This is a genomic window from Tahibacter amnicola (assembly GCF_025398735.1).
GTDB lineage: Bacteria > Pseudomonadota > Gammaproteobacteria > Xanthomonadales > Rhodanobacteraceae > Tahibacter > Tahibacter amnicola.
Window position 1 is genome coordinate 173014 of the sequence record NZ_CP104694.1, and the last position, 57671, is coordinate 230684.

At 64.4% G+C, this 57671-nt stretch carries 49 protein-coding genes (2 of these 49 only partly in view); 20 read left to right on the forward strand and 29 right to left on the reverse strand.

All coding sequences use genetic code 11. The features are described from left to right. From N4264_RS00635 to N4264_RS00645, 3 genes are all read right to left on the reverse strand, one after another. Nucleotides 1-1830, reverse strand: the start of a protein-coding gene (locus N4264_RS00635) for a carboxypeptidase regulatory-like domain-containing protein (protein WP_261695155.1). The gene continues 11322 nt to the left of window position 1, outside the view; only the first 1830 of its 13152 coding nucleotides appear in the window; it begins with the start codon at nucleotides 1828-1830; its stop codon lies beyond the left edge, outside the window. A gap of 349 nt (nucleotides 1831-2179) precedes the next feature. Continuing rightward, nucleotides 2180-3016, reverse strand: a complete 837-nt coding sequence (gene fghA / locus N4264_RS00640) for an S-formylglutathione hydrolase (RefSeq protein ID WP_261695156.1) — start codon at nucleotides 3014-3016, stop codon at nucleotides 2180-2182. A gap of 11 nt (nucleotides 3017-3027) precedes the next feature. Beyond that, complete coding sequence (locus tag N4264_RS00645) at nucleotides 3028-4137, reverse strand: S-(hydroxymethyl)glutathione dehydrogenase/class III alcohol dehydrogenase (protein ID WP_261695157.1); 1110 nt, start codon at nucleotides 4135-4137, stop codon at nucleotides 3028-3030. A 132-nt stretch (nucleotides 4138-4269) separates the two neighbouring features. Between N4264_RS00645 and N4264_RS00650 the strand changes: the two genes are divergently transcribed. The 3 genes from N4264_RS00650 (at nucleotide 4270) to N4264_RS00660 (ending at nucleotide 8031) form a co-directional block, all read left to right on the forward strand. After that, nucleotides 4270-5046 (forward strand): RNA ligase family protein, encoded by a 777-nt coding sequence (locus N4264_RS00650; RefSeq protein WP_261695158.1) that lies wholly within the window; start codon nucleotides 4270-4272, stop codon nucleotides 5044-5046. A 328-nt stretch (nucleotides 5047-5374) separates the two neighbouring features. Next, nucleotides 5375-5929, forward strand: a complete 555-nt coding sequence (locus N4264_RS00655; protein WP_261695159.1) for a hypothetical protein — start codon at nucleotides 5375-5377, stop codon at nucleotides 5927-5929. 38 nt (nucleotides 5930-5967) lie between these two features. After that, nucleotides 5968-8031, forward strand: coding sequence for an alkaline phosphatase (locus N4264_RS00660; RefSeq protein WP_261695160.1), 2064 nt, complete (start codon nucleotides 5968-5970; stop codon nucleotides 8029-8031). A 63-nt stretch (nucleotides 8032-8094) separates the two neighbouring features. Here N4264_RS00660 and ppc read toward each other — a convergent pair whose 3' ends face one another. After that, on the reverse strand, nucleotides 8095-10818 hold the full coding sequence (gene ppc, locus N4264_RS00665) for a phosphoenolpyruvate carboxylase (RefSeq protein WP_261695161.1): 2724 nt from the start codon (nucleotides 10816-10818) through the stop codon (nucleotides 8095-8097). Nucleotides 10819-11190: 372 nt separating this feature from the next. Next, complete coding sequence (locus tag N4264_RS00670) at nucleotides 11191-12555, reverse strand: glutamate--cysteine ligase (protein ID WP_261695162.1); 1365 nt, start codon at nucleotides 12553-12555, stop codon at nucleotides 11191-11193. 112 nt (nucleotides 12556-12667) lie between these two features. On the opposite strand from N4264_RS00670, the gene N4264_RS00675 reads away from it, so the two are divergent. Further along, nucleotides 12668-14251 (forward strand): peptide ABC transporter substrate-binding protein, encoded by a 1584-nt coding sequence (locus tag N4264_RS00675; protein WP_261695163.1) that lies wholly within the window; start codon nucleotides 12668-12670, stop codon nucleotides 14249-14251. Beyond that, nucleotides 14251-15183 (forward strand): ABC transporter permease subunit, encoded by a 933-nt coding sequence (locus N4264_RS00680; RefSeq protein WP_261697553.1) that lies wholly within the window; start codon nucleotides 14251-14253, stop codon nucleotides 15181-15183. Before N4264_RS00675 ends, N4264_RS00680 begins: the two co-directional genes overlap by 1 nt. A 237-nt stretch (nucleotides 15184-15420) precedes the next feature. Here N4264_RS00680 and yihA read toward each other — a convergent pair whose 3' ends face one another. Further along, on the reverse strand, nucleotides 15421-16044 hold the full coding sequence (gene yihA / locus N4264_RS00685; RefSeq protein WP_261695164.1) for a ribosome biogenesis GTP-binding protein YihA/YsxC: 624 nt from the start codon (nucleotides 16042-16044) through the stop codon (nucleotides 15421-15423). A gap of 141 nt (nucleotides 16045-16185) precedes the next feature. Here yihA and N4264_RS00690 point away from each other — a divergent pair, with 141 nt between their 5' ends. From N4264_RS00690 to N4264_RS00705, 4 genes are all read left to right on the forward strand, one after another. Then, on the forward strand, nucleotides 16186-16866 hold the full coding sequence (locus N4264_RS00690) for a c-type cytochrome (RefSeq protein WP_261695165.1): 681 nt from the start codon (nucleotides 16186-16188) through the stop codon (nucleotides 16864-16866). Between the two features lie 173 nt (nucleotides 16867-17039). Next, nucleotides 17040-17708 (forward strand): thiol:disulfide interchange protein DsbA/DsbL, encoded by a 669-nt coding sequence (locus N4264_RS00695; RefSeq protein ID WP_261695166.1) that lies wholly within the window; start codon nucleotides 17040-17042, stop codon nucleotides 17706-17708. A gap of 24 nt (nucleotides 17709-17732) precedes the next feature. Further along, nucleotides 17733-18392: a thiol:disulfide interchange protein DsbA/DsbL gene (locus N4264_RS00700; protein WP_261695167.1), complete on the forward strand. Its 660-nt coding sequence runs from the start codon at nucleotides 17733-17735 to the stop codon at nucleotides 18390-18392. Nucleotides 18393-18487: 95 nt separating this feature from the next. Next, a complete protein-coding gene (locus N4264_RS00705) occupies nucleotides 18488-19288 on the forward strand; it encodes an endonuclease/exonuclease/phosphatase family protein (protein ID WP_261695168.1) in 801 nt (266 codons plus the stop codon). A 122-nt stretch (nucleotides 19289-19410) separates the two neighbouring features. Here the strand turns inward: N4264_RS00705 and N4264_RS00710 are convergent, their stop codons facing one another. Then, on the reverse strand, nucleotides 19411-20007 hold the full coding sequence (locus N4264_RS00710; RefSeq protein ID WP_261695169.1) for a hypothetical protein: 597 nt from the start codon (nucleotides 20005-20007) through the stop codon (nucleotides 19411-19413). Nucleotides 20008-20446: 439 nt separating this feature from the next. On the opposite strand from N4264_RS00710, the gene N4264_RS00715 reads away from it, so the two are divergent. Then, entirely contained in the window at nucleotides 20447-23830 is a 3384-nt protein-coding gene (locus N4264_RS00715; RefSeq protein ID WP_282563027.1) for a S8 family serine peptidase, read from the forward strand. Nucleotides 23831-23922: 92 nt separating this feature from the next. Here the strand turns inward: N4264_RS00715 and N4264_RS00720 are convergent, their stop codons facing one another. Continuing rightward, the gene (locus tag N4264_RS00720) at nucleotides 23923-24288 is read right to left on the reverse strand and encodes a pilus assembly protein PilP (protein WP_261695170.1); all 366 of its coding nucleotides are present in this window, start codon (nucleotides 24286-24288) and stop codon (nucleotides 23923-23925) included. Nucleotides 24289-24471: 183 nt separating this feature from the next. Between N4264_RS00720 and N4264_RS00725 the strand changes: the two genes are divergently transcribed. Then, complete coding sequence (locus N4264_RS00725; protein ID WP_261695171.1) at nucleotides 24472-25056, forward strand: helix-turn-helix domain-containing protein; 585 nt, start codon at nucleotides 24472-24474, stop codon at nucleotides 25054-25056. Here N4264_RS00725 and tnpC read toward each other — a convergent pair. From tnpC to N4264_RS00765, 8 genes are all read right to left on the reverse strand, one after another. Further along, nucleotides 25032-26609: an IS66 family transposase gene (gene tnpC / locus N4264_RS00730; RefSeq protein ID WP_261695172.1), complete on the reverse strand. Its 1578-nt coding sequence runs from the start codon at nucleotides 26607-26609 to the stop codon at nucleotides 25032-25034. The two genes, N4264_RS00725 and tnpC, sit on opposite strands and share 25 nt — an antisense overlap. A gap of 15 nt (nucleotides 26610-26624) precedes the next feature. Further along, complete coding sequence (gene tnpB, locus N4264_RS00735) at nucleotides 26625-26963, reverse strand: IS66 family insertion sequence element accessory protein TnpB (protein WP_261695173.1); 339 nt, start codon at nucleotides 26961-26963, stop codon at nucleotides 26625-26627. Then, on the reverse strand, nucleotides 26957-27262 hold the full coding sequence (gene tnpA / locus N4264_RS00740) for an IS66 family insertion sequence element accessory protein TnpA (RefSeq protein WP_261695174.1): 306 nt from the start codon (nucleotides 27260-27262) through the stop codon (nucleotides 26957-26959). Before tnpA ends, tnpB begins: the two co-directional genes overlap by 7 nt. A gap of 185 nt (nucleotides 27263-27447) precedes the next feature. Next, nucleotides 27448-28185 carry a pilus assembly protein PilP gene (locus N4264_RS00745; RefSeq protein WP_261695175.1) on the reverse strand — a complete coding sequence of 246 codons (738 nt, stop codon included), beginning with the start codon at nucleotides 28183-28185 and terminating at the stop codon, nucleotides 27448-27450. Then, on the reverse strand, nucleotides 28182-29066 hold the full coding sequence (locus tag N4264_RS00750; protein WP_261695176.1) for an RHS repeat-associated core domain-containing protein: 885 nt from the start codon (nucleotides 29064-29066) through the stop codon (nucleotides 28182-28184). The genes N4264_RS00745 and N4264_RS00750 overlap by 4 nt, the downstream gene beginning before the upstream one ends. A gap of 305 nt (nucleotides 29067-29371) precedes the next feature. Next, entirely contained in the window at nucleotides 29372-30334 is a 963-nt protein-coding gene (locus N4264_RS00755; protein ID WP_261695177.1) for a DDE-type integrase/transposase/recombinase, read from the reverse strand. Between the two features lie 17 nt (nucleotides 30335-30351). After that, nucleotides 30352-30603, reverse strand: coding sequence for a helix-turn-helix domain-containing protein (locus tag N4264_RS00760; RefSeq protein ID WP_261695178.1), 252 nt, complete (start codon nucleotides 30601-30603; stop codon nucleotides 30352-30354). Continuing rightward, the gene (locus N4264_RS00765) at nucleotides 30551-33520 is read right to left on the reverse strand and encodes an RHS repeat domain-containing protein (RefSeq protein WP_261695179.1); all 2970 of its coding nucleotides are present in this window, start codon (nucleotides 33518-33520) and stop codon (nucleotides 30551-30553) included. The genes N4264_RS00760 and N4264_RS00765 overlap by 53 nt, the downstream gene beginning before the upstream one ends. Nucleotides 33521-33634: 114 nt before the next feature. On the opposite strand from N4264_RS00765, the gene N4264_RS00770 reads away from it, so the two are divergent. Further along, nucleotides 33635-34764, forward strand: a protein-coding gene (locus N4264_RS00770) for an IS3 family transposase (RefSeq protein ID WP_261693907.1) whose coding sequence is annotated in 2 segments (ribosomal slippage) — nucleotides 33635-33896 and nucleotides 33896-34764 — 1131 coding nt in all. Because the reading frame shifts where the segments join, the coding sequence is not laid out codon by codon here. A gap of 38 nt (nucleotides 34765-34802) precedes the next feature. On the opposite strand, the gene N4264_RS25745 is transcribed toward N4264_RS00770, so the two are convergent. The 5 genes from N4264_RS25745 to N4264_RS00790 form a co-directional block, all read right to left on the reverse strand. Beyond that, entirely contained in the window at nucleotides 34803-35258 is a 456-nt protein-coding gene (locus N4264_RS25745; RefSeq protein ID WP_425508326.1) for an RHS repeat domain-containing protein, read from the reverse strand. Nucleotides 35259-35335: 77 nt separating this feature from the next. Then, complete coding sequence (locus N4264_RS00775) at nucleotides 35336-36319, reverse strand: IS5 family transposase (protein WP_261692799.1); 984 nt, start codon at nucleotides 36317-36319, stop codon at nucleotides 35336-35338. A gap of 2324 nt (nucleotides 36320-38643) precedes the next feature. Then, nucleotides 38644-39624, reverse strand: a complete 981-nt coding sequence (locus N4264_RS00780) for a S41 family peptidase (protein ID WP_261695180.1) — start codon at nucleotides 39622-39624, stop codon at nucleotides 38644-38646. A gap of 467 nt (nucleotides 39625-40091) precedes the next feature. Beyond that, nucleotides 40092-43028, reverse strand: a complete 2937-nt coding sequence (locus N4264_RS00785; RefSeq protein ID WP_261695181.1) for a TonB-dependent receptor — start codon at nucleotides 43026-43028, stop codon at nucleotides 40092-40094. 411 nt (nucleotides 43029-43439) lie between these two features. Beyond that, a complete protein-coding gene (locus N4264_RS00790) occupies nucleotides 43440-44240 on the reverse strand; it encodes a sulfite exporter TauE/SafE family protein (RefSeq protein ID WP_261695182.1) in 801 nt (266 codons plus the stop codon). A 143-nt stretch (nucleotides 44241-44383) separates the two neighbouring features. Between N4264_RS00790 and N4264_RS00795 the strand changes: the two genes are divergently transcribed. Further along, complete coding sequence (locus tag N4264_RS00795; RefSeq protein ID WP_261695183.1) at nucleotides 44384-46429, forward strand: lytic transglycosylase domain-containing protein; 2046 nt, start codon at nucleotides 44384-44386, stop codon at nucleotides 46427-46429. Between the two features lie 2 nt (nucleotides 46430-46431). Here N4264_RS00795 and N4264_RS00800 read toward each other — a convergent pair whose 3' ends face one another. Beyond that, entirely contained in the window at nucleotides 46432-46866 is a 435-nt protein-coding gene (locus N4264_RS00800; protein WP_261695184.1) for a group I truncated hemoglobin, read from the reverse strand. Between the two features lie 154 nt (nucleotides 46867-47020). Between N4264_RS00800 and N4264_RS00805 the strand changes: the two genes are divergently transcribed. Then, complete coding sequence (locus tag N4264_RS00805; protein WP_261695185.1) at nucleotides 47021-48262, forward strand: multifunctional CCA addition/repair protein; 1242 nt, start codon at nucleotides 47021-47023, stop codon at nucleotides 48260-48262. Here N4264_RS00805 and N4264_RS00810 read toward each other — a convergent pair. Together N4264_RS00810 and N4264_RS00815 are read right to left on the reverse strand one after the other, a co-directional pair. Further along, entirely contained in the window at nucleotides 48231-48578 is a 348-nt protein-coding gene (locus N4264_RS00810; protein WP_261695186.1) for a VanZ family protein, read from the reverse strand. The genes N4264_RS00805 and N4264_RS00810 overlap by 32 nt on opposite strands. Nucleotides 48579-48655: 77 nt before the next feature. Further along, nucleotides 48656-49795, reverse strand: a complete 1140-nt coding sequence (locus tag N4264_RS00815) for a class I SAM-dependent methyltransferase (protein ID WP_261695187.1) — start codon at nucleotides 49793-49795, stop codon at nucleotides 48656-48658. A 66-nt stretch (nucleotides 49796-49861) separates the two neighbouring features. Between N4264_RS00815 and N4264_RS00820 the strand changes: the two genes are divergently transcribed. After that, complete coding sequence (locus N4264_RS00820; protein WP_261695188.1) at nucleotides 49862-50602, forward strand: pteridine reductase; 741 nt, start codon at nucleotides 49862-49864, stop codon at nucleotides 50600-50602. 49 nt (nucleotides 50603-50651) lie between these two features. Continuing rightward, nucleotides 50652-51089, forward strand: a complete 438-nt coding sequence (locus N4264_RS00825) for a thioesterase family protein (protein WP_261695189.1) — start codon at nucleotides 50652-50654, stop codon at nucleotides 51087-51089. A gap of 63 nt (nucleotides 51090-51152) precedes the next feature. On the opposite strand, the gene N4264_RS00830 is transcribed toward N4264_RS00825, so the two are convergent. The 4 genes from N4264_RS00830 to tsaD form a co-directional block, all read right to left on the reverse strand. Further along, nucleotides 51153-52001 carry a DUF6159 family protein gene (locus N4264_RS00830; RefSeq protein ID WP_261695190.1) on the reverse strand — a complete coding sequence of 283 codons (849 nt, stop codon included), beginning with the start codon at nucleotides 51999-52001 and terminating at the stop codon, nucleotides 51153-51155. An 85-nt stretch (nucleotides 52002-52086) separates the two neighbouring features. Then, nucleotides 52087-52608: a 2-amino-4-hydroxy-6-hydroxymethyldihydropteridine diphosphokinase gene (folK, locus tag N4264_RS00835; protein WP_261695191.1), complete on the reverse strand. Its 522-nt coding sequence runs from the start codon at nucleotides 52606-52608 to the stop codon at nucleotides 52087-52089. Between the two features lie 3 nt (nucleotides 52609-52611). Further along, nucleotides 52612-52971: a dihydroneopterin aldolase gene (gene folB, locus N4264_RS00840; RefSeq protein WP_261695192.1), complete on the reverse strand. Its 360-nt coding sequence runs from the start codon at nucleotides 52969-52971 to the stop codon at nucleotides 52612-52614. Nucleotides 52972-52984: 13 nt separating this feature from the next. After that, nucleotides 52985-54046, reverse strand: a complete 1062-nt coding sequence (gene tsaD, locus N4264_RS00845; protein ID WP_261695193.1) for a tRNA (adenosine(37)-N6)-threonylcarbamoyltransferase complex transferase subunit TsaD — start codon at nucleotides 54044-54046, stop codon at nucleotides 52985-52987. A gap of 56 nt (nucleotides 54047-54102) precedes the next feature. Between tsaD and rpsU the strand changes: the two genes are divergently transcribed. From rpsU to N4264_RS00865, 4 genes are all read left to right on the forward strand, one after another. Next, complete coding sequence (gene rpsU / locus N4264_RS00850) at nucleotides 54103-54318, forward strand: 30S ribosomal protein S21 (RefSeq protein ID WP_261695194.1); 216 nt, start codon at nucleotides 54103-54105, stop codon at nucleotides 54316-54318. A gap of 113 nt (nucleotides 54319-54431) precedes the next feature. Beyond that, nucleotides 54432-54884: a GatB/YqeY domain-containing protein gene (locus N4264_RS00855; RefSeq protein ID WP_261695195.1), complete on the forward strand. Its 453-nt coding sequence runs from the start codon at nucleotides 54432-54434 to the stop codon at nucleotides 54882-54884. Between the two features lie 118 nt (nucleotides 54885-55002). Further along, on the forward strand, nucleotides 55003-56718 hold the full coding sequence (gene dnaG, locus N4264_RS00860; protein ID WP_261695196.1) for a DNA primase: 1716 nt from the start codon (nucleotides 55003-55005) through the stop codon (nucleotides 56716-56718). Between the two features lie 32 nt (nucleotides 56719-56750). Beyond that, the gene (locus N4264_RS00865; RefSeq protein WP_261695197.1) at nucleotides 56751-57134 is read left to right on the forward strand and encodes a hypothetical protein; all 384 of its coding nucleotides are present in this window, start codon (nucleotides 56751-56753) and stop codon (nucleotides 57132-57134) included. 14 nt (nucleotides 57135-57148) lie between these two features. Here the strand turns inward: N4264_RS00865 and cyoE are convergent, their stop codons facing one another. Then, nucleotides 57149-57671, reverse strand: partial view of a heme o synthase gene (gene cyoE / locus N4264_RS00870; RefSeq protein ID WP_261697555.1) — the 3' portion only. The gene runs 416 nt beyond the window's last position; 523 of the gene's 939 nt are visible here — the last part of the coding sequence; its start codon lies off the right edge, out of view; its stop codon occupies nucleotides 57149-57151.

A 57671-nucleotide genomic window follows, 5' to 3' on the forward strand; every position in this document is an offset into this window, starting at 1 on the left:
GAAACCGAACCGACCATTCTCATCGGTCGTCGTGCGCAGGATGCCGCTGCCCGGCGTGGGCGAATACAGGGGTTCGTAGCTGTAATGCACGCCACGACTGCGCGGCGCGAGGTAGACGGTGATGCCGGCGCCAACCGGCGTCTGGCCGTCGCGCTGGTAGACCGTGCCGACCAGGGTGTTGTCGGCGAGGATGACATCCAGCGGGACCGTATCGCCGTCGTTCTGCACGACACCGCGCGCACGGCCGCTGCGGCCTTCCGGGGTAACGGCGGTCAATTCGAAGTCGCCGACCGGAACAGCCGGCAGCACGAACTTGCCGGTGGTGTCGGTGCGGGCGTCGAAGGTCAGGCGCAGTCCGACCAGCGACTGCATCGTGACGCGCGCGTTCGCGTAGACCGCTCCGGCCGGATCCTTGACGTAGCCCGTGACGGTGCCGACCGGGCCGAGAATGATATTGCGCGGTACGGTCTGGTTCGGCTGCGAAATCACGATGCCGGGCACGCGGGCGCGCAGGCGGCCGTCCACGAAGGCATCGAGCGTGAACGGACCATCGGAAATCGGCAGGGTGTCAAAGCGGAACGCGCCATCGGCGGCGGTGACGCTCTGGGTCAGGATGCCGCGTTCGCGGCTGAGGATGCGGACCTGCACGCCCTCGCGCAGCACGGTGCCGCCCACGTCATAGACGACGCCCTCGATCTGGCCCACGGGCTGCAACGTGAGGGTTACAGCCTGGGTCTGGCCGATCGCCAGCTTGCCGACGGCGGCGCCGATCAGGCGGGTCGCCGGATCGCGCGTGGAAACCGTGAAATCACCGGCCGGCACCGCGGTGAAACTGGTCACGCCCTGGGCCGACGTCGCCTGGGTGCGCACGTCGCGGTTGCCGCCCAGCGCCGTGAAGGTGACCTGGGCATCGGCCACCGGCGCGTCGGTCGGCCCGACGACGGTGACGTTGACGGTGCCCTGTCCGTTCAGGCGCAGAGTGACGTCGGCTGTCTGCCCCTCGTTCTCGATGCGCGCCGAACCCAGCGCGCGATCACCCGTGGCTGGATCGATTGCCGAAATCAGGAAATTGCCCGCGCTGACATCGTCCAGCGAAAAGGCGCCGGAGAGATTCGTGACCGCCGTACCGCCCTGCTCCATCGGCTGCAGACGCAGCACCGAGACCTGCGCGCCGGCGACAGTCGTGCCGTCAGCGCGCTGCACCTGGCCGGTCAGCCGGCCGCGCGGTCCGAGGATGTACATGAAGGTGGACGACACGCCGCCTTCGGTGACCGCTCCCGCGACCACGCGGGCGGAGGATCCGCTGGCAAACTGGGGATAGATCCGGATCAGGCCATCGTCAGTCACCGTGGCCATCAGGGCATTGGACACCGAATACACGGTGCCGGCGCTGCGCAGGGTCGCATCGTGCGAAGAGCCGTCAGCGCCGACCGCCATCAGCTTCAGCTGGGAAGTGTCGCCGGTCGTCAGATAGCGCGTCGGGGCCGACAAGGTCGCCGCGATCGGCACCGGATCAATATGACCAAAGGTGATGGGGCCCAGCTCGATCGTCGCCGGCTGGAACGGGTTGGTGAACCCGGCCTCGCTCTGCCCGACCGACCCATCCGAACAGGTGACGCGGGCGCGGATGGCGCCCAGGTTCCCGGGAATGCCGAAGACGGTATAGGTGCCGTCCGGCGCTAACGGCGCGTTGCGGTTGCCCGCCGTGACGACGCACGAGGCACCGGCCGGCGGGACGCCGACGGACTGTGCGGTGGCAGAAACGGCCGAAATGGCCAGCACGATCCCGGCGAATGCGCGAAGCATCCGCCGCCCAAGAGTGTTAGTCATCTGCAGCCCTGGTGGCGCCCCAAACGCCACATGAAATTGTCGCCGCCAGCCCTGCTTACCCGTCGGGTCGAGGCATGGCGGACCTGACTTCCCTACAAAAGCATAACGTTTTAGCCGGCGCCCACGACCCGCAGAGACGGTGTTGAGACAATCTGCAACAGGATCCAGGAGGCCCGAAAGCGGCGCCGTTCACGGATTCACCGCTATTTCTCCGTTGCACCATCGCCATTTGCGAACTGGATCGCGCCGCGCCGGCCATCCACCCGTTACCACCAATCGACGCGCGCAGACGCACCACGCGGTCCCATCGACACCGCTTCGTGTAGTGGTTACGGAAATTGGCGCCGGGTCAGCTCATGGCCGCGGCGTGCCAGGCAATGTGCTCGCCGATGAAGCTGGCAATGAAGTAGTAGCTGTGGTCGTAACCGGCGTGGCGGCGCAGATCGAGGGGGTATCCGGCAGCACGACAGGCCGCTTCGAGGCGTTCGGGCTGGAGCTGGGTCTGCAGGAACTCATCCGCGTCGCCCTGGTCGACCCGGAGCGGCAGGCGCGCCGTCGCCAGGCGCACCTGCTCGCAGGCGTCCCAGGCCCGCCATGCGACGCGGTCAGCGCCGAGGTAAGCGGTCAGTGCCTTCTGGCCCCAGGGCACTTCGGAGGGCGCGACGATGGGGGAAAAGGCAGAGACTGATGCGTACCTGTCCGGCCGGCGCAAGGCGATCACCAGGGCGCCATGGCCGCCCATGGAATGACCGAAGATGCCGCGGCGCCCACTCGACGAAACGGACGACTCCACCACTTGCGGCAGTTCATCGACGATGTAGTCGAACATGCAGTAGTGCGACGACCACGGTGCCTGCGTGGCATTGACATAAAAGCCGGCGCCCTGGCCGAGGTCATAGGCGGGGTCATCGGGCACGGCGGCACCGCGGGGGCTGGTGTCGGGCGCGACAAGAATCACCCCGTGTTCAGCCGCGTAACGCTGCGCGCCCGCCTTGGTGATGAAGTTCTGCTCGGTGCAGGTCAGGCCGGAAAGCCAGTACAGCACCGGGCAGGGGCGTTCCGACGCTTGCGGCGGAAGGTAGACGCCAAAACGCATGGTGCAATCAAGAACGGCCGAGCGGTGCTCGCGCACTTCCTGCCACCCATCGAAGCAACGCTGGCGCGACAGGACCGACGTGGTTGTCATGATCGCGCGACTCAGAAAGTGATGACCGTGCGGATGCTCTTGCCCGCATGCATCAGGTCAAACGCGTCGTTGATGCGTTCCAGCGGGAGGGTATGCGTGATGAAGGGATCGAGCGTGATCGTTCCGGCCATGGCCTGCTCGACCATCCCCGGCAACTCCGTACGGCCTCGCACACCGCCGAAGGCACTGCCGCGCCAGACGCGCCCCGTCACCAGCTGAAAAGGACGCGTGCGGATTTCCTGGCCCGCGCCCGCGACGCCGATGATGATGCTCTCGCCCCACCCCTTGTGGCAGCACTCCAGGGCCGAGCGCATCACCTCCACGTTGCCGATGCATTCGAAGCTGTAGTCCACGCCGCCGTCGGTCATGTCGACGATCACCTGCTGGATCGGCCCGGCATGGTCCGCCGGGTTGATGCAGTCCGTCGCGCCCATCTGGCGCGCCAGCTCGAACTTGGCGGGATTGGTATCGATACCGATGATGCGGCCGGCGCGGGCCATCACCGCGCCCTGGATCACCGCAAGGCCGATGCCGCCCAGGCCGAACACCGCGACGGTTGCACCCGGCGTCACCTTCGCCGTGTTGTGAACGGCGCCGATGCCGGTGGTCACGCCGCAGCCCAGCAGGCATACCTTTTCCAGCGGCGCGGCCTTGTTGATCACCGCGAGCGAGATTTCCGGCACCACGGTGAACTCGCTGAACGTGCTGGTTCCCATGTAGTGGTGGATCGCACGGCCCTCGTGGCGGAATCGCACCGTGCCGTCGGGCATCAAGCCCTTGCCCTGCGTCGCGCGCACGGCCTGGCACAGGTTCGTTTTTCCGGATTTACAGAATTTGCATTGGCGACATTCGGCGGTGTACAGCGGAATCACGTGATCGCCCGGCTTGACGCTGGTCACCCCGGCGCCAACCTCCACCACCACGCCGGCACCTTCGTGCCCCAGCACGCTGGGGAACACGCCTTCGGGATCATCGCCGCTCAGGGTGAAGGCATCGGTGTGGCATACTCCCGTGGCCTTGATCTGCACCAGCACTTCGCCGGCGCGTGGACCTTCCACGTCGATCTGCACGATCTCCAGCGGCTTGCCCGCTTCAAAGGCGACGGCGGCACGGGACTTCATCGGACTCTCCTTGGTGAACAGTGGCGTTCACGGCAATCGCGCGAACCATCCGCCGATCATAATCAGTCCCTTCCCCACAGGGTACCGTCACACCGGAACCGGCGTCCGTCCGTTCCATCCACGGGAGCTATTGTGTTTGACATCCGCACCACCGACCTGACGCGACTGAACTCGCTGACCAAATACCCGTCGATCCCGACCTACCACGCACTCGACCCCCGCAACGGCGGACTGCTGCCCGAAACGGTGCCGTTTGACGGGCCCGTCGTGCTGACCGAGAAGGTCGACGGCACCAACACGCGCCTGATCAGCCTGCCGGATGGCAGCTACCTGCTCGGTAGCCGCGAGGAACTGCTCTACGCGCGCGGCGACCTGATCGGCAATCCGGCGCTGGGCATCGTCGAGGCGCTCAAGCCTTTCGCCGAACGCCTGCGCCATCCGCACACGGCCGATGCCGTGACCGTGCTCTTCGTCGAACTCTACGGCGGGAAGATCACGGCCGCGAGCAAGCACTACACGACGGACCAGTCGGTGGCCTACCGCCTCTTCGACGTGGCGGTCATCGCCGATTACGCGCAGCTCCTCGTGCGCGACACGCGCGAGATTTCCAGCTGGCGCGACAGCGGCGGCCAGGTGTTCCTCGAGGAAACCGCGCTCGTCGCCACGGCAGACGCACTGGGACTTCAGCTGACGCCGCGTATCGGCACGCTCGACGGCAGCGCCATGCCAAAGGATATTGAGGCTGCGCACGCCTTTCTCGGCGAACACATCGCTCGCAGCCTGAGTACCCTGGATGCGGCCGCCAGCGGCAAGCCCGAAGGGCTGGTGGTGCGCACGCCGGACAGGCGCGCCATCGCGAAGATGCGCTTTGAGGATTACGAGCACACGTTGCGGCGGCGAAAGGGCTGATCCGTCCGCCACGGTCACCGTTTTTCCTTTTACTACATAGCACCGCTGTATACGGAATCGTGGGATGGAAGCCCACGATGCCCCGCATCGCGATGCGCCATCGGATCGGCCACCCTGCCACGCGATAGTGTGTTGGCAACCGCTTTCCGCGCACCGTGTCGTATGGACGTCGCGGCAGGCCATGCCACGGCGTGTAATCGCGGTTACACAATCCTCCCCTAGCCTGCGCGGCCGATGGGGTACGCAGCGCATCTGCCTGCGCCGCCCCGCTTTCAAATCCCGATAGCACCGCCAGCGCCGGGCCGCGCCGGCGTAGCGGAGCCATTCCATGTTTCACACCGCAGCAGCGTTCGCCCTCTGGGCCACCGCGTCCCTGGGCCTTTCCGATGCTACGCTTTCTGTACCAAAAGCCTTCGCGGTCAGCGTACCCGCCAGCGCCGCACCGCGCGGTGTGAGCGACCTGAAGTTCCAGGACATCTTCCAGCGTCCCGTCGGCCCGGCCGGCCTGGCGCTGACCGACACCGTACGCGCGCTCGATGGCAAGCGCGTCCGCATGGTCGGCTACATGGTCAAGGGGGCAGCGAGCAGCCCGGGCCTGTTCCTGTTGTCACCGCTGCCGGTCATGGCCGGCGAGGAAGACGAAGGTCTCGCCGACGACGTGCCCGCCACCACCGTGGCCGTCGTCCTGCCCAATGCCGTCGACGTGCCCTATTTCGCCGGCCTGATCCAGGTCACCGGCACGCTGCGCCTGGCGCCCCGCGAGGATGCGCGCAGCAGCCGGATCCTCAACCTTTCGCTGGAGCTGGACGAGAAGCTGGCGCGCCAGCTGACCCGCCTGGCGCGCAGGCACCCCCCGTCGCCGTCCACGCACGCCCACCCGTAACGTCGTTTCGCCGCCCTCTGACTCCCATGGAGATGTTCATGCGTTCCCGCACCTTCCCCGGCGGCACCGCCGCCACGCTGGCCCTGGCGCTGGCGAGTCTTTTCACCACGGCGCAGGCGGCTACCGTGTCGCGCCTGACGCCACCGAGCGAACTCTTCGCCAGCGGCCAGGCCGCACCGGTCATCGCGCGCTTCCTGCCGGGGCAGCGTTTCGACCTGCAGGCCACCGTGCAGCCGGATCCAGGCCAGACCATTACCTCGTTCGAGTTTCGCGTCGACGGCAAGCTGGCATTGCAGCCGATCTACGCCGGCAGCCGCCTGATCTTCGACCCGCGTCCGACCCGTGCCCGCAAGGTCACCGAAACGGGCCCGGCCGAGACGTGCATCAATCCGGATACCGGCAAGACCAAGGGTGGCTCAGGCTGCGTGCTGGTGGCAGGCCTGCCGTCCAACACCGCCGTCCTGACCGAGCGCGCCTATTCCACCGGCGTCGTGGGCGTGCACACCTTCACGGTCACGGCACGCCAGTCCAACGGCGCGGTGATCGAAGCGTCGGGCAATTTCGAAATCGTGGACATCACTGCCGGCAACGGCCAGAAGGCCAAGAACATCATCCTGCTGGTGGGCGATGGCATGGGTTCATCGCACCGCACCGCCGCGCGCATCATGGCCAAGGGCTACGCCCAGGGCAAAGCCAAGGGCAAGCTGGCAATGGACACCTTCCCGGCGACGGCGATGGTGATGACGGCGTCGCTCAACTCCATCGTCACGGACTCCGCCCCCGGCATGGCCAACTACGTGTCGGGCAACAAGGCCGCCAACAACGAAGAAGGCGTGTTCCCCGACGACACGCTCAATGCGTTCGACAACCCCCGCATCGAGTACCTGGCCGAATACCTGCACACGCTGCAGGGCAAATCGCTGGGCATCGTGACCACTTCCGACGTGTTCGACGCCACGCCGGCCGCCAATGCGATCCATACGTCCTCGCGCGGCAACGGCACCGGTATCGTCGACCAGTACCTGGATGACCGTCATCTCACCGGCCTGACGGTGCTGATGGGCGGCGGCCGCAAGTGGTTCCTGCCCAATGCCTCCGCCTCGACCAGCCCACAGCCGGTGAACGGTTCGCAGCGAGTGGCCAAGAACGACTACGTACTGCCGGACGACCTCGTCGCCGGCTGGGGCGCCACCAAGGGCGCAATCGATCCGCAGCGCGACCTGATCGCCGACTTCCAGGCCGCCGGCTATCGCTACGCGCCGACAAAGTCCGCGCTGGACGCCGCGTTCGCGGGCCCGACGCCGGACAAGCTGCTGGGCCTGTTCGCGTATTCGAACATGAATGTCGCTTTCGACAAGATCAACGGCCGCCGCGGCGACCGCAGCGTCGTCGACGCCTTCGGTTTTCCCGACCAACCCATGCTCGACGAGATGACCGATCGCGCCCTGCAGGTGCTGTCGAAGAATCCCAAGGGTTTTGTCGCCATGATCGAAGCGGCGTCGATCGACAAGCAGTCGCATCTGATGGATACGGACCGCTGGATCCTCGAAGTGCTCGAGTTCGACCGCGCCGTCGCGGTGGCGCAGCGCTTCGCCCGCGAACATCCCGACACCCTGGTGATCGTCACCGCAGATCACGAGTGCTCTGGCGCCGCGATTATCGGTGCGGCCACCGCCACTGCCGCGCAGCTGCAGACCAAGCTGGACGGCGGCCAGAGCGTGGTCGGCGTATACGATGATGCGAAGTTTCCGAAGTACACCCTGGCAGAGGACGGCTACCCGGTCTCCACCGTCGTCGATCACAAGATGCTGATCGGCTACGGTGCGAACGCCGACCGCTACGAGACCTGGCTGCCGACCGCATTCCCGACCAAGGATTCGCAGCAGCCGTTCCCGCCGTCGCAGTCCCCGGCCAACCCCAACGTGCGCAACCAGGGCACCGGATTCCTGATCACCGGCCAGGTGCCGGGCGACCAGGCCGTGCACACGGCGACCGACATTCCGCTCTCGGCCTACGGCCGCGGCGCGATGCGGTTCGGTGGCACGATCGACAACACCGACGTGTTCTTCCAGTTGGCCCGGATCGCCGTCAGCGGCGAGTAGACCTCATCCGTGCAACACGGCGCCGTCCCCGGACGGCGCCGTTGTCGTTTCTGTCATGCGGAATCAGCCGGTGTTCTGTACGCCGGCGGCGATGCCGTTGACGGTCGCCGCCAGAGCCTGGAACAGATCGCCTTCCGGCCGCTCGGCAGCGCGCCATTTCGCCAGCAGATCCACCTGCAACAGGCTGATGGGATCGACGTAGGGATTGCGCAGTCGGATGGATTCCCGCAGGCGCCGGTCGCCCGCCAGCAGCGTGTCGGATTGTTTGAGATCCAGCACTGCCTGGCGCGTGCGCTCGAACTCCGCCGCGATCGGCGGATGGAACACCGCATGCAGCGGACCGGCGAGCAGGGAATAGCGGGCGTAGATCGCCATGTCGCACTTGGCCAGCACCATCTCGATGTCGTCGATCAGCGTGGCGAAGAAGGGCCAGTCCGCCGCCATTTCACGCAGGGCGTCGCGGCCGTACCGTTCGATTCCGCGACACAGTCCGGTTCCCACGCCATACCAGGCCGTCAGCCCCGCGCGGTTCTGCGACCAGGCAAATACCCAGGGAATGGCGCGCAACCGGTCGATGCCGCCGGCCCCGCCGCGGCGCGGCGGCCGCGAACCGATGCGCAACCGCTCGATCACGTCGATGGGCGTTGCTGCACGGAAATAGTCGGCAAAGCCTTCCGTCTCGTGCACCAGGGCCCGGTAGTGCAGCCGTGCCGCTTCGGCCATGGTGGAGGCCATTTCGCGCCAGGCGGTCTCGCGCGGCTCCGGCGGGCGCGGCCGCAGCGAAGCCCGCAACACGGCGCCGGTTGTTTGCTCCAGGTTGCGTAGCGCAATCGCCTTGATGCCGTACTTGCGATGGATGACTTCACCCTGCTCGGTCAGGCGCAGGAATCCATCCACCGAACCGCGCGGCGCGGCCACCACCGCACGTTCAGTCTTGCCGCCGCCGCGGCTGATCGAACCGCCGCGGCCGTGAAAGAATGCGATACGCACGCCGGTGCGGCGCGCCAGTTCGGTCAGGATCACCTGGGTCCGCTGCAACGCCCAGCGCGAGGCGAACAATCCCCCATCCTTGGCGCTGTCCGAATAGCCCAGCATGACGATCTGCCGGTCGCCACGTCGCGCCAGGTGTGCCCGGTACACCGGATCAGCGAAGAGTTCGGCCAGGACATCCGGCGCGGCCTGCAGATCGGCGACCGTTTCAAACAACGGCGCGACATCCAGCGGAACGACCCTCTGGGCGTCGACGCAGCCCGCGATTTGCGCCAGCACCAGCACCGAGAGCACGTCGACCGCGCTGCGGTTCATGCTGATGATGTAGGGCCCGATGGCCGCCGCACCGTAACGCTGCTGCGCCTGGGCGACGGTGCGGAACACCGCAAGGCAGGGGTCATCCAACGGGGCCAGCGCGCCGCCGTCGCCCTGCAGCCGCTGCACCAGCCGCGTGCGACGCTCGTCCAGTGGGCGCGCCGTCCAGTCGTCGTCCTGGAGGATCCGGCCAACCGCTGCCTCGTGCACGCTCGACTCCTGGCGCAGATCCAGCGTCGCCAGGTGAAATCCGAAGGTGTCGATCCGCAGCAGCAGGCGCTGCACCGCCAGCCACCCGGCATGACGTCCGCCGTGGGTGAGCAGGCTGTCGGCCACCAGCGCGATATCGCCGCGGAACTCCGCCACATCCGCGTAGCCCCCCTCGCGTTCAGCCGCGGTAGCGGCCAGCCGGGCGGCAATCAATTCCAGCAACAGGCGATAGGGCATGTCCGCATAGCGCGACTTCTGCCGCGCGGCTGCTCGTGGCAGGCGCTCGCGATAGTCCGCTAGTCGTTGCAGGATTGCCGGATCGACCGCCACGCGGGAGCCGGATTGGCTCAACAGGCGCTCCAGCTGCGACACCTCGCGCCGGTACGCCGCGATCACCTGTGCCCGCTGCGCCGCCAGTGTCGCCGCGATGGTGTCGGCACCCACGTTGGGATTGCCGTCCATGTCACCGCCCACCCAGGTGCCGAACCGCAGCAGCGTGGACAGGGGAATTGCCGGCTGACCCGCTTCGTCCAGCACGTCGCGCAGGACTTCGTAGAACACCGGCACCACCGCGTACAGCACGTCAGCCAGGAAATAGCTCACATGCTCGGTTTCGTCGGCGACCGTCGGCCGCTCGCTCGCCGCATCCGCGGTCTGCCACCCGGCCGTTAGCGCCAGGCGCATGCGCTCCTGGTCTGCGCGTCGCTCGGCCGGCGTGCGTTGCCGGTCGATATCCGCAATCAACGCCTGTACCAGCGCCTGCTCCTTGTCCAGCAGCGATCGACGCACCGCTTCGGTCGGATGCGCCGTGAAGACCGGCTCGACCCGCATGCGCCCCAGCAACTGCGCCAGGTCCTCGGCGCTCACGCCCTCGCGCAGAAGTGCGCCGATCACGGCGCGCAGTCCGCCCGGCTGGGGCTCGGCTCCGGCGCGCTCGTAGTCGCGCCGCCGTCGGATCCGGTGTACACGCTCGGCCACATTGATGGCCTGGAAATAGGTCGAGAACGCCCGCGCCAGATCCGCCGCCCGGTGCTGCGTCTGCGCCAGCAGATCCGCCAGCGCCTCCACCGGCGCCCCCGCCTCCCGCCGCCCGATCGCCGCCGCCCGCACCCGCTCGACTTCCGCCAGGAATTCCGGCCCGAGCTGGTCAGCCAGGATTTCCCCGACCAGGGCGCCAATTCGCTTCACGTCCTCCCGCAGAGGCTGATCCACCTTGGGGAAATCCACCGCACGCAAGCCGGCCCCACCTTCGACAGACACTGACTGACCCATAGCAGACGTTCCCATCCCATGATGCAGCGCAGCATGCAGTGTCAGCGGTGAAGGGGGTGGTGCCAATAGCGGATGGTTAGAACGGGAGCCGAGGCGCCGGCAGGCTGGGCAGGGACTGCATTGGCCATGACAACGCCGCCCGGCCCGCCTTCTGTAGGTTGGCGCTGAGCGCCAACCTACAGAACCGCAAGACGCGAGGAGTCGGTTGGGCGCAGGACGAGCGAAACGACTTGGCCTTTCGACGCCCCCCGCACACCATGACGCCGGGCGATGTCGGGCTTCGCTGCGCTCAGCGCCAACCTACGCAAAGACGGTTCTGCGCCTGGCGATGTCGGGCTTCAGCCCACCTGCGAGAGCAAGGTGGCCCGTCCGTCAGTACGCGAACTCCTTGAACACCCGATCAATATTCCCCTGCCATTTGCCGTGAAAGAGTTCGAGCTTCCGCTCTGCGGGCGTCTGATTCGCCTGCGCAAACTCGATCAGCGGTTCAAGGAAGACGGCTTCGTCGGCACCCGAGCCATTGCGGCGGGCGCGGCGGGCGAGGCCGTGGCCGGCGATCTTCAGGGTTTCCAGCGCCAGCTCACGCACCGTTCCCTGGCGGAACGGCAACTTGAATCCGTGCCGCGGCACCCCGTCGCGCAGGGCGTGGCGTTCGGCGAGCGTGAAGTCCTTGACCAGATCCCACGCGGCATCCAGCGCGGCGTCGTCGTACAGCAGGCCGACCCACAGCGCCGGCAGCGCGCACAGACGGTTCCAGGGGCCGCCGTCGGCGCCGCGCATTTCCAGGTATCGCTTCAGGCGCACCTCGGGGAAGGCCGTGGTCATGTGATCGGCCCAATCCTTGAGCGTGGGTACCGCACCAGGCAGGGCTTCCAGCTTGCCATCGAGGAAGCGCTTGAATGACTGGCCGGCCAGGTCGACGTATTCACCGTCGCGATAGCTGAAATACATGGGCACATCGAGCAAATAGTCGACATAGCGCTCGTAGCCGAAGCCGTCTTCGAACACGAAGTCGAGCATGCCGGTGCGGTCCGGATCGGTGTCGGTCCACACGTTGGAACGGAAGCTCTGGAATCCGTTGGGCTTGCCGTCGGTGAAGGGCGAATCGGCGAAGAGCGCAGTCGCGATGGGCTGCAGCGCCAGCGAAACGCGGAATTTCTTCACCATGTCGGCTTCACTTCCGAAATCGAGGTTCACCTGCACGGTGCAGGTGCGGGTCATCATGTCCAGACCCAGGCCGCCCTTGAGGGGCATGTAGCGCCGCATGATGGCGTAGCGCCCCTTGGGCATCCACGGCATTTCTTCACGTTTCCACTTTGGGTTAAAGCCCATGCCGAGAAAGCCCACGCCCAGTTCGTCGGCGACGGCCTTCACCTCGCGCAGATGGCAGGCCACCTCGCAGCAGGTGTCGTGAATCGTTTCCAGCGGCGCGCCGGAGAGTTCGAGCTGGCCGGCAGGCTCCAGCGTGATCGACGCATCACCCCGACTGAGCGCAATCAACGTGCCCTTTTCGGTGACCGGCGCCCAGCCAAAGCGCGTGAGCCCCTGCAGCAGCGCGCCGATACCGCGCTCGCCCTCATAGGGGGGTGGCCGCAGGTCGTCCAGGCGGAAACCGAATTTCTCGTGCTCGGTGCCGATGCGCCATTGCGCGGACGGCCGCGCGCCCTCGGCGATGTACTCCACCAGCTGCTCGCGGCGCGTAACGGGGACTTCCTTGACGGCGCTGGGACCGGACATGCGTGTCTGCCTTTTTTCGAGTGCTGGTTCTAGGCGGGCCGAGTTGGGGGCGGGCCGGACAATTCAAAGGGGAGGCTTGCGCGACTTTGGTATAACCGAAAAACTGCCCCGCATGCGACTGCCCACCCTTGTGTTCACTGTGCTGCTGACGTTATCGCCGGCGGCGAGTTCACGCGAACTGATTCGCGGAAACGGACCGGAACCGGCCACCCTCGACGTCCACCGCTGCCAGGAGGTGGCCTGCGGCAACCTGCTGCGCGATCTGTACGAGGGACTGGTCACCGAAGGTGCCGACGGCGCCATCATCGCCGGTGCCGCGCGATCCTGGCGAGTCTCAGACGATGGTCGCCAGTGGCAGTTCCGCCTGCGCGACGAACTGTGCTGGTCCAACGGTGAAGCGTTGACGGCGCAGGATTTCGTCGCCAGCCTGCGCCGCGCAGTGACGCCGCAGACCGCCGCTCCGATGGCGCAGCTGCTGCGGCCGATCGCCAATGCCTCGGCCATTCTGCGCGGCGAGGCCGCGCCCGAGTCGTTGGGCGTGACCGCGGTGGATGCGCACACGCTGCACATCAATCTCGACGAACCAGTCCCGTTGCTCGATCGCCTGGCCCTGCCGATCGCCATGCCTGTGTACCTGCCCGCGATCGCCGTCCACGGCGTGGAACACACGCGCCCCGGCAGGCTGGTCGGCAACGGTGCGTACCGGCTTTCGGGCTGGACGCCGCATGCCAGCGTCGAGATGGAGAAAAATACTTTTTTCCACGCCGCGACAGACGTCGCCATCGCGCGCGTCCGCTATGTGGTGACCGAGGATGCCGGAAGCGAGCTGCAGCGGTTTCTCGCCGGCGACGTGCACATCACCGAGACGGTGCCGCCCAAGCCCTTGCCCGTGCTGCGCGCCCAGTTCGGCGAGCGCCTGCGCATCAGCCCCTATGTCGGCAGCTTCTGGTTCGGACTGAACCTCACGCGCGAGCCGTTCCGCGACAATCCGGCCCTGCGCGAAGCACTCGTCCTGGCGGTGGACCGCGACATCCTCACCCGCCACATCACCGGCCTGGGTGAACAACCGGCGTTTGGCATCGTTCCGCCGGGCACGCGCGGGCATGCGGCACCCGTGCTACCGATGGCGCAGCTGACCCCGGCGGCCCGCGTCGCGCGGGCGCGGGAGCGCTACGCTGCCGCGGGTTACTCGGCCGATCGGCCGGCACAGCTGGAGATCCGCTACAACACATCCACCCTGCACCGGAAGCTCGCCCTGGCCGTCGCGGCCATGTGGCGGCAGACGCTCGGTGCCCAGGTGCGCCTGCGCAACGAGGAGTGGAAAGTGTTCGTGCAAAACCGGCGCGCACGCGTGATCACCCAGGTGTTCCGTGGCGGCTGGATCGCCGACGTGAACGATCCGCTGGATTTCCTCGCGACGTTTTCCGGACCGGACAATCCGCTCAATACCACGGGCTTTGCCGATCCCGAATTCGACGCCGCGCTGACGCGCGCCGCCCTCCTGCCTGACGGCACCGAGCGAACCGCGCTGCTGACTGCCGCCGAGGCGCGTGTGCTTTCGGCGCACGCCGTGGTGCCCTTGTACTTCTATTCGTCCAAGCATCTGGTCGATGACCGCCTGGAGGGTTTTGCAGGCAACCCGCTCGATCACCACGCCACGCGCTGGATGCGCTGGCGCGACGGGGAGGCGCCGTGATGCGCTGGCTGGGGCTTTTCGCGACGCGCCTGGCCGGCGGCCTGTTGACCCTGTGGTTGCTGGTGACGCTGTGTTTTGCCCTGCTCCACGCCGCGCCGGGCGGTCCGTTCGACACGGAGAAGGCTGCACCGCCGGCAGTGCAAGCCCAGCTGGCGGCACGCTACCGGCTCGATCAGCCGCTGTCGCGGCAGTACCTGGCCTATCTCGGCGATCTCGCCCGCGGCGACCTGGGTCCCTCGTTCCAATACCCCGACTTCACCGTCAATGCCCTGATCGCGGCGAGCCTGCCCGTATCGGCAGGCCTGGGTGGCGCCGCGCTGCTGCTGGCGCTGCTGCTGGGTGTACCCATCGGCGTATTCGCGGCCGCGCACGAAGGCGGCCGTCTCGATCGCCTGCTGATGGCGTTGACGGCGACACTCAGCGCATTGCCGAAGTTCGTGCTGGCACCGATCCTGATCCTCCTGTTCGCGGTCACGCTGAAATGGCTGCCGGCCGGCGGATGGGTCGCCGGCGACTGGCGCTACCGGGTGTTGCCGATCGTGGCACTGATGCTGCCCAACCTGGCCTGGTGCGCACGCCTCACGCGCGCCGGCGTGTGCGAGGCCCTGGGCAGCGAATGGGTCCGCGCGGCCCGCGGACGCGGCATCGGGCGGGCCCGGCTCCTGCTCGTTCACGCGCTGCCGGCGGCGTTGCTACCGGTAACGGCCTGGCTCAGTCCTGCCCTGATCGCAGTCATCACCGGCTCGGCGGTGGTGGAACACGTCTTTGGCATTCCCGGGATGGGGCGCTATTTCGTGCAGGGCGCGCTCAATCGCGACTACACCCTCGTGATGGGTGTCGTGGTGATCGCCGGGGCGCTGGTCATCGTGGCCAATACGCTGGTGGATGGTCTTCGCGCCTGGCTCGATCCGCGGCTACGTACGTCGGCGTAGGCCGAAAGTCACGATCAACTATCCAGAAATCGGCACCGACGCGGTGAAATCGTGCAAGCCGGTGCGATTACTGATCCGTAGTCTTACACCCAGCGAGACGCACCGGGATGAGTGCCAATCGCCACCAACGTCGCGGCAAGATCGACAAGGGCTCTGGCCCGAGAACCCAAGTCGATCTTGTCGCGACTATTTTTTTGTCCGTCTTCCGGACGATCTCTTTTGGTCCCGCGCCTCGCACTACGAGGCGTCCGGCTCCGCCGGTTCCGCATTCAGCCACTGCGCCAGCGTGGCCCGCGCCTCGTCCACGCCAATCTTGTGCAGCGACGAGAACAGTTGCGCAGTGGCGTCAGGACACAGCAATCCCATTTCCTTGCGCGTCTGCTGCAGCGTGCGCGCCGCTTCGCCGCGCGAGAGTTTGTCGACCTTGGTCATGAGCACGTGGCACGGCAGGCCGATGTCGCGGCAGAACGTCAGCATCATCCGGTCGAAATCCTTGAGCGGATGGCGGCTGTCCATGATCAGCACCACGCCGCGCAGGGACTGGCGGTCGCTCAGGTATTGGTCGATCACCTTGCGCCAGTGGTCGCGCAGCGCCTCGGGCACCTTGGCGTAGCCGTAGCCGGGAAGGTCGATGAGCCGGCGGTCGGCATCGAGGGTGAAGACCACCAGCTGCTGGGTGCGGCCCGGCGTCTTGGAGGTGCGCGCCAGCCCCGTCTGGTCGCACAGCGTGTTGAGCGCGCTGGACTTGCCGGCGTTGGAGCGGCCGGCAAAGGCGATCTCCGCGCCGCGGTCGGCCGGAAGCTGGCGGAGTTCATGCGCCGCCAGCTGGAACTGGGCGCGGCGAAACAGGTTTTCGGACATCGGGATGCTCGTTGCGGGGCGGTCGCGGCGGGCGCGTTTGACCGTCAGGGGGCGCTGGTACAATCCGGCGATTTTCCGCCCCCGCGGCGTCGCCGCGGTCGGGGCCGGCCGGATTACCAGCAGATTTTGGAGTCGAGTGTAATGAGTTTTCGGCGCGTAGTTGCTCTGGCGGGCTTGCTCGCCGCGTTTTCGGTCCACGCAGAGACGGCCGGCCACGCCCTGGTGGGCGATGCCAAGGCCGGCGAGACCAAGGCCGCCGCGTGCGGCGCCTGCCATGGCCCGGACGGCAATTCGTCCGACAAGCAGTACCCCAAGATCGCCGGCCAGCAGGCCGACTACATCGCCCGCCAGCTCGCGCTGTTCAAATCGAACAAGCGCGTCAATCCGGTGATGGCCGGTTTTGCCGCCCCGTTGTCCGAACAGGACATGGCCGACCTCGGCGCCTACTTCGCCAGCAAGCGTGCAGTGCCGGGCAACGGCGACCAGGCCCTCAAGGCGCGCGGTGAGCAGCTGTGGCGCACCGGTGACACCGCCCTGGGCGTGCCGGCCTGCATGGCCTGCCACGGCCCGGCCGGCCGCGGCAATTCGGGTGCGGGCTACGCCCAGCTGAGCGGCCAGTGGACCGACTACGTCGTCGCCAAGCTCAAGGAATGGAAGAGCGGCACCACCTGGGGCACCGATGATCGTGCCCTGATCATGCCGGACATCGCCAAGCGCCTGTCGGAACAGGACATCAACGCCGTGGCGTCCTATGCCGAGGGCCTGCATACGGTCGAGCACGCCGACGCGGCCCCCGCCGGCCACGCCGACGCCAAGCATTGACGTTTCGCACGCTGAACGCCGCGCCAACACCGCGGCGTTCAGCGCGAACCAGTACCGGTTTGGCGTGTCTGTGTCCTGCGCCGATACCGGCGCCGGGTTTCCCGGCTTAACCTCCGGACCCGGCAAAGTCATCACGCCGTGCCGCCCTGGCGGCCTCTTCGCAGGAGTTCCGGATGTTCCAGCGTTTCGCCCTTGCCGTTGCCGGCCTCGTTCTCGCCCCGGTAGCCCTCGCCCAGGATGGTCCGTGGAAAGAGGGTGAGCATTACAGCGTCATCGAGCCGGCCCTGCCGGTCAGCGGTGACAAGATCGAAGTGACGGAAGTCTTCTCCTACGGCTGCCCGGCCTGCCTGCGGTTCGCCCCGCACATGAAGACCCTCAAGAGCCACCTGCCCCCCAACGTGACGGTGCGCTACGTGCCGGCCTCGTGGAACACCGCCGAGCAGTGGCCGCTGTTCCAGCGCGCCTATTTCACCGCCGAAGCCCTGGGCGTTGCCGAAAAGGCCCACGACCCGATGTTCGATGCCGTGTGGAAGAACGGCCCGCTCGCCCTGCTGACGCCGGACCGCAAGCCCAAGAGCCCGCCACCGACGATGGAAGACGTCGCCAAGTACTACGAACAGTACGGCGTCAAGGCGGCCGATTTCCTGGCAACCTCCAGCTCGTTCTCGATCAATACGAAAATGAAGCAGGCCGACGCCTACATCAAGCAGGCCCAGATCGGCGGCACGCCCACCATCATCGTCAACGGCAAGTACCGCGTTGAACCCCGCTCGGCCGGCAGCGACGAGAAAGTCGAAGCCGTGGTGTTGTACCTGGTGCAGAAAGAAAGCGCCGGCCGCTAAGGATTTCGTCCTGGAGACCCTCGTATGTTGAAGCGTGTTTTCGTGCTGTTGATGGGCCTTGTGACCGTGACCGCCTGCGGCGCCGCGGAAGAAAAAGCCGCCGCCAAGACCGACTGGAAGGCCGAGACCCACTACTTCGTGATCGATCCGCCGGTGGCGACGACCTCGGGCGCCAAGGTCGAGGTGGTCGAAGTGTTCTCCTACGCCTGCCCGCACTGCGCGCACTTCCAGCAGCAGGCCGACGAGATCAAGGCCAAGCTGCCCAAGGATGCGCAGTTCAGCTACATCCCGGCGATCTTCAATCCCAGCTGGGTGCCGTACGCCCGCGCGTACTACGCCGCCGAATCGCTGGGCATCCTCGACAAGACCCACCAGGCCCTGTTCGATGCGCTCCACCGTGACCGCAAGCCGATGGCCTCGATGGAAGACATCGCCCAGTTCTACGGCCAGCTCGGCGCCGATCCGAAGGCCGTGCTCGCCACTGCCGACTCCTTCGTCGTCGAAGGCCGCATCACCAAGGACCAGGAACGCGTCCGCCAGTACAAGATCGACGGCACGCCCTCGATCGTGGTCAACGGCAAGTACCGCGTGACCGCCGCTGCGGCCGGCGGCTACGCCGAGATGGTCGAGCTGGTGCTGTGGCTGGTCGACAAGGAACTGGCCGCCAGGAAGGGCGGCAAGTAAGCCCGTCCAACCGCGGCGCCCATCGGGCGCCGCGGTTGACCAGATGTTACGACCCGCGCTTGCGGGTCGGCGCGCCACCGGACTAGGCTCCGCGCATGGCCCTCTCGACCGAAGCGGCACCCGCAAGCAAGGACAACGGCCGGTTGCGGCTTCTGAGTTGCAACATCGTCGCGGGCGCGAGCGTGGGCCGTTACCGGGACTACGTCACCCGCAGCTGGCTGCCTCACCCCGGCAAACGCGCCAATCTCGAGGCGCTGGCCCGCTCCCTGAGCGAATTCGACGTGGTCGGCCTGCAGGAGGCCGATGCCGGCACCCTGCGCTCGGGCTTCCTCAACCAGACCCAGTACATCGCCGAGGCGGCGGGCTTCCCCTACTGGAGCCACCAGCCCAACCGGCGCGTCTCGCGCCTGGCCCAGTCGGCCAACGGGCTGATCAGCCGCATCGAACCCAACGAAGTGATCGACCATCCCCTGCCCGGCCGCATCCCGGGCCGCGGTGCGCTGCTGGCGCGCTTCGGCGAGGGCCGCGACGCGCTGTGCGTGGTCATCTCGCACCTGTCGCTCGGCCCCGAGGCGCGCATGCGCCAGCTCGGCTTCATCGCCGAACTGCTGCAGGACGTTCCCTATGCCGTACTGATGGGTGATCTCAACTGCGCCGCCGACAGTGTCGAGCTGCGCGAGCTCTACCGGCGCACACGGCTGACCCCGCCCATAGCACCCCCACCGACCTTCCCCAGCTGGCGTCCGCGCCGCGCGATCGACCACATCCTCGTGACCGAGGAACTGGAAGTCGACAGCGTGTGGACCCTGCCCCAGGCCTTCTCCGACCATTTGCCGGTCGCGGCCAGCGTGCGTCTGCCCAGCGGGTTGCAGCAGGGATTGCGGCGCGCCGCCTGACTGTCAGATCTGACAGGTTTTTTAGCGGAAATCGTCCTGCATCGCCGCGCGGCAGCGCCGGCCGGACGCGCCCCAGGGTGCGCCGGATCGCTCCGGCGCTTCCCCCGGGTCTTACGGATCACTCACCGACTGGTCATTTCCTGAACCAGATCGCGATTGCTGATACGCAGGCGGACCAGCGCATCGGCGCGCTGCTTGAGCGCATCGCGCAGTGCTACGTCAAGCAGAGCATACGGATCAACCGCCTTGGCCCGCGCCTCTTCCAATGCCTTGCGCTGGTCGGCGCGCTGCTTGGCCGAAAGTCCGGTCTGGTGCAGCTGCTCCATCTGCGCATTGAGCTGGTCGATGTACTCGCCCAGGACGAGGATGTCACCGAAGCGGCGCTTGATATCGCGATAGTGACGCAATTCCACATTGAGCGCTTTTGCCGCATTGCGCTCATATTGCCTTGTCAGCACCGGCTGCAAAGCGGAACTTTCCGACACATCATCACGGGCTTCGCGCGCAGCCATCAATCGCTGCTGGGCAAGGCGCAAAGCGTCGATTTCCAGCTGCAATCCGCGCTGGTAGAGGTCAAGGTCGGTGACGGCTAGGGCCGCTTCCGTGGCGGCGGAGGAGGCCGGCGTCTTGTCCGAGGACGTCGGGGCCTGCGCTGTGGCCAGCAGCGGGAAGGAGCACGCAAAGGCCAGGAGAGACAACTGCAGCTTATTCGGTCGCATAACGACCTCCGCACTGTCGGGGGAAAACCTGCACGTTCAAATTAGCACAAACGGCAACCTGTGAAGCTGAAAAGTTTTGTAGCCCACCGCACCCGCGACGCATTTCGGCGCGCCCGGAAAAGCGCCGGTGGCGCTGCATCGCGACCCCATGACGGAAGTCATGGCCGGTCGGAAGCCGCTTACGCATCGCATCCCTTCGCGCACGGATATGGGATTCTGTCATGACGGATTCAACCGCAAGCGCAAGGGTTCTGCCCTAGATTGGTGCGGCGCCGCATTGACTTCCGAGCATTTCCACCGTACCAAAGCAGGTCGCGCTGACTCGCCAGCGCGACTCTCACCACTTGGCATCTGCTCGGGGGTTTTCATGTTGCGTAGTCCGAAATATTCGGTGCTCACAGCGTCCGTTGTACTGGCGCTTGGAGCAGTAACACCGTCCGTGAATGCAGGAATTGGGCCCAGTCCACAGGTCGCCACCGTCGCGCCCTTGGCAGAGGATTCGTTGATCGATGCCGAAGGTATGGCGAGCGTCATCATCGTGCTTAACGGTGATCCCGCTGTCTTCGACTATGCGCAGGCGCTGCAGCGCGCCGGTGGTGGCGTCCTCGCACAGAGCGCGGCCGGTGCCGCATCCCGCGCCGCAGCCGCACGCATCAAATCACAGCAGAGCGAATTCTCGACCCGGCTCTTGGCCAGTGGCGTACGCGCCACCGAGCTGTTCCGCGTCGGTCGCGTGCTGAACGGCATCGCCGTTCGCATGCCCGTGTCGGAAATGGACACCGTGCGAAAAATGGCCGGCGTGAAGCGCGTGGAGTTCCTTCCGCGTCACACCCTGACTCACCAGACCAGCGTGCCGTTCCTCGGATCGCCGGTGCTATGGGAAGGCACCCCGGTAAACGTGGCCGGCGTGAAGGGCGAAGGCATTCGCATCGGCATCATCGATACGGGCCTTGACTACCAGCACCCGGATTTCGGCGGAACGGGCCTTCTGGCCGATTACCAGGCTAACGACCGCACCATCATCACCGACCAGATCGGCGGCAATCCGATCTTCCCGACCGCCAAAGTCATCGGCGGTATCGACCTCGTCGGCGACGCCTACACCGGCAGCAACACCCCGGCACCCGATCCGGATCCGATGGACTGCAACGGCCACGGTACCCACGTGGCGGGCAGTGCCGCCGGCTTCGGCGTCACCATGGCCAACGCCGCCTACGGCGGCCCGTGGGATACCACAGCTGATTTCGCCGGCATGAAGATCGGCCCGGGCGTCGCGCCGCGCGCCAGCCTCTACGGCATCCGTGTCTTCGGTTGCGGCGGCAGTACCAACGTCACCGTCGAGGCCATCGACCATGCCACCGACCCGAACAATGACGATGACCTGTCCGATCGGCTGGACGTCATCAACATGTCGCTCGGTTCCAACTTCGGCCTGCCCTGGGACGCCAGCGCCGAGGCTTCGGACAACGCGACACTGTCCGGCATGATCGTGGTCACGTCCGCGGGCAACGCAGCGGACACCTACTTCATCAGCGGTAGCCCCGGCTCAGGCCGCAAGGTCATCGCCACTGCCAACTCGGTGGACCCGGGCGTGGCTGGCCCTCTGTTTGTCAACGCCCCCGCAGGGATTGCCGGTTACAAGATCGTGGGCAGCGCGTCGTTCGGCACCGCCCCTCCGCCCAGCGGCCTCACGGCAGACGTCGTTGCCGTGGATGACGCGTCCACCGCGACCGAACCACCCGGCGGTACCGGCACGCTCACCGACGGCTGCCAGACGCCGTTTACGAACGCCGCGGCTGTAGCCGGCAAGATCGCCTTCATTGATCGCGGCAGCTGCCCGTTCAAGCGCAAGGCGTACAACGCGCAGTTGAATGGCGCGGTCGGCGTGATCATCGGCAACGTCGCGACCAGCAACGCGCCGAATACGCCGCCCGGCATGGCGGATGATGCGACGATTCCCGCCGTCACCATCCCGGCAGTCTCGGTCGCGCTCGCGGACGCCAACGCCTTCCGCACCGCCATCGCTGGCGGCACCGTCAATGCGACGCTCAACCAGGGCACCGACACGATCAGCGCTTCGACCTCGCGCGGACCGGGCGGCATCGCCGGTGCGCACTACCAGAAGCCGGACCTCGCGGCCCCGGGCACCAGCATCACCTCGGCACAGACCGGCGTGACCTGCACCGCCGCCGCGCAGGGCTGCCAGACGCCGAACGCAACGGGTTACATCGCCCTTGGTGCACCGTTGGTGCTCAGCGGTACCTCGATGGCCTCGCCGCATGCAGCCGGCCTCGCTGCGCTGGTGCGCCAGCAGAACCCGACAGCCAGCACCGACCAGATCAAGGCCATCCTCACCAGCTCGTCCTCGCACGATCTCTCGGTGGCACCGGCCGGTGCCGTGGCCACGTACTCGGCCAACCGCGTGGGCGTGGGCCGCATCGATGTACCCGATGCGGGCACCAACATCATCACGGCCGTCGATGACCTGGATCCATCCAATGCCGCTGTCACGTTCAATGTCGACGTAAAGGGCACCACGACGGTCAGCCGCAACGTGCGTCTGCAGAACCGCACCGCGTTCATCCAGAACGTGACCCTGGCGCTGGACACCAATACCGACTCGCCGGGCGTGGCGTTCGCCCTGACGGGCTCGACCACGGTCGCGATTCCGGCCGGGGGCAGCGTGCTGGTGCCTGTGCAGATGAGCGCGGATGCCGCCCAGATGGATCGCTACCTGGATCCCTCTATGGCGTCGACGCAGTCCCAGGGCGCCCCGGCTTCGCTGGCCAACCTCGGACCGCTGCCGCGTCACTTCCTGTCGGAAGAGTCGGCCAACCTGATCGTCAGCAAGACCGGCAACGAAGTGGCCCGCGTCGCGATCAACATGGCCCACCGTCCGCACTCGGACATGGCCGCGCCGGACACCAATCCGCCGGGCTCGCCGACTGCGGGTGTCGTTGCACTGCCGCTGACTGGCCAGGATGTCTGCACCGGTACGCCAGGCGCCACCTGTACGGGCAACTTCGGCACGACGGATCACGTCTCGCTGGTGTCGCCGTTCGAACTACAGGTGACCAACGCGCAGGACAACAACCTCGAGGGCTACCAGAACGTCAAGTACGTGGGCGTCAATTACGACGCCACCAACAGCGCCTACCTGTTCGGTATCGCAACGTACGGACCCTGGGGCACGCCGACGCACTCGTCCTTCAGCATCTGCGTCGACAACAACGAAGACGGCAACTTTGACCGCGTCATCTTCAACACCAACCTCGGCAACCTGGCCCGCCTGTTTGGCCAGAACGTCAGCGGCCAGGACGTCTTCATGAACGCCGTGCTCACGCCGCCGAGCAGCGTCTCGTTCGCCGGCCCCACAGGCTTCGTGAACATGCAGAGCGCTGCGCAGATCGATTCGGCCGTACTCGACAACAACGTCCTCGTGCTGGGCGCCACCGCCTCGCAACTGGGTCTGACCGCCGGCGACACCAACTTCCGATATGCAGTGGCCGTCTGTCCAGGCTTTGCGTCGAACTGCGTAACCCTCGCGACGCCAAACCAGTGCACGGGCTCGGTAGCCTCGGTGCCGGGTGTCTACACCTACAACTCGGCCACCCCGGGCATTACCACCAGCGGCGGCGCTGGTGGCCTGCCGATCCTGCTGCAGGATCTCAACGGCAGCACGCTCAACGTCACCTACAACGAAGCCAACATGCAGGCCAATGGTTCCACCGGACTGCTGCTGCTCCATCACCACAACAGCCCGAGCAATTCGGCGCAGGTGGTGATCATGGACAGCATCTTTGCGGATGGGTTTGACGACTGAGAAGTTGAATCAACCTGGTAACGAACGAAGGGCGCGGCAAAACCGCGCCCTTCGTCTTAGGATTTCAGCGAAAGAAAAGTCCACCCCGCAGATCAAGGGCAGCCAGCCGGGCGATACTCATCCGAAAAACGCAACTCATTTTCTTTTTCGTACCACACGCCATCGCTATTTTTATATAGTTCCACGAAATGAATTGCGCATTTTTCTATCTTATTTACCTTGCCCTGATTCCGACCAATAAATTCACCTGGTGACAAATGGTGAACAAATCCGTTTGGATCCAATACGTTTGCATAGCAATCGTTGACTCGCCTGCAATGAACTGACACAACGGCGAGGTCCACGATATCAAACTGCTCCAATGCACCCACCCATCGGCTCGCTCTTGCATCGAAGATTATCGCAATAGCGAAAGCGCCCAGTGCTGCACTGAACAATCTATTCCTGGCTAAGCTCATGCGCTTTCCTCGCACGACAGTAGTACGGTTCTGATCAACTATCTTTTACCGGCGTGTGACCACTGCGCACTACTCGTACACGCCATCACATCGACAGGCGAGTGGGAGGCGTGCCCTGCCCATAAATGTCTCCTAGTCCACTGAAACATTGAAATTGGTAGCACGTTTGTCGCATAGTGTCGCATGCCTCGACTGACATTGACGAAAGATCAACGCGACGAACTCGACGCAGTTATGCGCAAGCGAAAGAGCAGTGCTGCGCTGGTTCGACGAGCGCGCTGCGTATTGCTTTGGGCGGACGGCGAGCGACGAGTCGACATCCGCGACAAGTTGGCTTGCAATGACGGCTTTGTATCGCGCTGGATAGCGATGTATGAGTCGGACGGGATTGCGGGGTTGGTGTCATTTCACCCTGGCCGAACACCTCGACAACCGGTGGCCGAGCTTGATGCGCGAGTGTTGGATCGCACGCTCAAGCATCTGCCGCGCGATGGGTCCACGCATTGGACGAGTCGCAAACTTGCCGCGGAGTTGAAGGATATTTCGTTCTCTACGGTGCAGCGCATCTGGCGCAAACACGGTGTGCGCCCTCATCGTCTGGATGTTCATATGGTATCGAACGATCCGGACTTTGAAGCCAAAGCGGCAGACGTGATCGGCTTGTATCTGAATCCACCGGCACACGCCGCCGTCGTAAGCGTTCGGCAAGACCACCTTCCGCCGCAATGCCGTACCGCAGAAGATCACACCACCGGCTGCCACCGATGAGGCAGTAGCTCGGCGATACGGCTGTTGGGATGGGTTGGCAGGCGGGTCAGCACATCCTTGAGGTAAGCGAACGGTTCGTGGCCGTTCTGCTTGGCGGTGGCGATGAGGCTCATGATGGCGGCGGCGCGTTCGCCGGCCATCTTGGATCCAGCGAACATCCAGTTCTTGCGACCGAGCGCTATGGGCCTGATCGAGCGCTCAACGGGGTTATTGTCGATCGGAAGTGTTCCGTCATCGACGTAGCGGATTAGCGCGGGCCAGCGTTTGCGGGTGTGCGCGAGCTCTTTGGCCAGGCCGCTGTTGGGCAAGGCAATGGCGGAGACCTCGCTGATCCATTGCTGGAAGGCATCGAGGATGGGGCGTGCATGCTGCTGTCGAAGCGCTTGTCGCTCGGGTGGATCCAACCCCTTGGCCTGCGCTTCGATGCGGTAAAGCTCGGCGATGTAGCGCAGCGCGGGCTCGGCATGCGCGCTGGACTTCGCGGCATGCAACTCAAAGAACCGTCGACGGATATGCGCCCAGCAACCGACTTCGGTCACGGTATCGCCGAAGAGCGCCTTGTACCCGCTGTAGTCGTCCACGACGAGGTGACCGCGGAACGGGCCAAGGAAGCGCCGGGCGTTCTCGCCACTGCGGCTCGTGCAGAAGTCGAAGATGGTGATCGGCGGACCGTGGGCCGAGGTGTAGGCAAACAAGTACGCACGAGCCGTCTTGCCAGCGCCTGGATCCAGCATGGCGAGCGGCGTTTCGTCTGCGTGGATCACACCCCGACCCAGCAGATCCGCTTTCATTGCCGCCACCAGTGGCATCAGCGCCACGCCGACGGCGCCCGACGTATCCGTCATGGTGGAGCGTGCCAGCTCGATGCCACTGCGTGCGTAGATCTGCTGCTGCCGGTAGAACGGCACATGGTCGGCATACTTGCCGACCAGCAAGTGCGCGATGAACGCCGGCGCGAACCGTCCGCGTTCAATGATGTTCGGCACACTGGGCGTGGCGGTCACGGTGTCGCACGCACGGCAGGCGTACTTCGGATAAACGTGCCGGCGAACGAAGAACTTCGCGGGTTCGCAGTCGAGTTGCTCGCTCACATCTTCGCCCATCGGCGTCAGCGTGCCGCCACAGGCCGCGCAGGCGCACGAAGCCGGTTCATGGCGGACTTCGACGCGGGGCAGATGCTCCGGTAATGGCAAACGCTTGGGCTGGCGAGGCGCCGACGATGGTGACGGCGAAGCCTTGAGTGTCTCCAGCTCCGCCTTGATCGCCGCGACATCTTCGTTAAACGCCTCTTCAAACAACAGACGCTGCGCCGGATCCAGTTGTTCGGAACGGCGGCCGAACAGTCGGCGATTCATCTCCGCCAGTTGCGACTCCAGCGTCTTGATGCGCGCTTCGCGATACGCACCAACCGTGGCCATCTCGATGATCTGAGCATCGCGCTGCGACAGCAGAGCATCTCGTGCGGCAATCTGAGTGTCGCGTTCTGCCAATGCCGCCAACGCCGCGCGCAATTGCGCTTGCAGATCGTCCGTGGCCGGCGTGTCGATGCTCATCCGGTGATTGTAAAGTTATACCAGCGCGCCGACCAGCGGTCTGGCGCTTAATCGATGCCAATCAACGCCCGTGCATAACCACGCGAACGATTGCGCATCGATCTCGCAAACGCGATCGGTACTGCGCGGCCAGACGAATCGCCCCTCTCTGAGTCGTCGCACGCACATCCACACGCCGCTGCCATCAGCGCACACGACCTTGATGCGCGTGCCACTGCGATTGCGAAAGACGTAGGCCCCGCCGGCGGCACCGTCGTGGCCAAACTGAATCGCGATCGTTGCCAGCAAGCGATCCATGCCACACCGAAGATCGACCGGCTCGATCGCGATCCACCAGGCCGTCGGGCTCAGCATGCCACGATCTCGCGCATCAGCGTGGCTAACCAATGCGTATCCGTCCCAACCGGCACCGAAATGCGCCACGCATCATGCTGCACCTGAATCGTCGCAGGCGAAACTTCGCCGACAACCCGGACTGGCACCAGCGCGCGACCAGGTACTTCGGTGCGATCACGCTTGAGCCGGTGGCTCCACTGTGCCAACGTCAGTGCGTTGACGCCGTGCTTCTGACTGTACTGCTTCTGCGTCAGGCCGCTTGATCTCCAGCCGTCAACGTGGCGCTGCCAGAACTGTTTCGTCTTTGCCGATTGCATACTCGTCGCTCCAGGAAATTGAGCGGCGAGCATTCCTCGGTGAATCTCGGCGGGGAAGGTGGCGGCGCCGGACGATTACGATCTTCTAGCAGGGGCGGGCAATTAGTTAAGCGGATTGACGGAACACCCACACTAGCAAAGAACAGCCACTCGATTCACATTACAGCGTCGTTTACGTTGAGCACCTAGTCCGTCTTCCTTAGATTTCTGGAATGCTTCCTGCGCTCCGGATCCCAATTGAGTTTCGTATAAAAATAAGAATACCCGCCCGATTCGTCTGGCCTAAGCTCCGCAATTTTCACGAATCGCTTGCTAATCTCGACGACCCGACCGCCATTCCTCGCCACGACCTCCCCTACGACTGCCGCACGCACTTGGCCGTCATGGTTGATCAGCACAACGTAACCAGCATCCTCAGGAATATGGTCAATGTCGATGCGAGTAACAAGGTTCGAATACGAGTAGCTGTCCAGGATCCCCGCTGCAACCTCGCAGACTTCGTTCTGATCTTCGCCGAATACGCTCACGTAGTCATAACCCGGTGAGGAATCTGGAGATCGCATTCGGAGCGTTACCCTCCACGCTACTCCAGTCACGGCCTCACTCTCGCTGAAGGCGAACTTCACATCAGCGCGAGCAAGCTTCTGAGTACAGAAGTTTCTACCGCTGGTCGGGGCGTCTTCCCAGTCTGACCTCCAAACTCGCTCATATGAAACAGTCGACGACGATTTTGACCATTGCAGTTGATTGCCCTCCACACCGTAAATCTCACACTGCGCAAACCCGACCGGCACCTGAAATGTGAGCTCAGGACCGCCTACACGCTGTGAGTACCGCCCATCGTCCGCGATGCAATTCGAGATCCCAACAATGGGAAAAACCAACAATCCCGCGATCAATAGTGTTTCCGAACAAGCCATCATAGAAACTCTCCCATTGGCAGCGACGGGCGACATCGCTGGTCTTGTGATGCCTCTGGATCAACACTCTTCTTCCTGGCGGGGACGCCCAATCCCGTATCGACGTGCCCCCAATTGCACGAATGCGCCCACTCATGTATGGCCGACTCTCCGAGTCCGGTAGTAGGTTTATCCGTAGCTAAGTCATAGGCGGAAATATTGATCACATCGTGCTCATATGGCTTGTCCGGATCCTTCTTGGGATCGGGGCAGTCGTAGTATCCAGGATATGGTGCCTTGCAATGAACCTTCACTTTGCCTGTTTTGCAACGCAACTCTACGCATTTCCTCAGAGAGTCTTCTTTAATACGGGCGGTACCGACAACGCAGCTATTGGCGATGTCCTTATCAAGATTTGCGTGCCATGTGTCGCTACATTCAGGGCATTTTTGTTGAATACTGAATAGTCCGAGCGTATCGACAAGCGTCGAAGGACGCCCCCTAACGTAACTATACGTCGACACACCATCTCTCAACCCAATCGGATCGCTCTCTACATACCGGCCAACCGTCGGGTCATAGTTACGGAAATAGTTGTAGTGCAGCCCACTTTCCGAATCAAACACTTGACCAGGATAGCGGAGGGAGACCGACGTGCTTCCCTCCACCGGGGGATGTTCGCCGAATGCCGTGGTCAGAAAATCCCATCGCCATGTCTGTGCATTAGACGCGGCAGAGGCCGCCACTCGCGGTGTGCCAAGGTGATCTGTTTCCAAATAGTTAATCCCTGTCAAATCCAACTGGGCAACAGGAATCTCGTCGAGATACAGATATTCTACGGAAGACGGTGCTTCGCTGGTCCCACTTCGAAGCAACTGTCCGCCTGCTCCGTAGACATAGTGCATTTGGCCTGCGTACGTCGAATCCACCTTACCTACTCTTTCCCCGCGACCGTTGTAGACATATCCCACGTTTCGAGCTTCAGAGGTACTTGCGGCGGCCAGCCGACGAACTCGCCCAGCCGGCGGTGCCATTCGCTGCGAGGACCCCTCTTCCATACTCACGCCCTCTAAGCGGTTGCGCACATCGTACACGGCACTCAAACCGTCACCCCGACTTGTTGTGTTTCCATTGTCGTCATAGGTGCGGGTGTCTTGCCCCCAGTCCCCTTGGACCCGGCGTGCCTGGATTTGTGTGAGGCCGCCCCAGGTCAGGCGGCCAGCTTCAACGATGCATCATGAGCCAGCGCTTCGTCTAGCTTCTTTCGCGCCGCCTTCGCCCAACCTTGCCATTTCGGCAACACCACAGCTTGGTTCTGGGCGTATACATCGTGTGGAGTCAGTTCATCTCCTCCGGCGGCAGGCATCAATGCCCAGTGTGGTCGGATTGTGTTGTAGCGGACGTGGAACTGGCTCAGCTTCTCCCGAGCATCTTGCGGTGAATCGTATAACTGCCAGTATACCTCTTCACGTTTTAGCGTTTGATGGAAACGTTCCAGCAACCCCAATTGCTGAGGCGTCCGGTAGCGCGTTCGTACGTGTGAGAACTGGCCTTTGATGTGCGACTGGAATCGCTTCGCCAGAAAACTACTCCCGTTGTCGGTAACCAGAAAGGGCGTCTGCTCCAGTTTGCCGTGAATGCGTTGCGCTTCCTCCATGGCAAGATCGATGGCGCGATTGATCTGGGGTGCCGAATAGCTCGATGTCAAATGCAGCGCCAGCAGGTAGCGGCTGTAATAGTCGATGACTGTCACGGCATACCACCAGCCGTGACCAGGTATGTGCAGGTAGGTCACATCGGCTTGCCACAACGCATTGGGACGCGTAGGCAACAGGTCGAACAGCTTTGCGCTCTGGTGCAGCTCTGCAGATGTCGCGCGACGCCGCTGCAGCAGTTTCTCCGCCTTGAACACCGCATAGACGAACTTCTTGCTGACAACCTCCCCAGCTCGACGCATGACGATCGCCAGACGCTTGTAACCCCACCACGGATAGCGGTGGGCGAACGCAAGAACCACCGCCTTGAGCCCCTCATCCAGTGGCCTGGGGGCCGGCCCCGGCCGCTTCTGCTCGGCAGCCGGCCGGTGATACCAACTCGACGCCGCGATACCCATGTGCGCAAGCACCTGCTTGAGCCGCAGCCCAGTGCCACTGCACCATGCCTCTTCGATCATGGCCCGCTGCTCCGAGGTCAGAGCGACGGGCCCATGAGCTTTTTTAGAATGCGGTTGGCGAACGTCAACTCACCAATCACCTGCTCACGCGACTCAATCTCACGCTGCAACTTCTCCAGCTCCTTGCCCGCCCCCGGCTCCGTACCGCCCTTTCCCGACAGCCGCGCCTGGCCGCCCGAAATGAACTCATCCCGCCATCGGTACAGCGTCTGCTCGCTAATCCCATACCGCCGCGCCAGTTGCGTCGCCGGCTCCTCCTTGCGCAACAACGCCAGGACTATCTCTACGCGCTTCGCAGCAGCCAATTCGCTCTTCTTTCCCATGTCGTCTTCCTCGGTGATGGCTAACATTCCATCGGGTCCAAGGATCCGGGGTCAAGACACGGGACACACCGCCAACAGCTTGCAATCGATGAGTACCAGGAAGGTAGGTATAGCTCTGCGCTGGTTGCCCGACGAATTGCTTCGACACTCGGTCTCCGGTCTTGTTGTAGCCGTAGTCCTCGACCATTGCGCCAAAGCCGTCGGTGACCTTAGAAAGACGTGAATGTTTGTCGTACACGAATTTTCGATCAGGCGTCACTTGCGCTATCGCGTCGCTGGCCTCCTGGACATTCCCCATTGAGTCCAAAGAGAAATCAAGCACCAGTCCGCCGGGTCCCGAACTAACGATCTTGTCAATGGCGTAGTCCTGGTCGTACGTCTTGCTAAGCGTGCGGCCATTGCCAAACGTCAAGACGTGTGGCGGCCCAAACGGATAGTAGGTAACCGAACTGACTACAGTGACCGGATTGCTGGTGGCAGTCGCCTTCCACGTCAAACCAACTGCTCGACCAGCTGCGTCTCGCGTGTACGTGGCCACGCCCCCGCTCGGGTAAGTCATCGTCAGGACGCGATCAGACTTGGTGTACGTTCTTCCGATCGTCAGTGTACTGCTCGCGACCGCCTGGACCCTTTTGAGCACATTTCCGCGGCGGTCGTAGCAGTAGGTGGTCGTACCTGACTGATCCGTCATGCGCGTCAATCGGCCAATCGGGAAAGAAGCCAAACATCCTGTGACCGCATCCGGCTGGTCATAAACGTAGGTGACATTCAGCGAGCTGTTTGCATAGGAGATGCCAGTCAATCGGTTCAGTCGATCGTACGTAAAGTTCGTCGTAATGCCACGATTGTCGGTACGACGAATTCGGTTTCCGGCCTTGTCATAACCGTAAGATGAGTACCCCGTGTCCGGGCTATTGATCTCCACAAGTTTGTTGAGGCCGTCATAGACATACGTCGTTGTGAGAACGTCCGGGTCTGTCACTGAAGTCAGATTGTCGAGAACGTCGTATCCGTAGACCGACGTTGCATTCGACGTCTCCGGATCAGTTCCCGAGTAGTCCTGAACAGTCGTCACCAGCCTATTCAGCGGATCGTACGAACGAAAGGTCTGTGAGCCCAATCCATCGACGTACCGCACCAGGTTACCGTTGACGTCGTAACCATTCACTAACCCGTCGTTGAACACCTCGGAGTTGAATGTCGGGACATTCGACGCGTTCAAGCTCTTCTTGAGGCGATTTAACTGATCGAATTGGCGAGCCACTGTTCGCTTGAGGCTGTTGCCCGTGTCAAACGTATCCTCTCCTGTCCGATTCCCCGCGGCGTCCAGCGTGTAGTGGATACGCCCCCCTAGAATGTCCACAATGTCCGTCAGCCGGTAAGCCGTGTCATAGATATAGTCCAAGTACGCGCCATCCGGCTGGGTTACGCGTGTAATGTTGCCGGCCGCGTCATGACCAAAACTGGTGGTGGCGTCCAGGGAAGGCGAAATGAGACCAGTGGCGTGGTGGCGGACTGTGCGGGACTTTAGCCAGCCACGCTCGTTATACACGTAGTCTGTCAGCGTTCCGTTTCCGTCCTTCGAGCGGACAACGCGACCAGCCTTGTCGTATGCGACGAATTCCGTAGTACGCCCCATGGCATCTGTCACCTTCCACAAGTCGCCCTTGCGGTGGCAAGGCCCTACCAGCATGCCGCAGTTGGTCTGGTCGGCAGTTCCGTAGTAGGTATACGAAGTAACGTCATCCCCACCGGCCATACCGGCTTCGCTGGGATCGCGCGGACCGTTCACGGTCTTGCGTAGACCCACCAGAGGACAGGTGGAATTTGGCGCACTGGCGTCGGCCGCCGTACAGTAGGCATATGCCCAGCGCTGCACCTTCGCCGAATTCGCTGGCGCGGACGAACAATCGTAGTTTGTACCCGCGAGCGGATCTGTAGGGTCAATCTCGCATTTCGCCAATAGCCGGCCTGTTGAACCATCATAGGCCATACGAGTCAGCGATTTGCGTTGGTTAGCGGCGTTGTACACGCTCTTCTCAAGTGGAACCGGCAAAGTCGCATGCCATTGCGTCGTTGTCGTACGCATGGCTGGTGAGCCGGTCAGGTTTGGCGTGCTCTTGCAGCTAAAATACTCATTGTCGAACCCGAAACGGGATGCGTGCCGCGAACCTAGAAATGGCGTCGTACTTCGACAGGAACCAGTGGGACATTCGCCGGTGAATGTGGTAGCACTAAATGTTGTGCCAACCGGACATCCGTTGCTATCTGTCGATGATGTCGCTGCCTCTTTTCGCGACTCTTCCAACCCCCGGGCGTTCACCGTTCGAGTGACGGTCTTTCCGCGAAAATCAACACTGCCCACAGGGACCGCTGAACTGTCATAGATCAGCGCCTGAGCCGAGCCGCCAAGGCTACAAGACGTGCAGTTGTCGGCGCGCTCGGCGAGTAGCAATCGACCATCGCGAATCACTCCACGCATCGTCGTGGTAACACCACTAGGGGTTGTTATGGCTGTCGACGTAGCGGACTGCCCGATCGTGTAGCTGAAACCGTAGTCCGCATAAGCACCGCTCAACCGGGACTTGGTCGCGAGCTTACGCACCTCGCCCTCATAGGCATAGGACTGGTTGTACTCGTAATAGGTGTGTTCCACACCGTTTCTCAGCACACGCTGCAGTAGCGCTTCCCGACTTTGCAGCGGTCGGGCATCGGGATAGTACTGATACGTAACGTTTCCGACACCAGGGTACGTGACCGCTTCCAACAGGCCGTTTGTAACGGTGTATTGGATTTGATTCCCGTCGGGAAGGCCGACCGATGCTACGTCATGAGTCCAGGGCGACGTGTAGTTGAAGGTCAAGGTTCGCTGGTGGGAATCTTCAACAATAGAGCTGGCTCCGCAATTTCGGACAGCAGCTTAAGTGGGAATCTGCTCCAATGACGAGGCGCCGAGGCGCCCAGAAAGGAGCAATCGATGAAACGTACCCGCCGGAAGCACTCGGCAGAGTTCAAAGCCAAGGTGGCGCTGGCGACCTTGAAGGGGGACCGGACGCTGCCCGAGTTGGCCAAGCGATTTGACGTCCACCCGAATCAGATCACGCAGTGGAAGGCGCAGCTGCTGGAGAAGGCCGCAGAGGCCTTTGGCGGCTCGCAGGAGCGAGAACCCACACCAACCGTGGATGTGAAGGCCCTGCAAGCCAAGATCGGCCAGCTGACGATGGAGAACGATTTTTTGGCCGTCGCGCTCGGTCGTCTGGACGATGCGAGCGCCAAGCGATGATCGATCGCGATCATGTCCTGCCGGTGAGCCGACAGGCGGAAATACTGGACCTATCGCGATCGAGCGTGTACTACCTGCCGCGATCGACGTCGCCTGCCGACCTGGTGTTGATGCGCCGGATCGATGAGCTTCACTTGGAGCACCCGTTCGCCGGTGCGCGCATGCTGCGTGATCTGCTGCGGCAAGAGGGTCATGTCGCGGGACGACGGCACATTGCCACGCTGATGCGCAAGATGGGCATAGCAGCGCTCTACCAGGCTCCCCGTACGAGCACGGCCAATCCGGCACATCGAATCTATCCATATTTGCTGCGCGCATTGAGGGTTGATCGTCCCAATCAGGTCTGGTCGACGGACATCAGCTACATTCCAATGGCAAAGGGATTTATATACCTTTGTGCAGTAATTGACTGGTACACGCGCCGGGTCTTGGCGTGGCGATTGTCCAACACGATGACGACTGACTTCTGCATCGATGCGCTGCAGGAAGCGCTTGATCTACACGGCAAGCCGGAGATCTTCAACACAGACCAGGGAAGCCAGTTCACCAGCGAATCCTTCACCGGTCTGTTACAGCAAAACGGCATCCAGATCAGCATGGACGGCAAAGGCGCATGGCGTGACAACGTCTTCGTCGAGCGACTCTGGCGAACGGTCAAATATGAAGAGGTATACTTACATGCCTACGAATCGATCGCCCAGGCAACGCAGCGTTTGACCCGATACTTCACGTTCTATAATCAACGCCGACCGCACAGTGCTCTTGACGGACGCACGCCGGACGACGCCTACTTCACTGCGCTGCCGCAAAAGAAGGCCGCGTAACTCCGCAGACTCTCACTTAACAACGACGGGAAGTTGTCCTAACAAGCGGAGCCACCTCTAATAGCCAAGCGGCCAACGGAGTCATACGAAAGGGTGATTCCCAAGCCCGCGATGTTGCGAATCGCAGTCAGGCGCCCGTCGGCGTCATAGCTTTCAACGCGCCCATCTTCGTCAATGATCTCATAGCGCACAGATGACGTGGTGTACGCCATCAGCGTAAGGCGCTCATCTCGTTGAATGGCAATCCCGCCCTGGAACCCTTGAAAGGCCACTTGGTGACCGTCGTCCCGATACACCAGTACAGTCCTGGTAGTCCCGGTACCAGAATCCGTAAGACGGACATCGAAGTTGTGGCGCCAAGCCAGCCCCATGGACCAATAGCTTGCCAATTTGTCTGGTGCGCCAAAGCTGTTATAGGTTCGTCGCAGTGACAACATGCCTAGGGAAAGTCTGAACAAGCCTCGAAAACTGCTTGTCTGAAGACTCGGTCGCATGCCGGTGGTGATGAAAATCGGTTCAGAGCGAACGAGATTGCTTTGCAAAGGCTGCAAATAGCAGCCTTTTTAACGCGCTATGCCACCTTCGGACGCAACTCGCCCGTCATCGCCAGCAATCGCTTTCGCGCCATCCACAGATTCGATAGCGCGAACAGCGTCAGGATCTGCGCCGTGTTCTTCGCCAGTCCCTTGAAGCGCACCTTCACGTAGCCGAACTGACGCTTCACGACACGGAACGGGTGCTCCACGCGCGCGCGAATACTCGCCTTGCGCTTCTCCGCTTTCTCGATCGCACGCTTCTGGCGTCCTTCCGGCATTGCCTTCACGCTGCTGCGTCGACGAGCAATCTGCCAGTCCAATCCTCGGCGCGACGAATGCTTGTCCGCGCCCGTGTAACCGGCATCGGCATAGACCACGCTTTCCTTGCCGTGCAGCAGATACTCCGCTTCATTCACATCCGCTTCGTTCGCTGCGGTTGTCGTCACCGTGTGCACCAGTCCGGAGTCGACATCCACGCCAATGTGCGCCTTCATGCCGAAGAACCACTCATTCCCCTTCTTCGTCTGATGCATCTCCGGATCTCGTTCACCTCCGGCGTTCTTCGTCGAGCTCGGTGCTGCGATGATCGTGGCGTCCACCATCGTTCCGCGCTTGAGCATCAGCCCTTTGCGCGACAGATAGCCGTTCACTCGAGCCAGAATCTCGGCACCCAGCTCGTAGGTTTCCAGCAACCTCCGGAAATTGAGAATCGTCGTCTCGTCCGGGATCGGCTTCGTCAACGATAGGCTCGCGAACTGGCGCATCGACGCGATCTCGTACAGCGCTTCTTCCATCGCCGGGTCGCTCAGCCCGAACCAGTTCTGCATCAGATGAATCTTCAGCATCACCTTCAGCGGATACGGTCGCCGCCCATTGCCAGCCTTCGGATACACCGGCTCGATCAAGTTCAGCAGGATCGTCCAGGGAATAACCTGCTCCATCTCTGCCAGAAACACCTCGCGGCGGGTCCGTTTGCGCTTGCTCGCATACTCGGAGTCGCCGAAGCTCATCTGGTCCATGCGCGTGCCTTTGTGTGGGAGGGTACTATCTCAACACAATCGGGTCGGACTTGTTCAGACCTTCCCTAGCGCCGATGGATCGTGCCAGTCAGCCTCGACGAGCCGTTTGTTACCGCTCAGTGCGTTGATCGGCCTTCCAGTCAATACGCATGGTTGATCCTTGCTTCGTTCGTTGATTCTGTCCTTTAGACAAAGCATTGAGCCTACGTCAATTCTAGTGCCAGGAGGACAATTCACTTCCCGCTTTCGATTCCACCGGATCAGCGCAAAGTTTTCCGTATACGTCGCGCAGCCATTCGTTAACCTTGGTTTGTAGGTGAAGCAAATGCCGTTCATTGAACTGTTTGTACATTGGCCGCTGGGAATGCGAGTCTCAGCATCTCCGAACGGGCCGACGCAGCTTATTAGCCTCCAAGGGCCGGTGACCTGAAGATTGTGTTCGCAATAGGACACTTGGATGTCCCGGTCGTTAGCGCCTCTCATCGACTCTTCTGATGGGAATTCCTTGTAGTTCTTACACGCGCGACCTTCGTCGTCACCATTCGGTCCCAAACCATTGTGATAAGCACAGTCGTATTTCCAAGGTGCTGTTTGCAATGATTGGCATGTCTTACCTGGCGGACACTCGCCGGGAGGCGGACACGTCTGCGCAAAGGATGTCGCGGCAAGAAACATCAGGACCAAAATTGACGCGACGCGTCTCCAGTATCTCCAGTCGATACCGCGTATGCACGGCGCCTTCATACAGTTATTCATTACTATCCCCTGTGTGCAGACCATCTCGTTGTGCGAGCTTCTGTTGAACAGACTCCCTGGAGAGCGGCGCGCTTCTCCACAGAAAGACGTCGCTACGTTCGTGTTCGCGCCTCAATTCGCACCACCTACACCACCTCTGCTATTGGCAAGTTGGGTTGCCGTTGGGAGTCAGTCGTGTCAGCACTCGGCTTCAGTAGCGCGCTCTCATACCTGGACGTGCCCGGCAAGCACACCGCCCGGTGCAACTTTGGCGCGCTCTAGTGAGAAGCGGAGAGCGCGACAGCCCACAGCGATTCTCGAGTTACGGAAGCAACGCCGACCATCTGACACAATAGTTCGCAACCCTATTTTGACCCACCGTTCTCACTCCACCGTTGTTCCAGTCATCAAAACGTCTGGAATTTGCCAGGGAGTGTTCATTTGCGACGAGCAACGGCGCCGAGACGGTTGCCAGCACTTGGCAGGAGCCAGCCCAATTGCTACCCGCTGCCCTCTCCTCTCTACCTCTCCTGCAAATTGCGATCCTGACCCGACCGTCCACCAAACGCCATTGAATGGCCTCAGAAGCCAAATCCATATTGACGCAGCGCCGCCTCATTTGCAGAATCACCCCGCTGCCGTAAATCCGGCAGCCCAGGATTGGCGTCCTGGTGCATTCGGCGCCGCAAAAAAGCGCCCATCCGACGATGACGGCGCTTTTTTGCGCCCAGTCGTCGGCTGGGCGCCCTATCCTTCCGGTTCAACGGCGGGCGGCGCGTGGCAGCCGCAAGGCTGGCCGGTCGAATGCCCGGTACGCCAACCATGCGCCGTCCGTCACCTCTTCGGTCCGGTGACGGGTTCCCCACTCGTCGAGGACGCTGCAATGTCTCCCCGCATGGATCGCCCGTTCGCCTCGCGCGAGCGCTTGGCGTCGAGTCGTTCCCACCATAGGCACCGGCTCTCACGTCGCGTCGTGTGCGTCGCTTCCTGTAGCCCGGGTCAACCCGCAGGGTTTTCACCCGGGGGCTGGCTGCGGCAGCAATGATGAAGCGCGGCGTCACTACCTGAATTCGACGACACGGTGTAGTTCACCCCGGGTGCGCTGCGCTTACCCGGGCTACGGAAAGCGCTTTTGATTCAATAGCGTCTTGATGACCTGCTTTGCGAATGTCGCTGGAAGCGCCCGCGCCATCGGCCGGGGCGATGGTGTTTCTGGTGACATTTGCCGTTGCACCGCCGAGGCACTGATTCCAGGCCCGCACCGCTGACGAGCGGCACGATGCCACCGAATCCCTGCACCGGCATCCACTCCGCCCCGTGGCCACGGCGGCGGCATGTCCACCTGTACCTGCGCAGGTTCCCTTCCAAGGAACCCTATCGACTCAACTCGCCAAGCCCGCACACCGGCGACCGATCCTCCGCAGACGCCAACGGCGTGATCGTCATCGCCGGCTGCAAACCGGACGCCGATCACCGCTCACGGGGAGACGCCAACTCCTACGGGGCGGTGGTCGCGCGTCGCGCTATTGCAGGTCAGTGGCACGTCGAAGCGGATCCGTGGGAGACGCCGATCGTCGCGCACCGGCAGGTCATTGCGGCTGCGCCGGGGTGGCCCGGGCCATCGCGACAGCGACATCCAGGCGCTTCTGCGTATCGGCTACGGCATCGGGCGGGATTCCCACGCCCTCCCAATCGGTTTTCGTTACCGGATTGATCGTCCTGTAAGTGGAGAAGCGGCCGACGAAGTGCTCGTTGATGGGTAGCGCGCCGACGATGTGGGCAATGCCTGTCGTTCCCTGGCCGACGGTTCTTGCTTTTCCGAAACTTTTCAATGTGTAGGCAAACAATTCTGCGGCACTGGCGGTATCCGGGCCGGTCAGAATGATCAGCGGGTAGTCGCGCTGGAATCGCGCGGGCCCTGCACCGGTCGTCGAGAAGGTGTCATGCACGGACTTGCCGTTGCGGTCGACAATGCTCCAGAGCAATGTCTTCTCGGCAAAGAAGTAGCTCAGCATGTGGCTCACGAGCTCGGGTGAGCCGCCCTTGCACTCGCTCAGGTCGAGAATCAGGGCATCCGTGCCGCCGAGGAATCCCAGTGCGTGATCGGCCGTGTTCCGCGCCTCGTCATCCGGGAAGAACTTGTTGAGTTTGAGGTAGCCGATGTTGCCGGGAAGGATCTCAAGCTTCTCGAAGCCGTAGTTCAGCCGGAATCGGTCGGTTGTTTCCTTCATGACATGCGTCGGCGCTTCGCCACCTTCGGCGACGAGCACGCCCAGATGCCCGTCGCCGCTCAGATCATCGAGTTCGGAGCCGATGCGGGATGCGAATTCCTGCCTGGTCGTTATGCGGTCGTAGGCGCCCGCTTCGAGGCGGTCGATCATCTCGAGGCCGACCCGGCGCGCGGTATCCGGGTAAACATAGACGTCGTTGAGCAGCTTCACCGTATCGGAAACCGAGCGTCGTACGGTCTTTCGGTCGATCGTGTCGCCCTTGTGCGCGGCCGCGACAGTCGTTTCCGCATGGACGCCCCCGGCCAATGCGATGCAGGCCGCAAGTACCACTGCGCGCACGCTCGTCCCCCACTTGCTCCTGCTTCCAAACGGCATTGTTCATCCTCGTTGCATTGCCCGAACAGTCGGCACTGCCCTCGGGCGGCGGCTCGAGCGCTTGATGTCGGTTCAGCCATGTAACAAGTCAAGCTGTGAGGACATGATGGGTGGCACCAATCGGCTTCTTTTCTGAGCGAACTCCGCCACCGGCAAACCGGTAACCGATCCAACGTAGACGCCGACTGCGCGATCGCCTTGCCGGCTGCACACCAGACGCCAGCTCACGGGGAGACGCCAACTCCCAGGGGGCGGAGGTCGCGCGTCAACCGACGATGGCCGGCACCGACCGGTTCACGCGCAATGGATGCCTGGCACCAATCGGTACGCCGGCCATTCCATGCCTGGCCCCATCCAGTCCCCTTTCCGCCCGCCCCAAAAAGCGCGGGCCGCACTAGGCGGCCCGGCTCTTCCTTCACTTTAAGCGGTGATCAGAACTTCAGGTTGGCCGAGATGTAGCTGAAACGGCCAGGCAGGTCGTAGGTGGACGCGTCGTAGCCGTTGAGCGAGCAGGAGACGCAGATCGGCGGATCCTTGGCGAAGAGGTTGTTCACGCCGGCGGAGAGGGTGAAGTCGAAATCGACCGGCAGCTTCCAGTTGACGCGGACGTCGTGGAAGGTGGTGCCGCCCAGGTGGTTGGTGCCGCCGGAGAGGTCCGCGTTCGGGTTGCTGCAGACGGCGCCGACTTCGGTCAGGTCCGGGTTGCAGCTCTCGGTGAGGCTGGAGACGTAACGGCTCGTCCAGCGCGCGCTGAACGATTCGACGGCCCAGCCCAGGGTCGCGGTGGTGCGCCACTCGGGGATCGCGCGGTCGGTGGTTTCTACGCCGACGGTGAGTGGTTCGGCCAGACCGGTGTCGGTGGCGACCGATTCGTACTCGTCGGTGTAGGTGGTGGCAAGGCCGGCGGTCCAGGTGCCCCAGCTCCATTCGGGGCTGGTCCAGTTCACGCCAATGTCGTAGCCGCGGGTATCGATGCGGCCGAGATTGCGCAGGGTGTTGTTGAAGCTGACGATGTCGCCCGAGGAACCGCGCACGATGCCGCTGCAGAACGTGGGCGAGTTGGTCGCCACGCAGCGGTCCAGCTGGGTCTGCGCGTCCGGCGCCTGGATAGCGTCTTCGAGCTTGATCTTCCAGTAGGTCAGTTCGAGGTCCAGCTTCGACGACCAGCCGGTGTCGTGGGCCCAGGATGGGCTGTAGACGAGGCCAGCGGTGATGCTGTCAGAGGTTTCCGGTTCGAGATCGAGGCTGCCGCCCGTGCGGGTGGAGATCTGCGGATTGGCCTGTTCGAAGTTCGCCGGATCCGGCACGCCCTGGGCGATACAGTTGGCCGCGGCCTGGCCGGTGGCGCCGTTGCAGGGGTCGGAGATGCTGGCGTCGAAACGCGCCGGTGCGCCGTAGAGCTCACCGATGGACGGGGCGCGGAAGCCCTCGGCCCAGGTGCCGCGCAGGGTCAGATCGTCGTTGACCTGCCAGCGGACGCCGAGCTTGTTGTTGGTCGTGCCGCCGAAGGTGGAGTAGTCGGAGTAGCGCGAGGCCACCGACAGCTCCAGGCTCTTGGCAACGGCCAGGTCCTTGAGCAGCGGGATGTTCAGTTCCAGGTAGTACTCATCGACCGAGTAGTCACCGCTGGTCGGCAGCGACGGCACGCCGTTGCCTTCGCCGGCGACAACGATCGCGTCCGGCGTGTATGAGCCTTCCTGGCGGCGGTGTTCGTAACCGGTCGCGAAGGCCAGCGAACCGGCCGGCAGGTCGAACAGATCGCCCGAGAGGTTCGCGGTCAGCATCTCGAGGATGTTCTCGCTGGTGTCCTTCTCGATGAAGCTGATGTAGTTGAGCATTTCCGGCGTGATCGAGCCCGGGCCGCCGAAGATGTTCAGCGGTACGCACTGCGGATCGGCCTGGCAGGCCGCGAGCGGGCCCAGCGCCTTGGCGATGTGCGCAATGTTGTAGGTGCCGCGGACAGTCTGCGTGCCCTTGTTGGTGCTGTCGACGTAGTTGGCATCCCAGTAGAAGTCGCGATCGCCGGCGGTGAAGCTGCCTTCAAGGCCGGTGGCGAAGTACTTGGTGTCAACATCCTGCGTGAAGACGCGCGGTCCGCCTTCGACCGGACGGCGGCCCAGGCCAGCGAAGTTCGAATTCGGATCGAGCGTGACGCCGAACGGGTTGTACGGGTTGGTTACGTGCACGCCAGTGACCAGGCCCAGGTCGCTCGTGTTGAGCGCCGAACCCAGGCCGATCGGTTCCGGTGCCGCCTGGTTGACCGACTTGCGCGTCGTGTAACTACCCTTCAAGTACCAGGTGATGTTGTCGGTCACCTTGTAGCGCGCCTGGCCAAAGAGGCCGTCGCGTTCGTTCGGGGTCAGCAGCAGGTTGTAGGGCGCGAAGTTGAAGCGGTCGGCATTGGTGAAGCGATGGAATCCGCCCGGGAACGGCTGCACGCCGTTGGTGGTGCCGTTCGCGGCGATGTTGCAGCGCGCGGGGCCGGTCGGGTTGCCCTGGGCGTCGACCGGACGGGGGCACAGGCCGCCGTAGGTGTTGGTCGGGTCATCCGGGAAGAAGATGGTGCGGGTGTACGGAATGTACGAGCTGCCGCCGGCCAGGCCCGCGCCCGGGGTCGGGAACGAGGACTGGTCCCAGTCGCCCGAGCTGATGCGGTGCTGCTTGAAGTGGCTGATGTCGAGGAAGAAGTCCAGGCGGTCGGTGCTGCCGCCGAGCGAGATGTTGCCGGTGGTCGTCTCGCCGTCGCCGATCGAGTAGTTGCCGTAATAGGCGCCGACCGACATGCCTTCCTGCTTGCGCTTGGTGATGATGTTGATCACGCCCGAGATCGCGTCGGAACCGTACAGCGACGAGGCGCCGTCGGTGAGGATCTCGATGCGGTCCACCGCGCTGGCCGGGATGGTGTTGAGGTCGACCGCCGCCGACACGCCCGAACCCGAGGTTTCGTTCACCCAGCGCAGGCCGTCGACCAGCACCAGCGTGCGCTTGGCGCCGAGGTTGCGCAGCGAGATGGTGGTGGAACCCGAACCCACGCCGCCGCCGTCAGCCGGAAAACCGAAGTTGCCGGCGGAGTTGAACTTGGTGTTGAGCGAGGAGCTGCTCACCGACAGGCGCTGGATGACGTCGCCGATGGAGCCAAGGCCGGTGGCTTCGATGTCCTTGGCGCTGATCGTGACGACCGGCGTCTGGCCTTCGAGTTCGGCCTTCTTGATGCGCGAACCGGTCACTTCGACCGCTTCGAGTTTGGTCGTGTCATCACCCGAACGATCGCCCTGGGCGAGCACGGGCATGGCCCATGCGCCGGCCACGAGGGCGGTCGTCAGGGCATGGATGGTCAGGCTCAGCTTGTGGCGGTGCAGCACTTTCATTGCGTGACTCCCGTTAAGTGACGCGAATTCTCAGTTGTGACCGGTTCAAGGGCCGCACGATGGCCGCGCAAGTCCTCCCGACCCGCGCAGCGGACCGACAAACCGGTTTCGGCGACACGCGATGCTCCCCTCATCGCATGGGGGGACGCCTTGCGGCCCCCGGCAAAACGCACCCTTCGCGAACAAATGTCCGGAAGGGTGTGAAAAGAATGTAAATCAGTTTGTCCGGAGTTGACTAGCCGTCGGCGTAAATCCGTGCCGATGCAGGGAAATGCACCATATGCACCGACCGGGAATATCCACTTTCCTGCACGATCAACTGGTTACATTCTGGCGACGGTGCAAATGCGGACGTTTCCCGTCGCGTTCGGCGGGCCGGCCCCTGTCATCAGTCATGGCCCGCCGGGGCGCTCACGACAGCGCGACGGCCGCGCCCATCACCAGCAGGAACAGGGCGAAGACGCGCTTGAGCGAATCGCCGGACAACGCATGCGCCAGGCGGGCCCCCAGCGGCGCGACCAGGACCGAGGCACAGGCCATTCCGGCAGCGGCGGGCAGGTAGACGAAACCGATGCTGCCCGGCGGCATGGCCGCATCGACCCGGTAGCCGCCGTAGACGAAGCCGATGGCGCTGGCCAGCGCGATGGCGAAGCCGCAGGCCGCGGAGGTGCCGACGGCGCGCACCGGCGCAACCCCCAGCCACACCAGCAGCGGCACCGTCATGCTGCCGCCGCCGATGCCGACAACGGCGGACATCAGGCCGATTCCCGCACCTGCCGCGAAAATCGGCAGCCCCGTGGGGGGCTGTTCCGCTTCACCCCGGCTGCGCACCTGGCCGAACAGGAGCTGCGCGGCGGCGATGCCGCAATAGCCGGCGACGACCCAGCGCAGACTGTCGCTGGCCAGCCACGTCGCCAGCTGCGCGCCGGCAAAACCGCCCAGGACCGTGCCGGGCGCCAGCACGCGCACCGTCGGCCACAGCACGCTGCCGCGGCGCCAGTGCGCCCGCGTGGATGAGATCGACGTGACGATGATGCTGGCCAGCGATGTCGCCAGCGCCACGTGCATCACGTGGGCCGGGTCAAAACCGCGCAGCGGCAGCAGCCACGACAGGGCCGCCACGATGATGAGTCCGCCGCCCACGCCCAACAAGCCCGCCAGGAGGCCGGCGGCCGCACCGACCGCCAGATACAGCGCCACATCTGCCAACATCCCTGCTACTCCCTGTTCCAGCGCAGCGCTTCGGCGCGGCACCGGCTGCGGGCCGCGGCGTCAGACGGAATTATTTGCGATCCCGTCGGTTTTTTCCGGTCACGGCGGGTGACGGGGCGCCGGCACGTACCTAGAATCGGCCCATGCGTCGTGAAAGTATGCCCAAGCCGCGCCGATGGCGCGCGTTGCTCCGCCTGGCCGTCGTGCTTGCTGCTTTTCCCGCAGCATCCTCCCTCGCCGCCGATCTCTCCCAGCAGCGCGCTGCATTCCGTCGCGCTTTCGACGCGGTCGAGCATGGCCGCGACTGGAAGGCCGAAGCCCCCACGCTGGAGGAGTATCCCCTGCTGGGCGCGCTGCAGGCGCTGGAACTGGCGCGGCGCGTCGACAAGCTCAAGCGTGCCGACCTGGAGGCGTTTCTCGCGCGCTGGCCCGATGCGATGGCCAGCGAGGACCTTCGCCGCGCCTGGCTCGGCATTCGCGCCGAGCGCGGCGAGTGGAAGGAATTTCTTGCGGTCTATTCCGACAACGCCACGCGCGAGCTGAGCTGCCACGCACTTTCCGCGCGCCTGGCCGATGGCGCGAAGCTCACGTACGCCGCCGATATCAAACCGCTGTGGGAAGGCAACCACGCCCTGCCTTCGGCGTGCGACGGCCCGGTCAAATGGGCGCTGGAACACAGGCAGCTCGACACCGCCCGGCTGTGGCAGCGCATCGAGCACGCCGCCGCTGCCGGACAGGCCGGCTGGATTACGCCGCTGGTGGCGCTGCTGCCGGCGGCTGATCGCCCGGCCGCCACGCGACTGGCCCTGGCACTGCGCGAGCCCGCCGTTGCCCTGAAGCAGGCCACGAGCTGGCCGAATGACGCCCGCCACCGCGACGCCGTGGCCCATGCGCTGGCGCGACTGGCCCGCCGCGAGGCGGCATCGGCGCACGCGCAGTTCCTCGCACTGCAAGGCCGCTTCACCTTCAGCGAAACGCAGAAGGGCCAGGTCGCTGCTGCGCTGGCCTTGTACCAGGCCACCGAATTCGGCGCCGAGGCGCTGGCGCGCCTGGCCAACCTGCCCACGCCCGCACAGACCGATTCCACTCGCGAATGGCGCGTCCGCGTCGCCCTGGCGGCGTCCGACTGGCCGGCGGCGCTGGCGGGCCTGGACGCGCTGAGCGATACCCAGAAGGCCGACGCCGAGTGGCGCTACCTGCGCGCCCGCGTGCTGACCAAGCTGGGGCGCCGCGACGAAGCGGCGCCGCTGTTCGCCGCGGTGGCGCGCGAGGCGAATTTCTTCGGATTCCTGGCCGCGGACTGGACCGAGCAGCCCTACTCGATTTGCGCGCTGAGCGTGGAATCGAGCCCGGACCTGGTGCAATCGCTGCGCCGCACCGGCCTGGACCGCGCCTTCGAGTGGCGCGCCGTCGGCCGCGGCCGCGAAGCCCGGCGGGAGTGGGACCACACCCTGGCACGCCTGGAGCCGGCAAACCGTCGTGTCGCGGCAGACCTGGCCTACCGCGAGGGCTGGTACGACCGCGCCGTGTTCGCGCTGAACAAGGGCGAGGAACTCAAGCTCTACGAGCAGCGCTTCCCGCTGGCGCGCGAGCCGCAGATCCGCCGCGAATCACACGAAACCGGCCTCGACCCGGCCTGGACCTACGCCATCATCCGCGCCGAAAGCGCCTGGGTGGAGGACGCCCGCTCGCACGCCAATGCGCTGGGCCTGATGCAGCTGATTCCCGAAACCGCCGCCCGCGTGGCCAAGGCGAACAAGCTGCCCTACAGCCGCCCGGAAGATCTGTTCCTGCCCGATACCAACATCGCCCTGGGCACGCGCTACCTTGCCCAGATGGCCGGCAAGTACAACGGCGCGCCGTGGCTGGCCAGCGCCGCCTACAACGCAGGGCCCGGCGCGGTACAGCGCTGGCTTGATGCGCGCTCGGCGCTCGAGCCGGACTTCTTTATCGCCAGCATCCCCTACCGCGAAACGCGTGAGTACGTGGCGCGCGTACTGGCCTTCAGCGTGATCTACGACTGGCGGATGAACGGCAGTGCCGTCGCCCTGGCAACCCGCCTGCCACGCTACGGCCAGGCGTTCCTGCCGCCGAGCAAGAGCACCGCGCGCAAGAAGGTGATCTGCCCTGCTCCGCTGGAACCCGCCGCGCCCGCCGTGGCGACCACCCGGGCGACGCCGGGCGCGTAGGCCTACTGGCCCACCACCTGCGGTTTCATCGGACCGAACAGGCCCAGCACCTGCTGCTGGGTCGATTCGGCCAGCTGCACGGTGTTCATCGCGGCGATGAGGTCTTCCACGAAGGCGGCGAAATCCGCCTCAGAGAGATTCATTCCCGAATGCGCCTCTTCCATGCTGCGCCCGGTATAGGTGCAGGGCCCCCCGCTGGCCTGGCAGATCTGTTCGATCAGCAGACGGCGCAGGTCAGCAAGGTCGGTGTTCTCGAAGAACAGATTGATGCGCAGATCACCGTGGACCTGCGTCAGCGCCGCATCCACCAGGCGTTCGATGCCGGGCATGCCGCCGAGGGATTGGTACAACGCATCTTTTTGCACATCCGGCTTACCCGGCGAGCTGGCACAGCCGGTCATGGCGAGCAGGGCAATGGCAAGGTAGAGGGCTTTCATCGGATCCTCGACGGTTCGACGGTGCGGGACGAGTGTAGAGCTTCGCGTTGGCGAACGAACCGGGGCAGGCGGGTATCCTGGCTGCCGTGCCCCGCGTGAAGGCCGGGACTGCTAAGCTCGACGGTCGGATATACGTCAGGCGGAGCGCAAACGGATGCAGGTCTATCTGGTGGGGGGCGCGGTGCGGGACCGCTTGCTGGGTAAGCCGGTGGCGGATCACGACTACGTCATCGTCGGCGCCACGCCCGAGGCGCTCAAGGCGCAGGGTTACAAGCCGGTGGGCAAGGATTTCCCGGTGTTCCTGCACCCGCAGACCGGCGAGGAGTACGCCCTTGCCCGCACCGAACGCAAATCCGGCCGCGGCTATGCCGGATTTACCTTCCACGCAGACGAAAGCGTCACGCTCGAGGAAGACCTGCGCCGCCGCGACCTGACGATCAATGCCATGGCCGAAGACGAACACGGCCGCCTGGTCGATCCGTTCGGCGGTGCGGCAGACATCCAGGCACGCATACTGCGGCACGTCTCGCCCGCCTTCGTCGAAGATCCCGTGCGCGTGCTTCGCATCGCCCGGTTTGCCGCACGCTACGCGCCGCTGGGTTTCACCATCGCGCCCGAAACGCTCGACCTTATGCGGCAAATGGTACAAAACGGCGAAGTGGATCACCTGGTCGCCGAACGCGTGTGGGCCGAGACGCGCAAGGCGCTGGGCGAGCCTCGGCCCTCGGCATTCCTCGCGGCGTTGCGCGCCTGCGGTGCGCTGGCGCGGCTGTTTCCGGAGATCGACGCGCTCTACGGCGTGCCGCAGCGTCCGGAATACCACCCGGAAGTCGATACGGGCGTGCACACGGAGATGGTCGTCGACATGGCCGCGCGCCTGGCACCCGGCGACACGCTGATCGGCTGGTGCGCCCTGGTGCACGACCTGGGCAAGGCGCTGACGCCGCCCGACGTGCTGCCACGCCATGTCGGGCACGAAGAAGGCGGTGTATCACCGATTCAGGCACTGGGTGAACGCTACCGGTTGCCGTCGGAGTATGTCGACCTCGCCGTGCTGTGCTGCCGTCTGCACCTGCATGCGCATCGTGCGCTGGAACTGCGCCCGGCGACGCTGCTGGAGGTGTTCGAGCAGCTCGACGCCTTCCGCAAGAAGGGGCGCGTCGAGCAGTTCCTGATGGTATGCGAGTCGGACAAGCGCGGCCGGCTCGGCCTTTCCGAGTCAGCCTACCCCCAGGCCCAGTGGCTGCGCGAAGCCTACGCCGCCGCTGCGGCCATCTCCGCAAAACCCTTCGTGGAAAAGGGCCTGGACGGCCGCGAGATCGGCGAGGCGGTGCGCCAGGCCCGGCTGCGCGAGATCGCGCGGATCAGGCCGGAACCCGCGCCTCCAGGCGGCTGAGCAGGTTGCCGAGCGGGCTGGTCGCCAGCGCCCAGCCCAGCAGGACGCCCAGCGCATCGGCCGCCAGGTCCATGCCGTCCGCGGCGCGGTAGGGCACCAGCGCCTGCAGCAGTTCGATCAGGCCGCCGAACGCCACCGCACCGACGGCACAGCGCAACCGATCGGCCGGAGCGGCGTAGATCTGGGCGTACCAGCCCATCAACGCGGCGAAGCCCGCCAGGTGGGCGAACTTGTCGCCCATCGGCACCTCGCCGACGACCGCCGGCGCCGGCAGCAGGCAGACGACGAGCATGGCAACGAGCAGCAAACGCCCCATCAGGCGCCAAAGAAACAAATAGCGAAGTGGTCTTGGTGACATAATCCCGTTCTGCGCACTACAGGCAACGTGGCGCGTCAGTCCGCGCCGCTGCGTTCAAAGGCCATGACCTTGAACTTCTCGCCCATTTCGGCCGGCAAGGTAAGACGTTTGATTTCCTGCGACAAGCGATAACGCTGCACTTCGTCGGCCGTCATCCCCAGGTCAGAAAATACCTCGGAAAGGCCATTGGCGATCAGGAAATCGGCCTGGGTTCCCATGCCGGCGATGCGCATTCCCGCCGTGACGCCGGCTTCGGCCAGCGCGCTGAAATCGACGAAGGCCGTGAGATCCTGCAGGCCGACCAGGCGATACGGATCATCGTGCGCACGGTGGCGGTAGGTGGCGATCAGCGTGCCGTCACGGCGATCGTCGCGGTAGTACTCGCGGCGCGCGTAGCCGTAGTCGACAAACATGGCCATGCCGCGCGCGAGTGAACCGCAGACCGCCTGGATCCAGAACGGCAGTTGCGGCAGTACTTCCGAACGATAGCCGTCGGCGAACCCGTGGCCGAGATCGCGCTCGACATGGCGCACGGCGTTGGCGACGAAGCTGTCCGCCGGCAGATCGATGCTGGCGAATCCCCCGTTACCGTCGTCGACCACGTGCTCTTCGAACACCTCGCCGTCGCGCACGCAGAATCGCGTCGTCGGCAGTGCATCGATCACTTCGTTGGCGAACAGCACGCCCTCCCAGTCTTCTTCCGGCGGCCGCTCGATCCACTCCACCCGGGCGGCCAGCGCCGCCGGCAATGCGGCCCTGAGCCGCCGCTGCTGGCGCTCGCGCAGGTCGGCACTGGGTTCCAGGATGCGGTAGCGCGCGGGCAGGCGCTGCAACCGGGCGAGTTCCTCCAGGCAATCCTGGGCGAAGGCGCCGCTGCCGCCGCCCAGCTCGATGACGTCGGCGTTCTCACCGGTGCCCAGCACGGGCGCCATGGCGCGGGCCACGCAACGGGCGAAGACGCTGCCCAGTTCCGGTGCCGTGATGAAGTCGCCGTCGCGGCCGAACTTGGTCTTGCCCGCGCTGTAGTAGCCCAGCCCGGGGGCGTAGAGGGCCATTTCCATGAAGCGCGAGAACGGCATCGGGCCGTTCGCGGCGATCTCATTGCGGATGAACGCGGCGAGCGTGGCGGAGTGGTCGCGCTCGGCGACGCTGGGTTCGGGAAGTTCGGTGCGCAAGGCTGGATTTCGCCCGTGAGGTATGCGGCAATCGCGGGACTGCAAGGATAGCGAGGAATGCCGCGCATGACCCCATCCCGTCCTGTTGCCCTGATCACCGGATCGGCCCGGCGTGTCGGCGCCACCGTGGCACGGCGGCTTCATGCGGAGGGGTTTGACCTCGTCCTGCACTGCCGCCACTCCCGCGACGCACTGGATGCGCTGGCCGCGGAGCTGGAGCAGCGGCGACCTTCCAGCACCCTGGTCGTACAGGGTGAACTGGCACAGGAGGAGAACCTGCCCGCCATGATCGATGCCGCCACTGGCCGGTTCGGACGACTGGACGGGCTCGTCAACAATGCGTCGGCGTTCTATCCCACGCCAGTGGGCAAGATCAACGCGCGGCAGTGGGATGAACTGTTCGCCGCGAACGCGCGGGCGCCGCTGTTCCTGAGCCAGGCCGCTGCGCCGGCGCTGCGACATTCACAAGGCTGCATTGTCAATATTGCGGATATCTACGCAGAGCGCCCGCTGGCCGGGCACACGGTCTACTGCATGGCCAAGGCCGCGCTGCTGATGCTGACGCGATCGCTCGCGCTGGAACTGGCGCCGGACATACGCGTCAATGCGGTCGCGCCCGGGGCCATCCTGTGGCCCGAAAGCGGCAAGGCCGTGAAGGAACAGCAGGCCGTTCTCGACCGGGTGCCGATGCGGCGCACCGGTTCGGCCGAGGACGTCGCCGCCGCCGTGCTTTGGCTGATGCGGGATGCGCGCTACACGACCGGTGAAGTGGTGCGGATCGACGGCGGCCGCTCGCTGTCGATATAGACGCCGCCCGTGCTACCGTGGGCGTTCGCAGCGTGCACGGAGCCCGCACATGCCGGCTGATTTCGAGACATCGCTTTTCGCCCGCTGGGGCGACATGGATTTCAACGCCCACATGGCCAATACCGCCTACCTGGATGCGTCGGCCGATGTGCGCCTGATGTATTTCAGCAGCCGCGGCTTTCCGGCGGCGGAGCTGGCGCGGCTGGGGATCGGCCCGGTCGTGCGTCGCGACGAGATCGACTACTACCGCGAAGTGCGGCTGCTCGAGCCGCTACGCGCCGTGTTGCGCCTGGCCGGCCTGAATGCGGACGCCGGCCGGTTCCGGTTGCAGAATGACTTCTACCGCGAAGACGGCCAGCTGGCCGTGCGCGTGCGAAGTGAGGGCGGCTGGCTCGATCTGGCGCGGCGCAAGCTCACGGCTCCGCCCGAAGCGCTCGCCGCCGCGCTGCGCGAGCTTGGGCAGACCGAGGACTTTGTCACGCTGTAGCGACGAAACGGATATGCGGTCGCAGCGCCGAGGCAGCGCCCCGACGCTGGACGGCGCGCCGCATCAGCGCGGTTTCGGCTCGAAGGCGTGCACGATGAGCCCCTGGTCAAACCCGTCGCTGACGATGCCCTCATCGGCATACCGGTAGAGCGCGGCGGCGTAGATGCCCTGCATGGCCGCCTGGATCAGCGACAGTGTGGCCATTCCGATCACGATGTAGGTCATCGCGACCACCGTCGTGGCCCGGGAGTTGGCGGAAGCCCCCGCCATCATCAGGACGACGCCACTGATGACCACCACGGCGATCAGCAGGCCGAACACCAGGCTGAAACCGGCGTGACCGACGAGGTTTTCGCCCCAGGTCTTCTTGAGCAGCGAGACGCTTCGGCGGACCGCCTCGACCGGACCGACATCCGTGCTCACCAGGACCGGCACGGCCATGTAGGTGGCCACCGTCCAGGCCGCGCCGAGGAGCTTGACCACCCACTGGCCGAGAAAACCAAGGCGTTCGCTGAGCAGGCGCAGCGCCAGGCCAACCGTTGCGCTGATCAGCGCATAACCCAGGATCGCCGGCAGCTTGCCGACGGCGATGCGCAGGCCATCGTTGAATGTCGGCGTGCCGCCGCGCAGACGGATCATCGCCGCCCCGATCAGGGCGGTATTGAAGAAGATGATGACGAAGTACTGCGCCAGGTAGAACACGAATCCCAGCGCGGCGAGTGCCGGGTCCACATTGCCGGTGCTCGCGCCGACGAAGAGGCCGCCGAGAAACGCCGGGACGAAGAACGTCGCGGCGACGAGCGCCAGCGACACGCCGGAAAAGAACGGAAATGCCAGCAGCACCTTGTCGGACCGCAGTACGGCGGCGCTGGCCCGCATCAACTGCCAGCTCAGGCTGAGACGGCTGAACATATGTACCTCAGGTTCGGTAGGCGACCGGAGCGGTCACGGTAACCGATATTCGGCAGAGCGTGCGCGCGATGATCAGGCGCCGTCGTCAGCCCCGGGCGGCGCGGGGCGCCAGGTCGTGCGGTGCATCCAGCGCCACGACCGCGTACTCGGTCGCGTGGTCGCGATGGCGGTGCCAGAGTTCGGCCAGGGTGTCGGTGCTGACCGGGTGGCGTTGCTCCGGCGCGATATCCGCCAGGGGTTTGAGGACGAACGCGTGCTTGAGCTCATCGCGCGGGACCTTCAGGTTGCCGCGCCCTTCCAGCACCTGGTCGCCGAAGAGCACGATGTCCACATCCAGGGTACGGTCGGAGTACCGCGGGACATCGCGACGGCGTCCGTGGCGATCTTCCAGCGCGTGCAGCCAGTCGTTGAGCACCTCGGGCGCCCAGGTGGTATCGACCGCCGCCGCCAGGTTCACGAAATCCGGTCCGTCGAACCCGACGGCGGGAAAACGGTATGCCGGCGAGACGACGACCTGGCCAAATTGCGCGCGCAGTTCGGCCAGCGCCGCGGAGAGGTGCCGCACCGGGTCCAGGTTGGAGCCCAGGCTGAGATAGGCGCGGGGCATGGACTACTCCGGACGCCGTCCGCGTTCGATCCTCACCCCGACCGCGCGCGAACCGCGTACTGCGCCGGGCTTGGACAGCTTCAGGCGCAGCCAGGAAACGCCGAATTCCTCGCGTACGATCCGTGCGCAGTGCTCGGCGAGCGTTTCCACGAGCTCGAAATGCGAGGCTTCGACAAAGGCGATCAGGCGCTTGGAAACGGCCTTGTAGTCGAGCGTGTCTTCAATCTTGTCCGAGGCCGCCGGCCGCGTGTTGTCGAAGGCCATCTCCAGGTCGAGTGCGACGACCTGGCGGATCTTGCGTTCCCAGTCGTAGATGCCGATGACCGTTTCGATCCGCAGGTCTTCGATAAAAACGATATCCATTCGGGTCTTCCTTTCAGTGGGACGCCGCAGCCGGCTCGCCGTCGAGGGGTCCAAGGCTTTCCAGGTCCCAGCGCGGCATGACGTGGATGGCCGTGCTGTCGCCTTGCCCGGCAGCCAGGCGCAGCGCTCCGGCCAGGGCAATCATCGCGCCATTGTCGGTGCAGAACTCCGGTCGCGGAAAATACACGCGGAATCCGTGGCGCCGCGCGGCCTCGTCCAGCTGCTGGCGCAGGCGGCGGTTCGCCCCCACGCCACCGGCGATCACCAGCGATCTGGCACCCGTGGTATCGAGCGCACGCAGGCACTTGATGCGCAGCGTGTCGACCATCGCTTCTTCGAACCCACGGGCGATATCGGCGCGGGTGGCGTCGGTCTGGTCGGATTGCTGCCACGCCAGCAGAACCTGGGTCTTGAGGCCGGAGAAACTGAAATCCAGGCCCGGGCGATCCGTCATGGGACGGGAGAAGCGGAACCGTCCGGAGGTGCCCAGCTGCGCCATCCGGGCCAGTTCGGGGCCGCCCGGGTACGGCAGGCCCATCAGTTTGGCAGTTTTGTCGAAGGCCTCGCCGGCGGCGTCGTCGAGGGTGTCGCCCAGGAGCCGGTAGCGGCCAATCGCCTCCACCGCGATCAGCATCGAATGGCCGCCGGAAACCAGGAGCGCGACGAAGGGCGGCTTCGGCGGGTCGGCCTCCAGCAACGGCGCGAGCAGATGGCCTTCCATGTGATGCACGCCGATGGCCGGCACGTCGAGCGACCAGGCCAGCGCCCGGGCAGCGGAAGCGCCGACCAGCAGCGCGCCGATCAGGCCGGGGCCGGCGGTATAGGCCACGCCGCCCAGGTCATCGACGCGCAACTGCGCGGCGGCCAGCGTTTCGCGCACCATTGGCAGCAGCTTGCGCACGTGGTCGCGGCTGGCAAGCTCGGGCACGACGCCGCCATACTCGGCGTGCAGCCGGACCTGGCTGTACAGCCGATGGGCCAGCAGACCGGCCTTCAGGTCGTAAACGGCGACGCCCGTTTCGTCGCAGGATGACTCAATTCCCAGTACGGGCTTTGCAATCGGCTCGTGTGACACGCTAAACTTCGCGGCTCGCCCAAGAACGGGGCGCAAGTGTAACAGCGGAGACATCCATGCCTAACGTGAAAGTTCGCGAAAACGAACCCTTTGAATTTGCCCTGCGTCGCTTCAAGCGCACCTGCGAAAAGGCCGGCGTCCTCGCCGAGACCCGCAAGCGCGAGTTCTACGAAAAGCCGACCCAGGAGCGCAAGCGCAAGCGCGCCGCCGCGGTGAAGCGTCACCTGCGCCGCGTTTCGCGCGACGTCACCAAGCGTCAGCGCTTCTACTGAGTAGCCGGGCGGGCGTGACGCCCGACCGCTCCCCCGTTCAGCGGGCTGCTCCGCAAACCGGTGCCACGCAAGTGGCACCGGTTTTTGTGCTTCCTGAAATCTGGAGATTCACCATGTCCCTGAAAGTACGCCTCACCGAAGACATGAAGGCTGCCATGCGTGGCGGCGAAAAGGACCGCCTGGGCGTCATCCGCCTGATCAACGCCGCGATCAAGCAGCGCGAAGTCGATGAGCGCATCACCCTGGACGACACCCAGGTGCTGGCGATCCTCGAGAAGCTGGTCAAGCAGCGCAAGGATTCCGTATCCCAGTACGAAAAGGCCAACCGGGAAGACCTGGCCGCCGTCGAACGCTACGAAATTGGCGTGATCCAGGGTTATCTGCCGGCGCAGCTGGAAGACAGCGAAGTCGCCGCCATCATCGACGCCGCTGTCACCGAAGCCGGCGCCACCGGCCCGAAGGACATGGGCAAGGTGATCGGCCTGGTGAAGACCAAGGTCGCCGGACGCGCGGACATGGGCAAGCTCTCGGAACAGGTGAAGCAGAAGCTCGCCGCGCTGGCCTGACCCCCGCTGTCTGGTGCGGGGCCGCCCAACGGCGTTCCCGCCACCGCTGAAACACGCCGCCAACGGCAAGCGCCTGCGGCGGCAGCAATAACCCCGCCTTCCCTGCAGCCGCATACCCATGGCCGGACGCATTCCTGACACATTTATCGACGACCTGCTCTCGCGCGTCGATATCGTGGACGTCATCCAGGAACGGGTGCCGCTCAAGAAGGCCGGGCGCGACTGGACGGCGCGCTGTCCCTTTCACGACGAACGCTCACCGTCCTTCACGGTAAGCCCCAACAAGCAGTTCTACCACTGCTTCGGGTGTGGCGCTCACGGCAGTGCCATCAAGTTCCTGATGGACTACGACCGCCTGGAGTTCACCGACGCGGTCGAGGAACTGGCGTCGCGGATGGGACTCAAGGTGCCCTACGAGGGCGGTCGCAGCAGTGCGCCGCAGCCGGACACCGCCGACCTCTACACCTTGCTTGAACAGGCCTCGCAGATGTACCAGCGCACGCTGGCCCAGTCGGAAAAGGCCATGGCCTACTTCGAGGGGCGCGGGCTGGATGCCGCGACGCGGGCCAGTTTCGGCCTGGGCTATTCGCCCGACCAGTGGGACGCGCTGAAGAATCACCTCGGCACGACGCCGCAACGTGTTGCGCTGCTGGAAAAGGCGGGAATGCTGGTGCGCGGAGAGCGCGGCGCACCGTACGACCGTTTTCGCGACCGCGTGATGTTTCCGATCCTGGACCGCCGCGGCAGAACGATTGCCTTCGGCGGCCGCGTGCTGGTGAAAGACGACGGTCCGAAGTACCTCAACTCGCCCGAGACGCCGCTTTTTCACAAGGGACGCGAGCTGTTTGCGCTGTGGCAGGTACGACAGGCACAGCAGAAGGTGTCGCGCATCATTGTCGTGGAAGGCTACATGGACGTGATCGCCTTGCACCAGTTCGGACTGCCCCAGGCCGTTGCGACACTGGGTACCGCAACGACGCGCGAACATGCAGAAGTTCTTTTTCGCAATTGTTCGGATGTCTACTTTTGTTTCGACGGTGACCGGGCCGGCCGGCAGGCCGCCTGGCGCGCCGTCGAGTCGGTATTGCCGCGCCTGCGGGACGGACGGCAGGCGCATTTTCTCTTCCTGCCCGATGGCGAGGACCCGGATTCACTCATTCGGCAGGAAGGCGCAAGCGGCTTCGAGCAACGCCTCAAGGCGGCGACGCCGCTTTCCGAGTTTTTCTTCGCCGAGATGGCCAGGGATGTGAACACGGCCAGTCTCGACGGCAAGGCACGCCTGGCGGAGCGCGCGAAGCCGCTACTGGCGCAGATTCCCGACGGGGCGTTCCGCGACCTGATGCTCGACGAGCTCAATCGGCGGGCGAATGTGCAGGTGCGGGTGGACGCACCGGAGAGCACGGCACGCACGGCGCCCAAGCCGGTCGAACGCACCCTGGTAAGAACGGCGGTCGGGCTTCTGCTCCAGAACCCGTCCTTCGCAGCCGATGTGGGATCGCCGGTCGGCTTTGAAGCGTTGCGTCAGCCAGGCGTACCCTTGCTGCTCGACGTGCTGGCGGTCTGCCGGGCGCGCCCCGGCCTCAATACGGCCGCTCTGCTGGAGCATTTCGCGGATCGGGAGGAAGCGCCGGCCTTGCGTCGGCTCGCGGTCATGGAAATTCCCGGCGAGAGCGATGCTCTACAGGCGGCGTTTGCGGGCGCGCTGGCGCAGCTTGAGAAGCAGACGGTCCAGCAGCGCATCGACGACCTGATCCGCCAGAAGGGCGAGCTCGGTCTGTCGCCCGCGGAAACCGCCGAGCTGGGACAGCTGCTCAGTCGGAAAGCAGTCCGCTGACGATGGGCGCCCGGTCTCTCGGACGACACACCTTGTCGACCGGACGGTACGGCGAGGTGTTCCTGGTCAAGGCGCCCTGGATTCCCGAGTACCAGGTACTGGTTTTTCCCGATTGCCAGGGACCGCCGACATCAACGGAGCGGGCCGAGCTTGCCGTGATCGCGATCGGCGTTGCCCAGGCTGCGTCACTGGCACGCTACGGCGACGCCGAGTGCTACCTGCTGATTCACAATGGCCTGGGCGTCCGACGCTCGCGCGACTTCCATTTCCACATTGCCATCCTGTCCGGACGCTGGCAGAAGGCAGTGCTGTACGGTTGGCTGTTCGCAAAGAATCTGCTCCATCCCGTATGGCTGCTGACGCGTCGGCTTCGACGCAAGCATATGCGCCGGCGTGAAGACGAAGTCGCCGAGTAGCGGCGGCCGCACTACTACCCCACCGGGACCAGCGGAATGCCCGGGCGAAGCGTCGGCGTCGCCAGATAGTGATCGGCCAGCAGGAAGGCAAACAGGGCCATCAGGTAGATGATGGAATAGTTGAATACCTTCATCGCGAACATCTCGTCCGGCGGCTGGAGCAAGAGGATCGCGTAATACAGGAAGACGCCACCCAGGATCAGTGCGCCTCCGAGGTAAAACAGTCCGCTCATTCCCGTCGCCCACGGCAGTACCGTGACGACCAGCAGCAATACGGTGTAATAGAGGACATGCCAGCGGGTGTATTCGACGCCATGCGTCACAGGCAGCATCGGCACCTGCGCGCGGGAATAGTCGTCGCGGCGGAAGATCGCCAGCGCCCAGAAATGCGGCGGCGTCCATACGAAGATGATCAGGAAGAGCAGCAGCGAATACGGGTGCACCTCGCCCGTGACGGCCGCCCAGCCCAGCACGGGCGGCGCAGCACCGGCGGCGCCGCCGATGACGATGTTCTGCGGCGTCGCGCGTTTGAGGTAC

Excerpts from the sequence above, each read along its gene's own strand:
- fghA (WP_261695156.1), bottom strand. The coding sequence starts at position 3,016 with ATGACAACCACGTCGGTCCTGTCGCGCCAGCGTTGCTTCGATGGGTGG.
- N4264_RS00645 (WP_261695157.1), bottom strand. The coding sequence starts at position 4,137 with ATGAAGTCCCGTGCCGCCGTCGCCTTTGAAGCGGGCAAGCCGCTGGAG.
- N4264_RS00655 (WP_261695159.1), top strand. The coding sequence starts at position 5,375 with ATGTTTCACACCGCAGCAGCGTTCGCCCTCTGGGCCACCGCGTCCCTG.
- N4264_RS00660 (WP_261695160.1), top strand. The coding sequence starts at position 5,968 with ATGCGTTCCCGCACCTTCCCCGGCGGCACCGCCGCCACGCTGGCCCTG.
- ppc (WP_261695161.1), bottom strand. The coding sequence starts at position 10,818 with ATGGGTCAGTCAGTGTCTGTCGAAGGTGGGGCCGGCTTGCGTGCGGTG.
- N4264_RS00670 (WP_261695162.1), bottom strand. The coding sequence starts at position 12,555 with ATGTCCGGTCCCAGCGCCGTCAAGGAAGTCCCCGTTACGCGCCGCGAG.
- N4264_RS00675 (WP_261695163.1), top strand. The coding sequence starts at position 12,668 with ATGCGACTGCCCACCCTTGTGTTCACTGTGCTGCTGACGTTATCGCCG.
- N4264_RS00680 (WP_261697553.1), top strand. The coding sequence starts at position 14,251 with ATGCGCTGGCTGGGGCTTTTCGCGACGCGCCTGGCCGGCGGCCTGTTG.
- yihA (WP_261695164.1), bottom strand. The coding sequence starts at position 16,044 with ATGTCCGAAAACCTGTTTCGCCGCGCCCAGTTCCAGCTGGCGGCGCAT.
- N4264_RS00690 (WP_261695165.1), top strand. The coding sequence starts at position 16,186 with ATGAGTTTTCGGCGCGTAGTTGCTCTGGCGGGCTTGCTCGCCGCGTTT.
- N4264_RS00695 (WP_261695166.1), top strand. The coding sequence starts at position 17,040 with ATGTTCCAGCGTTTCGCCCTTGCCGTTGCCGGCCTCGTTCTCGCCCCG.
- N4264_RS00700 (WP_261695167.1), top strand. The coding sequence starts at position 17,733 with ATGTTGAAGCGTGTTTTCGTGCTGTTGATGGGCCTTGTGACCGTGACC.
- N4264_RS00705 (WP_261695168.1), top strand. The coding sequence starts at position 18,488 with ATGGCCCTCTCGACCGAAGCGGCACCCGCAAGCAAGGACAACGGCCGG.
- N4264_RS00710 (WP_261695169.1), bottom strand. The coding sequence starts at position 20,007 with ATGCGACCGAATAAGCTGCAGTTGTCTCTCCTGGCCTTTGCGTGCTCC.
- N4264_RS00720 (WP_261695170.1), bottom strand. The coding sequence starts at position 24,288 with ATGAGCTTAGCCAGGAATAGATTGTTCAGTGCAGCACTGGGCGCTTTC.
- N4264_RS00725 (WP_261695171.1), top strand. The coding sequence starts at position 24,472 with ATGCCTCGACTGACATTGACGAAAGATCAACGCGACGAACTCGACGCA.
- tnpC (WP_261695172.1), bottom strand. The coding sequence starts at position 26,609 with ATGAGCATCGACACGCCGGCCACGGACGATCTGCAAGCGCAATTGCGC.
- tnpB (WP_261695173.1), bottom strand. The coding sequence starts at position 26,963 with ATGCTGAGCCCGACGGCCTGGTGGATCGCGATCGAGCCGGTCGATCTT.
- tnpA (WP_261695174.1), bottom strand. The coding sequence starts at position 27,262 with ATGCAATCGGCAAAGACGAAACAGTTCTGGCAGCGCCACGTTGACGGC.
- N4264_RS00745 (WP_261695175.1), bottom strand. The coding sequence starts at position 28,185 with ATGATGGCTTGTTCGGAAACACTATTGATCGCGGGATTGTTGGTTTTT.
- N4264_RS00750 (WP_261695176.1), bottom strand. The coding sequence starts at position 29,066 with ATGCACTATGTCTACGGAGCAGGCGGACAGTTGCTTCGAAGTGGGACC.
- N4264_RS00755 (WP_261695177.1), bottom strand. The coding sequence starts at position 30,334 with ATGATCGAAGAGGCATGGTGCAGTGGCACTGGGCTGCGGCTCAAGCAG.
- N4264_RS25745 (WP_425508326.1), bottom strand. The coding sequence starts at position 35,258 with ATGCGACCGAGTCTTCAGACAAGCAGTTTTCGAGGCTTGTTCAGACTT.
- N4264_RS00775 (WP_261692799.1), bottom strand. The coding sequence starts at position 36,319 with ATGGACCAGATGAGCTTCGGCGACTCCGAGTATGCGAGCAAGCGCAAA.
- N4264_RS00785 (WP_261695181.1), bottom strand. The coding sequence starts at position 43,028 with ATGAAAGTGCTGCACCGCCACAAGCTGAGCCTGACCATCCATGCCCTG.
- N4264_RS00790 (WP_261695182.1), bottom strand. The coding sequence starts at position 44,240 with ATGTTGGCAGATGTGGCGCTGTATCTGGCGGTCGGTGCGGCCGCCGGC.
- N4264_RS00795 (WP_261695183.1), top strand. The coding sequence starts at position 44,384 with ATGCGTCGTGAAAGTATGCCCAAGCCGCGCCGATGGCGCGCGTTGCTC.
- N4264_RS00800 (WP_261695184.1), bottom strand. The coding sequence starts at position 46,866 with ATGAAAGCCCTCTACCTTGCCATTGCCCTGCTCGCCATGACCGGCTGT.
- N4264_RS00805 (WP_261695185.1), top strand. The coding sequence starts at position 47,021 with ATGCAGGTCTATCTGGTGGGGGGCGCGGTGCGGGACCGCTTGCTGGGT.
- N4264_RS00810 (WP_261695186.1), bottom strand. The coding sequence starts at position 48,578 with ATGGGGCGTTTGCTGCTCGTTGCCATGCTCGTCGTCTGCCTGCTGCCG.
- N4264_RS00820 (WP_261695188.1), top strand. The coding sequence starts at position 49,862 with ATGACCCCATCCCGTCCTGTTGCCCTGATCACCGGATCGGCCCGGCGT.
- N4264_RS00825 (WP_261695189.1), top strand. The coding sequence starts at position 50,652 with ATGCCGGCTGATTTCGAGACATCGCTTTTCGCCCGCTGGGGCGACATG.
- N4264_RS00830 (WP_261695190.1), bottom strand. The coding sequence starts at position 52,001 with ATGTTCAGCCGTCTCAGCCTGAGCTGGCAGTTGATGCGGGCCAGCGCC.
- folK (WP_261695191.1), bottom strand. The coding sequence starts at position 52,608 with ATGCCCCGCGCCTATCTCAGCCTGGGCTCCAACCTGGACCCGGTGCGG.
- folB (WP_261695192.1), bottom strand. The coding sequence starts at position 52,971 with ATGGATATCGTTTTTATCGAAGACCTGCGGATCGAAACGGTCATCGGC.
- rpsU (WP_261695194.1), top strand. The coding sequence starts at position 54,103 with ATGCCTAACGTGAAAGTTCGCGAAAACGAACCCTTTGAATTTGCCCTG.
- N4264_RS00855 (WP_261695195.1), top strand. The coding sequence starts at position 54,432 with ATGTCCCTGAAAGTACGCCTCACCGAAGACATGAAGGCTGCCATGCGT.
- dnaG (WP_261695196.1), top strand. The coding sequence starts at position 55,003 with ATGGCCGGACGCATTCCTGACACATTTATCGACGACCTGCTCTCGCGC.